This is a genomic window from Achromobacter sp. CF-sbj1-Ac2-l (genome assembly GCF_052698165.1).
This window is the reverse complement of record NZ_CP199855.1, coordinates 953,688-1,010,572: the sequence shown is the minus strand read 5'-3', so window position 1 is coordinate 1,010,572 and position 56,885 is coordinate 953,688. Positions and strand designations below refer to the sequence as shown.

Annotated in this window: 52 protein-coding genes (2 of these 52 cut by a window edge); 29 read left to right on the top strand and 23 right to left on the bottom strand. The window is 65.9% G+C overall.

Annotated elements, in window-relative coordinates:
- The 3 genes from uvrA to ACUDCK_RS04650 form a co-directional block, all read left to right on the top strand.
- A protein-coding gene (uvrA, locus tag ACUDCK_RS04660) for an excinuclease ABC subunit UvrA (RefSeq protein WP_175168341.1) crosses the window boundary here: on the top strand, positions 1-969 show its final stretch. The gene continues 4,791 nt to the left of window position 1, outside the view; 969 of the gene's 5,760 nt are visible here — the last part of the coding sequence; its start codon lies beyond the left edge, outside the window; the stop codon is at positions 967-969.
- A gap of 8 nt (positions 970-977) precedes the next feature.
- Complete coding sequence (locus ACUDCK_RS04655; protein WP_175168340.1) at positions 978-2,114, top strand: aminodeoxychorismate synthase component I; 1,137 nt, start codon at positions 978-980, stop codon at positions 2,112-2,114.
- Between the two features lie 76 nt (positions 2,115-2,190).
- Positions 2,191-2,823, top strand: coding sequence for an aminotransferase class IV family protein (locus ACUDCK_RS04650; RefSeq protein ID WP_054501810.1), 633 nt, complete (start codon positions 2,191-2,193; stop codon positions 2,821-2,823).
- Positions 2,824-2,857: 34 nt separating this feature from the next.
- On the opposite strand, the gene ACUDCK_RS04645 is transcribed toward ACUDCK_RS04650, so the two are convergent.
- Positions 2,858-3,760 (bottom strand): LysR family transcriptional regulator, encoded by a 903-nt coding sequence (locus ACUDCK_RS04645; RefSeq protein WP_006388935.1) that lies wholly within the window; start codon positions 3,758-3,760, stop codon positions 2,858-2,860.
- Between ACUDCK_RS04645 and ACUDCK_RS04640 the strand changes: the two genes are divergently transcribed.
- From ACUDCK_RS04640 to ACUDCK_RS04625, 4 genes are all read left to right on the top strand, one after another.
- A complete protein-coding gene (locus tag ACUDCK_RS04640) occupies positions 3,759-3,926 on the top strand; it encodes a hypothetical protein (RefSeq protein ID WP_155755527.1) in 168 nt (55 codons plus the stop codon). The genes ACUDCK_RS04645 and ACUDCK_RS04640 overlap by 2 nt on opposite strands.
- A 144-nt stretch (positions 3,927-4,070) precedes the next feature.
- On the top strand, positions 4,071-5,306 hold the full coding sequence (locus ACUDCK_RS04635; protein ID WP_026382665.1) for an aromatic ring-hydroxylating dioxygenase subunit alpha: 1,236 nt from the start codon (positions 4,071-4,073) through the stop codon (positions 5,304-5,306).
- 2 nt (positions 5,307-5,308) lie between these two features.
- The gene (locus ACUDCK_RS04630) at positions 5,309-5,782 is read left to right on the top strand and encodes an aromatic-ring-hydroxylating dioxygenase subunit beta (protein ID WP_054416481.1); all 474 of its coding nucleotides are present in this window, start codon (positions 5,309-5,311) and stop codon (positions 5,780-5,782) included.
- Between the two features lie 15 nt (positions 5,783-5,797).
- Complete coding sequence (locus tag ACUDCK_RS04625; protein ID WP_020925024.1) at positions 5,798-6,109, top strand: non-heme iron oxygenase ferredoxin subunit; 312 nt, start codon at positions 5,798-5,800, stop codon at positions 6,107-6,109.
- A 42-nt stretch (positions 6,110-6,151) separates the two neighbouring features.
- Here the strand turns inward: ACUDCK_RS04625 and ACUDCK_RS04620 are convergent, their stop codons facing one another.
- The 14 genes from ACUDCK_RS04620 to ACUDCK_RS04555 all read right to left on the bottom strand — a co-directional run bounded on the left by ACUDCK_RS04620 (position 6,152) and on the right by ACUDCK_RS04555 (position 21,576).
- On the bottom strand, positions 6,152-6,988 hold the full coding sequence (locus tag ACUDCK_RS04620; RefSeq protein WP_175168339.1) for a tRNA threonylcarbamoyladenosine dehydratase: 837 nt from the start codon (positions 6,986-6,988) through the stop codon (positions 6,152-6,154).
- Positions 6,989-7,036: 48 nt separating this feature from the next.
- Positions 7,037-8,311: an efflux RND transporter periplasmic adaptor subunit gene (locus tag ACUDCK_RS04615; protein ID WP_175168338.1), complete on the bottom strand. Its 1,275-nt coding sequence runs from the start codon at positions 8,309-8,311 to the stop codon at positions 7,037-7,039.
- Positions 8,304-9,767: a TolC family protein gene (locus ACUDCK_RS04610; protein ID WP_231132952.1), complete on the bottom strand. Its 1,464-nt coding sequence runs from the start codon at positions 9,765-9,767 to the stop codon at positions 8,304-8,306. The genes ACUDCK_RS04615 and ACUDCK_RS04610 overlap by 8 nt, the downstream gene beginning before the upstream one ends.
- A gap of 10 nt (positions 9,768-9,777) precedes the next feature.
- On the bottom strand, positions 9,778-10,968 hold the full coding sequence (locus ACUDCK_RS04605) for an ABC transporter permease (protein ID WP_175168337.1): 1,191 nt from the start codon (positions 10,966-10,968) through the stop codon (positions 9,778-9,780).
- 18 nt (positions 10,969-10,986) lie between these two features.
- Positions 10,987-11,706, bottom strand: a complete 720-nt coding sequence (locus tag ACUDCK_RS04600) for an ABC transporter ATP-binding protein (RefSeq protein ID WP_217481237.1) — start codon at positions 11,704-11,706, stop codon at positions 10,987-10,989.
- 325 nt (positions 11,707-12,031) lie between these two features.
- The gene (locus ACUDCK_RS04595; protein ID WP_175168336.1) at positions 12,032-12,202 is read right to left on the bottom strand and encodes a hypothetical protein; all 171 of its coding nucleotides are present in this window, start codon (positions 12,200-12,202) and stop codon (positions 12,032-12,034) included.
- Positions 12,203-12,555: 353 nt separating this feature from the next.
- Positions 12,556-13,398, bottom strand: coding sequence for a hypothetical protein (locus tag ACUDCK_RS04590; RefSeq protein WP_175168335.1), 843 nt, complete (start codon positions 13,396-13,398; stop codon positions 12,556-12,558).
- A gap of 258 nt (positions 13,399-13,656) precedes the next feature.
- Positions 13,657-13,758: a hypothetical protein gene (locus tag ACUDCK_RS04585; RefSeq protein ID WP_231132953.1), complete on the bottom strand. Its 102-nt coding sequence runs from the start codon at positions 13,756-13,758 to the stop codon at positions 13,657-13,659.
- A 217-nt stretch (positions 13,759-13,975) separates the two neighbouring features.
- Positions 13,976-14,386, bottom strand: a complete 411-nt coding sequence (locus tag ACUDCK_RS04580; protein WP_131728096.1) for a hypothetical protein — start codon at positions 14,384-14,386, stop codon at positions 13,976-13,978.
- A 308-nt stretch (positions 14,387-14,694) separates the two neighbouring features.
- Positions 14,695-15,555, bottom strand: a complete 861-nt coding sequence (locus ACUDCK_RS04575; RefSeq protein ID WP_175168334.1) for a hypothetical protein — start codon at positions 15,553-15,555, stop codon at positions 14,695-14,697.
- 192 nt (positions 15,556-15,747) lie between these two features.
- Positions 15,748-16,656 (bottom strand): LysR family transcriptional regulator, encoded by a 909-nt coding sequence (locus ACUDCK_RS04570; protein WP_116792683.1) that lies wholly within the window; start codon positions 16,654-16,656, stop codon positions 15,748-15,750.
- A 342-nt stretch (positions 16,657-16,998) separates the two neighbouring features.
- Positions 16,999-18,426, bottom strand: coding sequence for an efflux transporter outer membrane subunit (locus ACUDCK_RS04565; RefSeq protein ID WP_175168333.1), 1,428 nt, complete (start codon positions 18,424-18,426; stop codon positions 16,999-17,001).
- Positions 18,427-18,431: 5 nt separating this feature from the next.
- Complete coding sequence (locus tag ACUDCK_RS04560) at positions 18,432-20,390, bottom strand: MacB family efflux pump subunit (protein WP_020925032.1); 1,959 nt, start codon at positions 20,388-20,390, stop codon at positions 18,432-18,434.
- Between the two features lies 1 nt (position 20,391).
- Entirely contained in the window at positions 20,392-21,576 is a 1,185-nt protein-coding gene (locus ACUDCK_RS04555; RefSeq protein ID WP_049071576.1) for an efflux RND transporter periplasmic adaptor subunit, read from the bottom strand.
- Positions 21,577-22,072: 496 nt separating this feature from the next.
- Between ACUDCK_RS04555 and ACUDCK_RS04550 the strand changes: the two genes are divergently transcribed.
- From ACUDCK_RS04550 to purU, 6 genes are all read left to right on the top strand, one after another.
- Positions 22,073-23,200, top strand: a complete 1,128-nt coding sequence (locus ACUDCK_RS04550) for an MFS transporter (protein WP_054501975.1) — start codon at positions 22,073-22,075, stop codon at positions 23,198-23,200.
- Between the two features lie 2 nt (positions 23,201-23,202).
- A complete protein-coding gene (locus ACUDCK_RS04545; protein WP_049071574.1) occupies positions 23,203-23,856 on the top strand; it encodes a gamma-glutamylcyclotransferase in 654 nt (217 codons plus the stop codon).
- Between the two features lie 152 nt (positions 23,857-24,008).
- Positions 24,009-24,638, top strand: a complete 630-nt coding sequence (gene pdxH, locus ACUDCK_RS04540; protein WP_175168332.1) for a pyridoxamine 5'-phosphate oxidase — start codon at positions 24,009-24,011, stop codon at positions 24,636-24,638.
- A 45-nt stretch (positions 24,639-24,683) separates the two neighbouring features.
- Positions 24,684-25,208: a flavin reductase family protein gene (locus tag ACUDCK_RS04535; RefSeq protein ID WP_175168331.1), complete on the top strand. Its 525-nt coding sequence runs from the start codon at positions 24,684-24,686 to the stop codon at positions 25,206-25,208.
- Complete coding sequence (locus tag ACUDCK_RS04530; protein WP_059269379.1) at positions 25,205-26,338, top strand: NAD(P)/FAD-dependent oxidoreductase; 1,134 nt, start codon at positions 25,205-25,207, stop codon at positions 26,336-26,338. Before ACUDCK_RS04535 ends, ACUDCK_RS04530 begins: the two co-directional genes overlap by 4 nt.
- A 3-nt stretch (positions 26,339-26,341) precedes the next feature.
- The gene (purU, locus tag ACUDCK_RS04525) at positions 26,342-27,196 is read left to right on the top strand and encodes a formyltetrahydrofolate deformylase (protein WP_054501821.1); all 855 of its coding nucleotides are present in this window, start codon (positions 26,342-26,344) and stop codon (positions 27,194-27,196) included.
- A 43-nt stretch (positions 27,197-27,239) separates the two neighbouring features.
- Here purU and ACUDCK_RS04520 read toward each other — a convergent pair whose 3' ends face one another.
- Positions 27,240-28,172, bottom strand: coding sequence for a LysR family transcriptional regulator (locus ACUDCK_RS04520; protein WP_175168330.1), 933 nt, complete (start codon positions 28,170-28,172; stop codon positions 27,240-27,242).
- A 141-nt stretch (positions 28,173-28,313) separates the two neighbouring features.
- Between ACUDCK_RS04520 and ACUDCK_RS04515 the strand changes: the two genes are divergently transcribed.
- The 4 genes from ACUDCK_RS04515 (at position 28,314) to ACUDCK_RS04500 (ending at position 33,832) form a co-directional block, all read left to right on the top strand.
- Positions 28,314-30,023 carry an acyl-CoA dehydrogenase family protein gene (locus ACUDCK_RS04515; protein ID WP_175168329.1) on the top strand — a complete coding sequence of 570 codons (1,710 nt, stop codon included), beginning with the start codon at positions 28,314-28,316 and terminating at the stop codon, positions 30,021-30,023.
- Positions 30,024-30,078: 55 nt separating this feature from the next.
- A complete protein-coding gene (locus ACUDCK_RS04510) occupies positions 30,079-31,056 on the top strand; it encodes a Bug family tripartite tricarboxylate transporter substrate binding protein (RefSeq protein WP_064523046.1) in 978 nt (325 codons plus the stop codon).
- A gap of 13 nt (positions 31,057-31,069) precedes the next feature.
- On the top strand, positions 31,070-32,191 hold the full coding sequence (locus tag ACUDCK_RS04505; protein ID WP_175168328.1) for a CaiB/BaiF CoA transferase family protein: 1,122 nt from the start codon (positions 31,070-31,072) through the stop codon (positions 32,189-32,191).
- Positions 32,192-32,428: 237 nt separating this feature from the next.
- On the top strand, positions 32,429-33,832 hold the full coding sequence (locus tag ACUDCK_RS04500; RefSeq protein WP_175168327.1) for an APC family permease: 1,404 nt from the start codon (positions 32,429-32,431) through the stop codon (positions 33,830-33,832).
- 82 nt (positions 33,833-33,914) lie between these two features.
- On the opposite strand, the gene ggt is transcribed toward ACUDCK_RS04500, so the two are convergent.
- A complete protein-coding gene (gene ggt / locus ACUDCK_RS04495) occupies positions 33,915-35,672 on the bottom strand; it encodes a gamma-glutamyltransferase (RefSeq protein ID WP_175168326.1) in 1,758 nt (585 codons plus the stop codon).
- A 128-nt stretch (positions 35,673-35,800) separates the two neighbouring features.
- On the opposite strand from ggt, the gene ACUDCK_RS04490 reads away from it, so the two are divergent.
- The gene (locus ACUDCK_RS04490; RefSeq protein ID WP_116792988.1) at positions 35,801-36,691 is read left to right on the top strand and encodes a LysR family transcriptional regulator; all 891 of its coding nucleotides are present in this window, start codon (positions 35,801-35,803) and stop codon (positions 36,689-36,691) included.
- Positions 36,692-36,799: 108 nt separating this feature from the next.
- Here the strand turns inward: ACUDCK_RS04490 and ACUDCK_RS04485 are convergent, their stop codons facing one another.
- Entirely contained in the window at positions 36,800-37,783 is a 984-nt protein-coding gene (locus tag ACUDCK_RS04485; RefSeq protein ID WP_054501829.1) for a tripartite tricarboxylate transporter substrate binding protein BugE, read from the bottom strand.
- Between the two features lie 245 nt (positions 37,784-38,028).
- On the opposite strand from ACUDCK_RS04485, the gene ACUDCK_RS04480 reads away from it, so the two are divergent.
- A complete protein-coding gene (locus tag ACUDCK_RS04480; protein WP_155755459.1) occupies positions 38,029-38,928 on the top strand; it encodes an AEC family transporter in 900 nt (299 codons plus the stop codon).
- Between the two features lie 179 nt (positions 38,929-39,107).
- Here the strand turns inward: ACUDCK_RS04480 and ACUDCK_RS04475 are convergent, their stop codons facing one another.
- Both ACUDCK_RS04475 and fumC read right to left on the bottom strand, forming a co-directional pair.
- Positions 39,108-40,463: an IS110 family transposase gene (locus ACUDCK_RS04475; RefSeq protein ID WP_049073553.1), complete on the bottom strand. Its 1,356-nt coding sequence runs from the start codon at positions 40,461-40,463 to the stop codon at positions 39,108-39,110.
- 649 nt (positions 40,464-41,112) lie between these two features.
- Positions 41,113-42,504 carry a class II fumarate hydratase gene (gene fumC / locus ACUDCK_RS04470; protein ID WP_054501831.1) on the bottom strand — a complete coding sequence of 464 codons (1,392 nt, stop codon included), beginning with the start codon at positions 42,502-42,504 and terminating at the stop codon, positions 41,113-41,115.
- Positions 42,505-42,674: 170 nt separating this feature from the next.
- On the opposite strand from fumC, the gene tsaE reads away from it, so the two are divergent.
- The 3 genes from tsaE to ACUDCK_RS04455 all read left to right on the top strand — a co-directional run bounded on the left by tsaE (position 42,675) and on the right by ACUDCK_RS04455 (position 47,271).
- Positions 42,675-43,214: a tRNA (adenosine(37)-N6)-threonylcarbamoyltransferase complex ATPase subunit type 1 TsaE gene (gene tsaE / locus ACUDCK_RS04465; protein ID WP_081273397.1), complete on the top strand. Its 540-nt coding sequence runs from the start codon at positions 42,675-42,677 to the stop codon at positions 43,212-43,214.
- Entirely contained in the window at positions 43,142-44,521 is a 1,380-nt protein-coding gene (locus tag ACUDCK_RS04460) for an N-acetylmuramoyl-L-alanine amidase (protein ID WP_175168182.1), read from the top strand. The genes tsaE and ACUDCK_RS04460 overlap by 73 nt, the downstream gene beginning before the upstream one ends.
- Before the next feature lie 314 nt (positions 44,522-44,835).
- Positions 44,836-47,271, top strand: a complete 2,436-nt coding sequence (locus ACUDCK_RS04455) for a TonB-dependent receptor domain-containing protein (RefSeq protein WP_244976960.1) — start codon at positions 44,836-44,838, stop codon at positions 47,269-47,271.
- Positions 47,272-47,319: 48 nt separating this feature from the next.
- On the opposite strand, the gene ACUDCK_RS04450 is transcribed toward ACUDCK_RS04455, so the two are convergent.
- The gene (locus tag ACUDCK_RS04450) at positions 47,320-47,958 is read right to left on the bottom strand and encodes a VTT domain-containing protein (protein ID WP_006388894.1); all 639 of its coding nucleotides are present in this window, start codon (positions 47,956-47,958) and stop codon (positions 47,320-47,322) included.
- Positions 47,959-48,055: 97 nt separating this feature from the next.
- Here ACUDCK_RS04450 and mutL point away from each other — a divergent pair, with 97 nt between their 5' ends.
- The 3 genes from mutL (at position 48,056) to ACUDCK_RS04435 (ending at position 51,541) form a co-directional block, all read left to right on the top strand.
- Positions 48,056-50,002 carry a DNA mismatch repair endonuclease MutL gene (gene mutL / locus ACUDCK_RS04445; RefSeq protein WP_175168180.1) on the top strand — a complete coding sequence of 649 codons (1,947 nt, stop codon included), beginning with the start codon at positions 48,056-48,058 and terminating at the stop codon, positions 50,000-50,002.
- A gap of 3 nt (positions 50,003-50,005) precedes the next feature.
- Positions 50,006-50,962 carry a tRNA (adenosine(37)-N6)-dimethylallyltransferase MiaA gene (gene miaA, locus ACUDCK_RS04440; RefSeq protein WP_175168179.1) on the top strand — a complete coding sequence of 319 codons (957 nt, stop codon included), beginning with the start codon at positions 50,006-50,008 and terminating at the stop codon, positions 50,960-50,962.
- 84 nt (positions 50,963-51,046) lie between these two features.
- Positions 51,047-51,541, top strand: a complete 495-nt coding sequence (locus ACUDCK_RS04435) for a hypothetical protein (RefSeq protein WP_175168178.1) — start codon at positions 51,047-51,049, stop codon at positions 51,539-51,541.
- A gap of 60 nt (positions 51,542-51,601) precedes the next feature.
- On the opposite strand, the gene purM is transcribed toward ACUDCK_RS04435, so the two are convergent.
- Positions 51,602-52,651, bottom strand: coding sequence for a phosphoribosylformylglycinamidine cyclo-ligase (purM, locus tag ACUDCK_RS04430; protein ID WP_049071544.1), 1,050 nt, complete (start codon positions 52,649-52,651; stop codon positions 51,602-51,604).
- A gap of 316 nt (positions 52,652-52,967) precedes the next feature.
- Between purM and hda the strand changes: the two genes are divergently transcribed.
- Genes hda through ACUDCK_RS04410 form a run of 4 tightly spaced genes read left to right on the top strand, consistent with a single transcriptional unit; the run spans position 52,968 to position 56,237 of the window.
- Positions 52,968-53,669, top strand: coding sequence for a DnaA regulatory inactivator Hda (hda, locus tag ACUDCK_RS04425; protein ID WP_006393057.1), 702 nt, complete (start codon positions 52,968-52,970; stop codon positions 53,667-53,669).
- Positions 53,666-54,364: an HAD family hydrolase gene (locus ACUDCK_RS04420; RefSeq protein ID WP_049071542.1), complete on the top strand. Its 699-nt coding sequence runs from the start codon at positions 53,666-53,668 to the stop codon at positions 54,362-54,364. The genes hda and ACUDCK_RS04420 overlap by 4 nt, the downstream gene beginning before the upstream one ends.
- Positions 54,365-55,750 (top strand): polynucleotide adenylyltransferase PcnB, encoded by a 1,386-nt coding sequence (pcnB, locus tag ACUDCK_RS04415; RefSeq protein ID WP_049071540.1) that lies wholly within the window; start codon positions 54,365-54,367, stop codon positions 55,748-55,750.
- Between the two features lie 4 nt (positions 55,751-55,754).
- Positions 55,755-56,237 carry a 2-amino-4-hydroxy-6-hydroxymethyldihydropteridine diphosphokinase gene (locus ACUDCK_RS04410; protein ID WP_049071538.1) on the top strand — a complete coding sequence of 161 codons (483 nt, stop codon included), beginning with the start codon at positions 55,755-55,757 and terminating at the stop codon, positions 56,235-56,237.
- Positions 56,238-56,303: 66 nt separating this feature from the next.
- Here ACUDCK_RS04410 and ACUDCK_RS04405 read toward each other — a convergent pair whose 3' ends face one another.
- Positions 56,304-56,885 carry the 3' portion of a sugar kinase gene (locus ACUDCK_RS04405; RefSeq protein WP_175168177.1) on the bottom strand. 315 nt of this gene lie beyond the right edge of the window, so the window shows 582 of its 897 coding nt (coding positions 316-897); its start codon lies beyond the right edge, outside the window; it ends in the stop codon at positions 56,304-56,306.

Here is a 56,885-nt window from a genome sequence, read left to right as displayed (position 1 = left end):
AGCGTGGTGACCGGCGTGTCCGGCTCCGGCAAATCGACCCTGGCGCGCGAAGTGCTGCTGGACAACCTGATGCAGGCCGTCTCGCAGGGCAAGGCGCCCGGCTGGGCCGGCTGCGAAAGCATCAAGGGCTGGGAAGCGATCGACCGCGTGTTGGAAGTGGACCAGACCCCGATCGGCAAGACGCCGCGCTCGTGCCCGGCCACCTACGTTGGTTTCTGGGACGACGTGCGCAAGCAGTTCGCCGACACGCGCGAAGCGCGCATGCGCGGCTGGACCTCGGCGCGCTTCTCGTTCAATACCGGCGACGGCCGCTGCCCGATCTGCGAAGGCCAGGGCATGCGCACCATCGAAATGAACTTCCTGCCCGACGTGAAGGTGCCGTGCGACGCCTGCAACGGCGCGCGCTTCAACAGCGACACGCTGAGCGTGCAGATGCGCGGCAAGAACGCCGGCGAACTGCTGGCCATGGAAGTCGATGACGCGATCGAATACTTCGCCGCGCACCCCAAGATCCATCGGCCGCTGCAGCTGATGCAGGACGTCGGCCTGGGCTACCTGACGCTGGGCCAGCCTTCGCCGACGCTATCCGGCGGCGAGGCGCAGCGCATCAAGCTGGTGACCGAGCTGTCCAAGGCCCGCCTGACCGACGGCCTGATCAAGACCGGCCGCGCCTCGCGCATCCCGCACACGCTGTACGTGCTGGACGAGCCGACCGTGGGCCTGTCGATGGCCGACGTGGAAAAGCTGATCCACGTGCTGCACCGCCTGGTGGAAGCCGGCAACACGGTGGTGGTGATCGAGCATAATCTCGACGTCATCGCCGAGGCCGACTGGCTGCTGGACCTGGGCCCCGAGGGCGGCACCGGCGGCGGCAAGCTGGTGGCGCAGGGGTCGCCGGAACACGTCATGACCTTGCGCGACCACTCCCACACGGGCCGGGTGCTGACGGAGTTCCTGGCGCAACAGTAAAGAGAGTCATGCATTGTCGTTTTGAAGACCGGCTGGCCGGCCGCGCGCTGCGGCTGGACGGCTTTCTGGCCCGCATCGAGGCGCGCGCGGCGGCCGAGGTCGGCCCCGCGCTGGCCGCCATCGACGCGGCGCGCCAGTGCGGCCACTGGGTCGCGCTGCTGCTGGACTACGAGCTCGGCGAATGGCTGTTGCCCGAAGCCACCCGGCCCGCGCCCGCCGGTCCCTGGACGCCGCCGCATGATGACGGCCGGGCGCGCCTGACGGCGTTGGTGTTCGAGCGCCAGATCGACGAAACGCCATGGGACGCGCCCGACGCCGACAGCCCGCCGGCCGCCCTCAGCATCCCCACGCCGCGCATGACCGAGGCCGGCTACGTGCGCCAGATCGAGGCCATCCGCGAACTGATCGGCGCCGGCGAGCTGTACCAGGTCAACTACACCCAGCCGCTCGACGTGCAATACCAGGGCGACGCCGCCACGCTGTACCGCCGCATCGCCGCGCGCAATCCGGTGGCGCACGGCGCCTATATCGAGGACGGCGCGCGCACGGTGCTGTCGTTCTCGCCCGAACTGTTCGTGACCCGCCGCGGCGCGCAACTGACCACCCGGCCGATGAAGGGCACCGCGCCGCGCCACCCCGATCCGGCCGAGGACCAGCGCCTGGGCCAGGCGCTGCTGGCCAGCGACAAGAACCGCGCCGAGAACCTGATGATTGTCGACCTGCTGCGCAACGACCTGGGCCGGCTGGCCGAGCCCGGCTCGGTCAAGGTCGAGGCGCTGTTCTCGCTGGAACGCTATCCCACCGTCTGGACCATGACCTCGACCGTGTCCGCGCAGGCGCCGCGCGCCACGCTCGAGGACGTGCTGCGCGCGCTGTTCCCGTGCGGCTCCATCACCGGTGCGCCCAAGGTCGCCGCCATGCGCCGCATCCGGCAAATGGAGGCCGCGCCGCGCGGTCTGTATTGCGGCAGCATCGGCTGGCTGGCGCCGGACGGCGACTTCTCGCTCAACGTGGCGATCCGCACGCTGGTGCTGGATGCGGCCGGCCATGGCGTCTACAGCGTCGGCGGCGGCATCGTGCACGACTCCGATCCGGCCGAGGAATGGCAGGAATGCCACTGGAAAGCCCGCATCCTGCGCGCCTGAATGCGCAATCCGTGTCCACGGGGTAGGATAGACCCCGGCCCCGCCCTCCTTCGCCCGCCGTTTACCAGGAGCCCGCATGCAACCCGAACTGATCGAGACCATCCTGGTCGACGCCGAGCGCCGCGTGCCGCTGCTGGCGCGCCACCTGCACCGCCTGGAGCATTCCTGCAAGGCGCTGGGCTACACCTGGGGCGGCAATGCGGTGCAAAGCGACATCATGATCGCCGCGCTCAGCCTGAACACCCCCGGCGCGCACCGCCTGCGCCTGTTGGTCGCGCGCGACGGCAGCCGCCACATCCAGACCGCCATGCTGCCGCCGTTGCCGGCGGCGCAGGAAATCATGCTGGCGCCCGAGGCGCTGCGCTCCTCCGAACCGCTGCTGCGCTACAAGACCACCTACCGGCCCTGGTACACCAAGACCATCGAATGGCTGCCGGCCCATCCGCACATCTTCGACCTGGTCTACCTGAACGAACGCGGCGAGCTGTGCGAAGGCAGCCGCAGCAACGTCTACCTGCGCCTGGATGGCGACTGGTATACGCCGCCGGTCGACAGCGGCTGCCTGCCCGGCGTGCAGCGCGCCGAACTGCTGGACACCGGCAACGTCAGCGAACGCGTGCTGACCCTGGCCGACCTGCACGCGGCCGACGAAATCCGGCTGTCCAACGCCCTGCGCGGCTGGTTCACGGTCACGCTGCGCGAAACCTGAACCCCGGCGCGCCGGGCGGTGAGTACGCGCCCCCCTAATCCGCGAACTGCTCCACCACCACCTGCCGCAGCCACTGGTTGGCCGGCTCGCGATGGTTGCGGGCGTGCCAGAACACATTGATGACGGACTCCGGGATCTTCACCGGACAGGGCGCGGTGGCCAGGCCGAACGGCTTGCAGGCGCAATCGGCGAAGCGCCGCGGCACCACCGCGATCATGTCGGTGGCCTGCAGCACCGGCCCCACCGCCATGAAGTGCGGCACCGTCAGCCGCAGGCGCCGGCGGATGCCGGCCTGCTCGATCACCTGGTCCACCACCCCGTGGCCGGTGCCTTCGGACACGATGGCGACATGCTCGGCGGCGCGGAACTGCCGCGCCGACACGCCGGTGCGCGCCAGCGGATGGTCCTCGCGGAAGATGCACACATAGGGCTGGCGGAACAGCCGGCGCTGGAAGAAGCCGTGCTTCAGGCCCGGCAGGAAACCCATCGCCAGGTCGATGCGGCCGCGCTCCATCTCGTCCTTCACGTCGATCGAAGTGGTGCGCACGGTACGGATGGTGACGCCGGGAGCGGCGTCGTCCAGCGCCCGCATCAGGCGCGGCAGGAAGTAGGTCTCGCCGACGTCGTTGACGCCGATGACGAAGGCGCGCTCGCTGCGCGCCGGATCGAAGCTGGCGCGCGCGTTGAGCGTGCCGTGCAGCGCCGCCAGCGCATCGGCGATCGGCTGCGCCAGCGCCTCGGCATAGGGCGTGGGCACCATGCCGCGCGAGGTGCGCAGAAACAGCTCGTCGCCCAGCAGTTTGCGCAACCGCCCCAGCGCGTTGCTGACCCCCGGCTGCGAAATGCCCAGGTTCTGCGCCACCGCCGACACCCGGCCGTGCTTGCACAGCTCGTTGAACACGACCAGCAGGTTCAGGTCCATGTCTTGCAGGTTCATGCTTGTCTCCACCAATATTTATTTTGGTGATTGTTGTCATCATCCAGATTCTATTTATTTATTTCACACCCTGGCCGATGATGCAACAAACGCCCGCGCCGATGTCGCGCGGGCCCCGATGGATGAAGGAGACAACCATGCGCCATCCCCCCGTCACGCCCTGTAGGCGCGGCCGCCTCGCCGGAGGCCGCCGATGAACGCTCCCCTGGATACCGCGCCGGACGCGATCGCCGGCGCCGCCGCCAACTCCGCCTGCCCCGCCAACTCCGCCTGCCCCGCCAGCGCCGCCCCCGAACAGCCGCTGTCGTTCATGCCCCCCTGGCAGGGCGACGGCAGCCACCGCATTCCCTTCGGCGTCTACACCGACGCCGCCCTGCACCAGCGCGAGCTTGAGCGTTTCTTCTATCGCGGCCACTGGAGCTACGTCGGCCTGGAAGCGGAAATCCCCAATCCCGGCGACTTCAAGCGCACCGCCGTGGGCGAGCGCTCCGTCATCCTGCTGCGCGACAACGACGGCCAGGTGCGTGTGGTGGAAAACGTCTGCGCCCATCGCGGCGTGCAGTTCTGCCGCGAACGTTCCGGCAACCGCAGCGAGTTCGTCTGCCCCTACCACCAGTGGAACTACGACCTGCAGGGCAACCTGATCGGCGTGCCGTTCCGCCGCGGCGTCAAGCAGGACGGCCGCGTCAACGGCGGCATGCCGCCCGACTTCAAGCCGGAAGAGCACGGCCTGACCAAGCTGGCCGTGGCCTGCCGCAACGGCGTGGTGTTCGCCTCGTTCGACCACGACGTCGAGCCGCTGGAAGACTACCTGGGCCCGGACATCCTGCACTACTTCGACCGCGTCTTCGACGGCCGCCAACTGGTCATCCACGGCTACAGCCGCCAGCGCATCCCGGGCAACTGGAAGCTGATGCAGGAGAACATCAAGGACCCGTACCACCCCGGCCTGCTGCACACCTGGTTCGTCACCTTCGGCCTGTGGCGCGCCGACAACCGCTCCGAACTGAAGATGGACCGCCACTTCCGCCACGCGGCCATGATCTCGACCCGCGGCCAGGGCGGCAAGGGCAGCGTCACCAGCGGCGTGTCCAGCTTCAAGGAACAGATGACGCTGAACGACGACCGCTTTCTCGACATCGTGCCGGAACCCTGGTGGAACGGCCCCACCGCCGTGCTGATGACGCTGTTCCCCAGCGTCATCATCCAGCAGCAGGTCAACTCGCTGTCCACGCGCCACATCCAGCCGGTCGGCCACGACGCCTTCGACTTCGTCTGGACCCACTTCGGCTTCGCCGACGACACCCCCGAGATGACACAGCGCCGCCTGCGCCAGGCCAACCTGTTCGGCCCGGCCGGCTTCGTCTCGGCGGACGATGGCGAAGTGATCGAGTTCTCGCAATCCGGCTTCGCGCAGAAGCCCTGGCACCGCAGCGTGGCCGAACTGGGCGGCAAGACCGCCGAGAACACCGACCACATGGTGACCGAAACCCTGATCCGCGGCATGTACGCCTACTGGCGTCGCGTGATGGAAGCGGAGGCGTGACGATGCTGGACTTTCCCCTCTACTACCAACTGACCCGGCTGTACGCCGACTACGCCGCCGCGCTCGACGCCGAGCAATGGGAGCAATGGCCGGAGTTCTTCCTGGAGGACTGCGTCTACAAGGTGCTGCCGCGCGAGAACCACGAACGCGGCTATCCGCTGGCGACCATGTCGTTCGAGAGCCGCGCCATGCTCAAGGACCGCATCTACGGCGCCACCGACACCATCTTCCACGACCCCTACTACCAGCGTCACGTGGTCGGCGCCCCGCGCGTGCTGTCGGTGCGGGGCGACCGCATCGAATCGGAAGCCAACTACGCGGTGTTCCGCACCAAGCCGAACCAACTGACCACGGTCTACAACGTCGGCCGCTACCTGGACGTGATCCGGCAGACGCCCGACGGGCTGAAGTTCGAGTCGCGGCTGTGCATCTTCGACAGCGAGCTGATCCCGAATTCGCTGATCTACCCCATCTGACCAGGACACCAAGACATGAGTACGAACTGGATCAAGGCCATCGCGCTGGCCGACGTGCCGGACGAAGACGTGATCGCCGTGCAGGCGGGCGGCCGCGAGATCGCGCTGTACGGCGTGGAAGGCAACGTCTACGCCACCGACAACCTCTGTACGCACGGCAATGCGCGCCTATGCGACGGCTTCCTGACGGGCCACGAGATCGAGTGCCCGCTGCACCAGGGCCGCTTCGACGTGCGCGACGGCCGCGCGCTCTGTTCGCCGCTACGCGACAACCTGGCGACCTACCCGGTCAGGATCGAGGACGGCGTGGTGTTCGTGGCGCTGTGACCCGGGCGCGGCGGCGTTCCGTGACGGGCCGTCGCCGCCCAGCTAGCCTTGCAACGCCAGCCGCAAGGCCTCGTTGGCGGCCGCCATGCCCATGGCGGCGGTCACGGTGACCACCGAGCCATAGCCGGCACAGGACAACCCCTGCGGCGCCACGGCCTGCGCCGAGGCGCCCATATCGTCCTCGGCCTCGGCCTGCCGCGTCCATTCATCGGGCAGGATGGCGGGCTGATCGAACCACAGGGCATGAATCCCCATCTTCGGCACGCGCTTGAGCGCCTTGCCATTCTTGTCCGATGCGCGTGGAAACCCATGCTCGCGCCGTAGCTTGTTGCGCAGCTTGGACAGCAAGGCGTCATTGACCGCGGCCGACAGGTCGCCGGCGCGCAACGCCAGCGGATCGGTCTTGCCGCCGGCGCCGCCGCACAGCAGCATCGGAATCCCCAGCGCCCGCGCATGCAGGATCATGGCGATCTTGGCGGCGGCCTGGTCGGTGCAGTCGATGATGGCGCTGTAGGGGCCGGGCAGCACTTGCGCGACGTTTTCCGGAGAAACGAAATCGTCCACACGGGTCAGGCGACATTCGGGATTGATGGCCAGGATGCGTTCGGCCATGGCATCCACCTTGGACTGCCCCAGGGTTTCCGTGAGCGCATGGATCTGCCGGTTGACGTTGGATTCGGCGATGTGGTCCAGGTCGATCAGCGTCAGGGTGCCGACCCCGCAGCGGGCCAGCGCTTCGACCGTCCACGAGCCTACGCCGCCCAGCCCGGCGACGGCGATGTGGGCATTCTGGAGGCGGGCGGGAGCCTCGGGGCCGTAGAGGCGGGACAGGCTGCCGAAGCGGCGGGCGATGTCGGCTTTTTCTTCTGGGGCGGTCATGGGGGGTATTTTATATGGGCGCGCGTCGGGCGATCCCCCCGGGTCTTTTCACGGCGAAGGTTGCCATGCATCCCGGACATAACCCGGTGAAAGGCCCGTCACGACCACCCCGTCCGGCGTGGCAGGCCCGGCCGAGACCACGATCGACCGCTCGGTGGAGCTTGCCGATTCACGAAACCGGACAAGGCTCTTTCCCGCGTCAGTACGAATCGCCGTGGCCGGCACCACCATCGCCTGCTCATCATGAAATATCACGATCGAGGCGCTCGCCGTCATTCCCAGCCGCACCACCGCCTGTTGCGCCGCCGTCAGCGGCGGCAATGCAATCACTACCCGATACATCGTGCCCGCCTGCGAGTCTCCCTCGAGTCCCTGCACCCCGATCGATTCCAATTCGCCGGAAAGCGCCAGGTCCCTGAATCCTTCGCCACGTATTTCCACCGGCTGGCCTGGACGCAGCCGATTCAGATCCGTCTCGTCGACCTTGGCCACGACATGGACCCGCGCGACGTTGGCAATGGCCAACAGCCCCTGGCCCTGCCCAACCTTGGCGCCCGCCAACAATGGCTCTCCGGCGGCGTCCCGCCTGCCATCGCCGTTGCCCGGGACCCGGATCACGACACCCGAAAACGGCGCCACCACCACGCCGGAGGCCTCATCGGCCAGCGCATTGAGCCGGGCCGTGGCATTGGCCACCTCCATTTCCGCGAGTTGCCGCGCTTGCCCCTTGCCGCGCTCCCGGGCGTCGGCGAGTTCCGCCTCTGCCGAGGCCACCGACAGGGATTGCATCTTTTCCTGCTGGATCAACGCATCCAGCTCCATGCGGGGCACGATTCCGCGCTCATAGAGCTGCCTGGTCTCAACCAGCTTCTGATGCGTGTCGCTCAGACTGAGACGCGCGCTCGACAGGGTTTGACGAGCGCGGGCGACGTCAGGGCCAGACTCCCAGTGGTCGATGTCGCTCAGGAGCTTGCGCGCCTTGATCTGTTCGCTCAGCGCCTGGCGTCGCTGTATGTCGAGTTCGGTCACATCCATCTCGAGCAGGCGCTGGCCCGCCTCCACCCGCTGCCCTTCCGACACCTCAAGCGACTTGATATTGCCATCGAAGGGCGCTGTGATTGTGACGATCTGCTCCGGAACGATCTTTCCCGCCACGCCCAGACGAATCTCGACCGGCCGTGGCGAAACCAATGTCCAGGGCGAGGGTTTATCTTGCGCCCTGCCGCCAGGCGGTCGATGCCATGCAAAGGCGATCGCCGCGACGGCAAGCAGGGCCACGCCCGCCGCCATCAGGCCGGATTTATAGGCAGAGAGCTTAGTCATTCAGCGAGATACCCCAACTTTGCAATGTCATGCCAAGCTTCAGGTCCAACTGCGCCTGTGCATCCAGATAGCCGATCAAGGCATTGAGTCGGGCGTTCTCCGCCCCGCGTAGATCGGTTTCAAAGGCCAGCACCTGAAAATTGCTCGATCGTCCTGCCTGCAGTTTCTGGCGTTCGATCTCGAGCTTCTTGCGTGAAAGATCGCGAACGCGCCCCGCGATTTCGTACTGGCGCCATCGAGAGGCCAGTTCCCGCACCGCGTTATTCACGTCCAGCGCCAACTGCTGTTCGGCGTCTTCGAGCAGCAGCGCCTGGTTGTCCGCGTCGGCTTTTGCATGGACGGCAGCCTGTCGCGCGCTCAGGTCCCCGATCGGTATCTGGACCTGGACACCCACATACCCGTCCCAATGGCGATCGGACACCGCCTCCGAATGGCTCGATCGCCTTGTCCGCCCTTGGCTGGCGCCGCCCATCAGGGAAACATCCCACAGGCGGTTGTCGCGCGCGACCGCAAGATTGATATCGGCCTGTTCCCGGGCGATCACCTGCTGCAAATACCGCGGTTGGTGCGTCAACGCGATGCGCTGGGCATCCTGCACGCTGAGCGTCGAGGGCATTTTCCCGGGCCTGTCGCTGGCCCGGATCCGGCTGCGCAGATCCAGGGCCAGCAGTTGCAGCAACATCAATCGGCTGGCGTTGAGATCGTTATCGGCATTCTCGACATTGAACTCCTGGGCGGCCACATCGGCCTCCGTCTGCACCAGGTCGACCCGCGCCATGCGTCCGGCTGCGATCAGCGCCTGGTTGATCTCCAGAAGCGCTTGGGAACGCTGCAATGCCGCCTTGGCAATGGTGACTTGCTCCTGCGCCCGCATCAATTGCCAGTAGGCCTGGACGATCTGCGTAACGGTCTGGGAAACCGAATCCTGCAAAGTCAGCCGATTGCTTTGCTCGATCAAGCGCGCCATGCGCAAGGGCGCGGTTGCCACCTCGCGGCCCGCGCCGCGCAGCAAGGGTTGGATGATCGCGAGCGTGACGCCGTCGTCGCGGAACCCTCCCGCCCGGTTGGCCTTGCTCAATTGGCTGGTCCAACCCAGGCTGAAACGCGTGCCGAATTCGCCTACCATCGTCGCCGCGGGCGAAAGCACCCCCTGCCGCGAACGATCGTCCTGATTGCGGTTGCCGGTGATCTGCCCGGTAACGAGAAGCTTGGGCGAAAAGAAATCCTCGGCCACGCGCAGGTCGAACTTCTGCGCCACGCGGGTCAGGTAGGCGCTGCGTATGCCGCGATTGGCGCGCAAGCCGAGAAAGACGGCATCGGTCAAGGTCAGATCGACGACGCCTTCGCCCAACACGGCCGGCGCCTGATACCGCATGGCCGGGCGAGACGGCAACGGCTCATCACCCGCGCGTGCCACGGGTGACAGCGCCGCCAACCCAAGCGCCACGATGAGCATCCGCGCCGCACTACGCATCGCGCAAGGCCTGGACAGGCTCCAGCCGCGAAGCCGCGACGGCCGGATACCAACCGAAGAACAACCCCGTCAGCAGCGCCGTGCCCATCCCCAAGGGCAAGGATGCGGGCGCCAGCACGAAATCCCAACCGGAGTAGCGCGCAAAAGCGTAGGCCGCGCCAACGCCGAACACTGCGCCCAGCGCCGCGCCCACAATGGCCAACAGACCCGCCTCGGCGAGGAACAACAGGCGGATGTCGCGCCGGGTCGCCCCGAGCGCCAAGCGAACGCCGATCTCGCGCCGCCTTTCGGAAACACTCATCAGCATCACGTTCATCACGCCCACGCCGCCCACCAGCAATGAGATCGCGCCCAGTCCCGCGAGCAGATATGAAAAGGTTCGGGACTGACGCTCGAGACCATCAATCAACTGCCGGGGAATATCCACCTGGACCTCCCTGCCGGGCACCTGCGTGCCGACATACCCGCGCAGCGCGCTGGCCGTTTCCACAAGGTCGGCCATAGGCGTCGCCCTGGCCAGGATGGCGCCGAGTTCAGGCTTGGGAAACAATCGGTGCAGCCCTTCAATGGGAACGATCACCGATCGGTCCGCATCGACCGGAATCAGCGGATTCCCCTTCATGCTGCGCGTGACGCCGATGACCTGATAGAAGTAGCCGCCAATTTGCAGCGAGGCACCCAGGGCGAGCGGATGCGCCGGACTGCCCAGTTCACGCGCGATTTCCGCACCGACGACGGCAAATGTGGCATGACGATCGAACGGCGACAGGAAACGGCCGCGCTCCATGCGCAGATTCATCGCGGCGGCAAGATCCGGCGTCGTGCCTACGATCCTGGGAACCATCGTACGTCCCGGGAAACGCAGCGGCACGTTGTAGACCGACAGGGGCGCCGCATGGCGGATGCCCGGCACGGCTTGCGCCAACGCGCCGGCATCCAGCGCGCGGGGCAGCGCGCGCGGCTTGGCGCCCGTCACCGGGAAAGTCACCACCAGGACGTCCGTACCCATGTCCTTGAACATGCGCATCACCTGTTCGGCGGCGCTATGCCCGATGTTCAGGAGCGCGATGATGGCGGTGCTGCCGACCATGATGCCGAGCAAAGCCAACAAGGCCCTGCGACCCATTTGGCGCAGGCTGTCAGCCGCTTGCAGCGCAGTTTGCGTCAGCGATAGACCGCGCATGCACCGGAACACCGGAAATCAACGCCTTTCGTCGCAGTGGCAGGGTTCATGCAGTACACCGTCGCGCATATGAATCTGGCGCGAGAAGCGGCCAGCCAGGTTGGCATCATGCGTCACCATCACGATCGTGACCGCCCGCTCGCGGTTCAGCCCCATGAGCAAGGCCATGATGCTCTCGGCTGAAGCCTGATCCAGATTACCGGTCGGTTCGTCCGCAAGAATGACGGAGGGATTGCCGACCAAGGCGCGGGCAATGGCGACCCGCTGGCGCTGCCCGCCGGAGAGATCGGCAGGGAGATGCCCGCCGCGATCGGCCAATCCAACTTGACGAAGCCAATCCATGGCCGTGGCCCGCGCCTGGGCTCGCGGGATACCACGATAGAACAGTGGCAAGGCAACGTTATCGAGGGCGTTCATACGGGGCAACAGGTTGAAGGACTGAAAAACAAACCCGATCTCTCGATTGCGAACCCAGGCGCGGGCGTTCTCGTCCCTAGCCAGCATGTCGCTTCCGCGAAACAGGAACTGGCCGGCCGACGGCCGGTCGAGCAAGCCCAGGATATTGAGCAAGGTGCTCTTGCCGGAACCGGACGCCCCAAGCAGCGCGCAGGTTTCGCCGGGGTGGAGCTCAAGTGTCACATCGCGCAGCACGCTTACTGATTGGCTGCCTTTGCGATAAGCATGGCGGACACGTGTGATTTGAATGAGCGGATGGCCCCACGAATCTGCAATCCACATCAGTCACAAGGTCCAGAATCGACTTATATCTCTTTATAGCGACTTATCGTCAAATTGAAGATAAGTCGCTATCCATTACAACTCTCTTAGTCGTTGTAATAAACCACCATCGTGGCAAGAATATAACGAGGATATGGCCCGACACCTGTCCCGGTATACGTTACAGAAAACGGCTTATCAGCAGAATTTCCGTCAAAATAATGGGATATCTGCCCACTCGAGGATAACGAGGCGCAACTGACCCCACCGTTATAGCAAACCAGCGCCGACACATTTGCCTGTGAGCTATCCTGAATTTGAATTTGAACGCCTTTAATTTTCTTTCCTACTGGTGAGACAAGAAAATTGCTAGGTTGATAACAACAGTAGCGGTGCCTCCTCTTCGTGACACATAGTCGCCACTTTTATAAGTGGACCACACATAATCACCGGCAAACGCACTACCGGAGAACAACAGCGAAGCAACAACCAAAAAACGCAGCAACTTATTTTTCATTAGATTTCTCCACAAAATACAGACAGCACATCAATCATTGACTGATGCCGGACTCACCCGCGGGATGGCTTCTACCGCTATCGCCTTATCAACGCACAAGGTGAACAGATTGGATAAACCTGTCCTTCAATTGGAGCGCATAAAGAACATCGCATATTTCTATTTTTGGAACACTAGTGACCAAATAGGTCAGACCACAGAAACATCGACCAAATCATTACCAGCAGCTTTTCAGCACATAAAAAAATCGCCATCAACGCACTTTGTCTAAAAAAACGCCCGACGATATTAATCGGGCACCATATCTTCCATGAGAATTACAGCAGAACAAATCCAGAGACAACAATCTACATTCAAAGACCAGATATCAACGTCGGCTTTTGATTCACACTACGATAGAGCAAATCCATCAGGATATATTGCCTATGCCTTTCCATATCATGCGCCATCTGTAGCAACATTCTGCGTGAAAACCCATCCTTAGCCTGCATCAGGGCCCCGTCCTTTGATTCGCCTGGCGGGTCATATTTGAAGGAGAAAGAACCGCCGCCCCCCTCGAACGGATCGCCATGTCCTCCCCATTGAGGCATAGACTCCACCTTCTCTCGAAACTTGACACTGAATCCGAATTTGTATGCGAAATCATCCGGCTGGGACAGAATCAATCTTCCTATTTTTTTATAGATATCCATCGCTGAGCTGCCTTTACTCATCTCGACTGCATACATCGATTTCAGGTCAGCAACAAATGCATTGGATTGTTTTTTATCTATCATCTCACTTTCAGGAGTAACCGGAATTCTAGTTGTTGCATAATATAAATCTCCTCCGTTAATATAATCAGAACAATCAAATCCAGGAGAATAATCATTAAAAACCCAGGTTTTTAGTTGTTCATACTGTTCGGCCTCTGTATATTGATTGGCAAAACGAGCCAACCAATCAGGTGTCCAGCACACCAACAAGCTCAGGTCTGCATCCGCGTCGTCAGCCTCCTGGCTTGACAGCGCCACCGCCTTATCAGACAGGGTCACGGCCTTCGATGCGGGGGAGCTTTCGATATATTTTTGCTTCGCAGAACCCATGACTTCGGTAAAGCGGGCCTCCCCATTCGCGTCCGTAGTGAACCGCGTCGACGAATAGTTGAAACCGAGCGGGCCGCTCGGACCTGACAGCGTTGAATTGGATACTTGCACAAGCAGCTCCTGATTGATTCCAGCAATTGACACCCCTGACTTCTTTTCCAAAAGCGCCACAAAGACAGGGAATTGGATCTTTCAATCTAGAACGGCGAGTGGCCCATGACGTTGCCTTATGAGAAACGCGCCAGACCGAAAAGGTAACGTACGGGCAACCCACCCGAAGGCGGTACCCACCGCGCAGATAGGCAGCAATTCGCCCCGCAATGGCTAGTTCAACCTGATGAAGTTTTTCTGTTGCCGGGAGTTGCCCCCCTAGCGGGGTTCCCCAGGTAGGAACCGGTCCGCCGAAAGCCACTCGAGCAAGCCCAGGAGGTTGAGCAACGTGCTCTCGCCGGAACCGGAAGCCCCGAGCATCGCGCATGTTTTACCGGAATGGACCTCGAATGCCACGTCACGCAGCACGGGTATGGACTGGCTGTCCATGCGATAGGTATGGCCGACACGTGTGATTTGAATGAGCGGAAGGCCCGGAGTGTCAGTAATTCGCATCGATCACATAGTCCGAAATCGACGCGAATAGCTTCGACAACAACTCAACGCCAGATCTACGAGTCGCCACTCAAGGAGTTAGTTAATCGCCGTAATAGACCACCATCGTGGCGATAACGTAGCGTGGATACGGACCAAGACCAGTACCGGTATACCTTACCGTGAACGGCTTATCGGCCGGCCTGCCATTAAACATTTTATAGATTTGTCCACTGTAGGTTATGGGATAGCAATCGATCGGGCCGTTATAGCAAACCTCCATTGATACGTTTGCCTGGGAACTATCTTGAAGCTGAACTTGCACACCAGTGACGGTTTTCCCCAGTGGCGAGACAAGAAAATTGCTGGGTTGATACACAACCGTGGCGGTTCCCCCTCTTCTCGACACATAGTCACCACTCTTATAGGTGGACCACACATAATCACCGGCAAACGCGCTGCCGGAGAACAAAAGCGAAGCAACAACCGAAACATGCAACAATCGATTTTTCATGAAATCTCTCCATGGGGTACGTTGACTATGCATCAATCATCGACTGATGCCGAACTCACCCTTGGGATGACTTATGCTTCAAAAACTTGGTCAACATGCAGGGTGAAGCAGGTTGACGACCTGCCACCTCAATTTGAACGCAGCCATGAACTCGCATATTGCTATTTTTGGAACACGCGTGACCTTATAAATCAGGCAAAACCGGCCAGATTACGAAATAAAAATGCCCGATGAAAATCATCAAGCACCACTTCTGCCAAGAATTTTTTCAAAAAACAGCCCGGGCACAGGACTTTTAAATTTACAACCTACACTCGGTGACTGGATGCAGATTTAGACCTAAAGCCTGCTTTCCCATGAAGCAGGTCCATTAATATCTGTTGCCGCTGCCGCTCTAGATCGCTCGCTTTTTGCAATACGGAATTATGCGCAAGACTAGTCTTCGCTTTCACCAATGCGTCAACCTTTGACTCATTCGAGAGTGGCATACTAGATGAGGAATGATCGACATGCCTGCCAAACTGGCTATTATGCGCACTGTTATAAGCCGCGGTAAGAGCATCCATTCTTTCGCGATATTTGACACTAATTCCAAATTTATAGGCAAAATCATCCGGCTGCGCCAAAATCAGCTTCCCGATCTTCTTGTAGATATCCATAGCCGAGCTCCCCTTACTCATTTCGGTGACATACAAGGCTTCCTGTTGAGCTGCAAATGTATCGTGCTGCCGCTTTAACGCGGCCTCCCTTTCGGGCGTGACCAGAATTCTCGTGGTCCCATAATATATGGGACCGCCCTCCGACGTGAGTTCGCTGCAATCGTGCCCTGGCGTGTATGCGCTATTGAAAACCATAATCTCGAGCTTCTGATACCGTTCGGCCTCTGTATAGTTATTTGCGAAACGCGCCAGAGCTTCCGGTGTCCAGCACGCCAACAAGCTGAGATCTGCATCCTCATCTTCGGTCTCCTGGCCTGACAGCGCCACCGCCTTATCAGACAGGGTCACGGCCTTCGATGCGGGGGGGCTTTCGATATATTTTTGCTTCGCAGAACCCATGACTTCGGTGAAGCGGGCCTCCCCATTCGCGTCGGTGGTGAACCGCGTCGACGAATAGTTGAAACCGAGCGGGCCGCTCGGACCTGACAGCGTTGAATTGGATACTTGCACAAGCAGCTCCTGATTGATTCCAGCAATTGACGCCCCTGACTTCTTTTCCAAAAGCGCTACAAAGGCAGGGAATTGGATCTTTCAATCTAGAACGGCGAAAGGCCTATCACGTTGCCTTATGGGCAACGTGATAGGCCCAAAAGGTAACGTGTGGATGTGATCGAGCCAGGCTCACGCACCGATAGTGGCCGTTTACCGCGCGCGGGAAGGTGGAGAGGTGTCTTCGCGCATGGCAATCACCCGCTCAACGAAGCGCGTCACGTTCTGGCGTGCGACGCGGGTTGAGCGCAGGAGCCAGGTCGTCAACGCCGCCGGCTCGGCCAGCGGACGGCTGAGGATGCCGAGTTCCCAGCTTGAAAGGGCCTGGGAAGCGCCCACCAGTGCGAGGCCGACGCCAGCGGCCACCATCGAAAGCATGAGATAGGTCGATTGCACCTGCGCCGCCACGAGAGGTTGGGCCGAACCCTTACTGATCAAGCGGTCGATTTGCCGGCGGCATCCCTCGCAATACTTCGGATCGCCAAGCACCAGGGGATGCCTGAGAACCGCGCTCAATGGAATCACTTCCATCGCCAGCAGCGGGTGGCCGGTGGGGAGAATCACATGGATCGGGTCTTGCCAGGCTCGTTCAGCCACGATGCCGCGGCCCACGTGGTCGGATGGAGCGAAACCCAGGTCGTAAAGGCCTTGGTCCAGGCCTGCGAGTTGCTGGGCGAACGGCACCTCCGAAAAATGGATGACCACGCGCGGCTCGTCCGCGCGGCAACCGGCCATCAACGCGGCCAATCGCGTCGGGTTCATTCCTTCTGACAGGGCAATATGTAGCGCGCCGCGATTGCCAACGGCCACGCCTAGGACGCTGTCGCGCGCCTGACCGATTGCGCTGAATATGGCCGGAATGTGCTCCCGTAGCGCTTCCCCCTCCGGCGTGAGCAGGGTGCCCCGGTTGGACCGCACAAAAAGAGACACCCCCAAGGTGGTTTCCAGCGATTGAATCGCCCGAGACAACGGCGAGATTTCAATATGCAGCCGTTCGGCGGCGCGGCGATAGTTCAACTCGTCGGCCAACACAGCGAAGTACTTCAGCAGTCGCAAGTTCATTCTGAGTATTTCGGTGACGGTGATCGTACGTTGCGGTGAACGTGATCAGTCTGGCGGGGTATTGCGCGGTCAATCGATTGTAGCGACGGCCTTCATGATTCAGCGTCGGCTGACGCTGCTTTCCGTCTTCTATTGCATCAGGTGAAACCGTCCGAATCTGACGGCATAGGCGACGATTCGGGAACAGGCCGAAGCGCTGCGGGTCAGCTTGCGAACTGCCCGAGCCAATATCGAAGTTGACGCGGCCAGGAGGATCGGACGCGATCGGATTTCAGCGCTGGCGCCGGCGATATCGCGCGCCGACGCCGGGGCTTTTTTCAACGCGCTATGGGCGCGATCCGCTCATCGGCCGTCCACCGCGCCAGCACCGGCCATGACGACGGCATCGTCCCCTCCCAGCGCCTGATAGACCTTCACCTGATTCACCAACCGATTCAGGGCATTCTCGTCCCGCGCGATCTCGGCTGCGCGCCGCTTCTCTTGCGCGTCCAGCCAGAACCGCAACGAGACCGAACCGGCTCGGTAGCGCACCTCGTACAGGCGCTCCGCCTCGCGCGCCGCCTTCAGCGACGCGTCCAACTGCTCAGCCTGCAGGCGCAACTGCGTCCGGTTCGACAACGCGTTTTCCACATCCGCCATGGCTTGGTACAGCGCCTGGCGGAAGCTCACCACCCGTTCGTCGAAATCCGCGCGCGAGACCTTCAGGTTCAGGTTCAGGCGGTTGAATTGCAGGAACGGCAGCGTCAGCGCCCCCGTCAGCGTGCCCACGGGGTTCTGCAGCACATTCGACAGCGTCGGGCTGGAGCTGCCCAGCGCGCCGGTCAGGGTCAGCGTCGGGTAGAAACTGGCGCGGGCCGCGTCGATGTTCGACAGCGACTCCCGCAGGCGCAGTTCGGCGGCGCGCAGGTCGGGACGGCGGCCCAGCAGTTCGGCCGGCACGCCTTCGCGCGCCTGCGGCAGCGGGTACTGCGGCAGGCGTTGCGGGTCGGCCATGGTGCGGTCGGGCGGACCGTCGAACAGGATCGCCAGCGCGTTCACGTATTCCACCCGTTGCTGCACCAGCAGCGCGTGCGCCGCCTGCTGGCTGGCCACGGTCTGTTCGGCCTCGGCCACTTCCAGCGCCGAGGCGCCGCCGGCGGCGTATTGCGCGCGCACCAGTTCCTGCGTCTTGCGGGCGTAGGCGATGCTCTCCAGGCTGCTGGCGATGCGCTGGTTGATGAAGGCGGTCTGCCAATACAGCGTGGCGGTGGTGCCCACCAGCGACAGCGCGGAGCTTTGGCGGTCCTGCTCGCTGGCGAGCGCTTCCCACTCGGCGGCGTCGAGCTGGCGCGACAGCTTGCCCCACAGGTCGACCTCGTAGCCGATCGACAGTTCGGCGCTGTTGGTGCGCGTGATTTCGCGTTCGCCGCGCAGGTTGCGCGCGCGCGTCACGTTGCCGGTGCCGGACAGTTGCGGGATAAGTTGGTCCTGTGCCAGTCCGGCCTGCAATTGCGCGCGGCGCACGCGGATGGCGGCGGCGGCCAGGTCGTTGTTGCGCGCCAGCGCGCCATCGACCAGGCCGTCCAGCACCGGGTCGTTGAAATTGCGCCACCAGGCGCCTCCAGCGGCCAGCGCGTTGGCCGGCGCGTCGGCGCCCGTGCCGTGGAGCCAGGCGGCCGGCGACTGCGTCCGCGGCGTTTCGTATTCGCTCTTGAGCAGGCCGCCGCAGCCGGCCAGGGCCAGCACCAGAGCCAGGGCGGCGGGTTTGCGGATCAGGGAAACAGCTTTCATCGTTCTCATTCCCGGGCCAGGGCCTCGACGGGATCCAGGCGCGCCGCGTTGCGCGCCGGGAGATAACCAAACAGCACACCGATCAGGGTCGAGCAGGTGAATGCCGCCACCATCGACGCGGTGGAATAGATCATGCGGAAGGACCCGCCGGTCGCTTTCGAGACCAGCACGCCCAGGCCCAGCGACAGCGCGATACCCACGGCGCCGCCGATCAGGCAGACCAGCACGGCTTCGATCAGGAACTGCTGCATGATGTCGCTGCGCCGCGCGCCCACCGCCATGCGCACGCCAATCTCGCGGGTGCGCTCGGTCACGGATACCAGCATGATGTTCATGACGCCGATACCGCCCACCATCAGCGAGATCAGCGCGATCAGCGATACCAGCAGCGTCATGGTGGCCGTGGTGCGCTCGATGGTCTTGCGGATGGCGTCGGTGTTGAACACGAAGAAATCCTTCACCACGTGGCGCCGCAGCAGCACCTTGGTGATGGCCTGCTCGGCCGCCGCCGGCGGCGCGGCGTCGTTGACGCGCACGGTGATGCTTTTGAGGTGCTGCTGCCCCAGCACGCGCGACAGCGCCGTGGTGTAGGGAATCCACACGTTCAAGGTCTCGTTGTTGCCGAACACGGTGTCGTTCTTCTTGGTGACGCCGATCACCCGCGCCGGCATCGACCCCAGGAACACCACCTGACCGATCGGGTCGGTGTGCGAACCGAACAGGGTCTTGCGGGTGCTCTCGTCGATCACCACTTCCTGGGCGCGCCGCGCCACGCTGGTGGAATCGAAGAACTTGCCCTGCGCCAGCTTGACGGCGCGCACCCGGAAATACTGCTCGCCCACGCCCTGGATCGAGCCATTCACCGCCACGTTGCGATAGCGCAGCGTGTTGCTGGTGGAAACCTCGGGCGTGACGCTGTCCACGTAGGACTCGCGTGACAGGGCCTCGGCATCGGCCGGCACCAGGGTGCGGATGGTCAGGGCCTTTTCGTCGCCGAAGTCCTTGCCGGGAAACACTTCGACGGTATTGGTGCCGATCTCACTGATGTCTTCCAGGATCTTCTGGCGCGAACCCTCGCCCAGCGCCACCACCGACACCACCGCGGCGATGCCGATGATGATGCCCAGCATGGTCAGCGAGGTGCGCAGGCGGTGCGCGTTCATGGCCAGCAGCGCCATGCGCAGCGCTTCGCCGCAGCGGTCCAGGTAGGCCTGCCAGGCCGGCCGCGGCGGCAGCGGCGCCGCCTCCTCGCGCTTGACCTCGATGCGCGGGGCGTCGGGATTGCGCCGGTCCGAGACGATCTCGCCGTCGCTGATCTCGATGATGCGCTGCGCGTGCCGCGCCACGTTCATGTCGTGGGTGACCAGGATGATGGTGTGGCCGGCGGCGTTCAGTTCCTCCAGGATGCGCAGCACTTCCTGGCCGGTGTGCGTGTCCAGCGCGCCGGTCGGCTCGTCGGCCAGGATGATGTCGCCGCCATTCATCAGCGCGCGCGCGATGCTCACACGCTGCTGCTGGCCGCCGGACAACTGGCCAGGCCGGTGGCCGGTGCGTTCGCCGAGCCCCAGGCGCTCGAGCAGGTCGGCGGCGCGTTCCAGCCGGGCCTCGCGGCGCTTGCCGGCGTAGACGGCCGGCACCTCGACGTTGCCCTGCGCCGTCAGGTCGGACAGCAGGTGGTAGCGCTGGAAGATGAAGCCGAAATGCTCGCGGCGCAGCTCGGCCAGCTCGTCCGGATCCAGTTCGCCCGTGCTGCGGCCGCTGACGCGGTAGTCGCCGCTGGTGGCGCGGTCCAGGCAGCCCAGGATGTTCATCAGGGTCGACTTGCCCGAACCGGACGCGCCGACGATGGCCACCATTTCCCCGGCCTCGATGGTCAGGTTGATGTCCTTGAGAACGGCGATGGTCTGCTCGCCCGCGGGGAATTCGCGCCGGACCCCGGACAGCGAAATCAACGGTTCGGCCATGTCAGCGTCCCGCCGCGGCGGCCACCGGCGCGGCGTCGGCCGACACCACGCGCTCGCCCACCTCCAGGCCTTCCAGCACCTGCGCCTGCACGTTGTTATTCATGCCGATCCTGACCTGGCGGGTCTCGGTCTGGTTGTTCTTGCCAACCACGCGGACCTCATAGCGGCCGTCCTGGCCGCGCTTGCCCAGGGCCGAGGCCGGCACCACCACGGCGTCGCGGGCCTCGCCCAGCACGATGGAAACCTGCGCGGTCATGGAAATGCGCAGCTTCTCGTCCGGGTTGGGCACGTCGAACAGACCGTTGTAGTAGACGGCCGCGCTGGTGGAGGTGGAGCTGGAAGAGGTCAGCGACGCGGTGGCATCGTCCTTCTGGATCGAATCCGGCGCCGGCTCCACCGCGCGCAGCGTGGCGTGGTAACGCTGGTCCGGCTCGCCCAGGATGGTGAAATAGACCGGCAGGCCCGGCTTGACGCGGGTCACGTCGGCCTCCGAGATCTGCGCCTTGATGGTCATGGTGGCCACCTGGGCCACCTTGATGATGGTGGGCGCGCTCTGGATCGCGTTGACGGTCTGGCCTTCCTTGGTGACCACCGCCACCACCACGCCGTCGATGGGCGACACGATGCGGGTGTAGCCCAGGTTGACCTTGGCCTTGTCGACCTCGATCTCGGCCTGGACGATCTGGGCGTCGAGCGCGGCGATCTCCGCCCGCGTCACGCTCAGCGTGGCCTCGGCAGATTCATACGCCTCGCGTGAACTGGCGTCGGCCGCCAGCATCTGGCGCTGGCGGCGAAACGCCAGCTCGGCCTGCTTCAGGGTGGCGACCTTGGCGGCGCGCTCGGCGCGGCGCGTCTGCAGCGCGGCCTGTGTATTGCGCAATTCATTCTGCTGGGTCAGGTCGTCGATCTCGGCGACCAACTGGCCTCGGGTCACCCGATCGCCCAGCGCCACCTTGAGCGACTTCAACTGGCCGGTGGCTTGCGCGCCGACGCTGACACGCTCGATGGCATCCATGGTGCCGCTGGCCAGCACACTGTCTTCGAGGTTGCCGCGGACGACCTCGGCCACGGCGAAAGTAGGCGGCGGCGGCGACGAGAAGAAGGCGGCGCGGACGCCAAAGGCGATGATCAGGAGAACGACGGCGATCAGGACGTAACGCTGGACTTTGCTACGAGGCTTTTTCATTGAACCAGTTCGGAGGAGGCGGCGGAGGCATCGTCCACCACTCGAATAACTCGATACGGATCGGGCCGGCTGTGCGTACCCATACTGCCCGCTCATCCTAAACGGGGGGCTGCGTCAAAGCATGGCCAATCTGTGGCGAAAGGGTGAAAAACGGTAAAGGCCCCGGCATGGGGTCCGGGGCGGGCAAAATTGTTCCGTTGCACGAACGATACATCTGTTGCGGCGCATTAGCGTTTCCATTCTATGGAACCGTGCCGCCAACATGGTGCCATCTTGCCGCATCCCTATCCCAGATGGGCCATAGATGGCGCCTATCTTGTCGCCACTGGCGATCGCGAAATGCGGCGACGCAAAAAAACCACGCCTCGACATAGGGCGACGATAGGGACAGAATGAATGCAGTTAAGCCGTATCCGTGTCCAATCCGCCCCCCTCCCCCTCTTCAAACAGCGCCGCCCCGGAGTTTTCCGGGGCGGCGCTGTTGTGCGTGCTGGCCATGCTGAACCACGTGGCGCTGACCGGTGGACGCATCACCGTGTCCCTGACGGCGCTGCAGATGGGCTTGTCGACCTTCAAGGTCGGCACCCTGGTGGCCGTGTTCGCGGTGCTGCCCATGCTGTTCTCGGTGCGCGCCGGCCGCTGGGTGGACCGGGTCGGCATCGTCCGGCCGCTGGTCATCGGCACCACGCTGGTGGCGGTCGGCACGGCGCTGCCGTTCCTGTCGCAGACCCAGTTCGCGCTGCTGGTGGCGTCCTGTTGCATCGGTATCGGCTTCATGCTGCACCAGGTGGCCACGCAGGACCTGCTGGGCCATGCCGAGCCGACCCAGCGCCTGCGCAATTTCTCGCTGATGTCGCTGGCCCTGGCCGGTTCGGGTTTCTCGGGTCCGCTGATCGCCGGACTGGCGATCGACCATCTCGGCACCCGGCTGGCCTTCGGCCTGCTGACGCTGGGCCCGCTGCTGTCGGCCGCCGGCCTGTACGCGCTGCGGCACCAATTGAAGGCGGTGGATTCGCAACTGGCCGGCGCCAAGGAAGCGCAGCGCCGCCGCGTGACCGAGCTGCTGGCGGTGCCCGCGCTGCGCCGCATCCTGATGGTCAACACCATCCTGTCCGGAGCCTGGGACACGCATCTGTTCGTGGTGCCCATCTTCGGCGTTGCCATCGGCCTGTCCGCCACCACCATCGGCGTCATTCTTGCGTCCTTCGCGGCGGCAACGTTCATCATCCGCCTGGTTCTGCCCCTGATCCAGCGCCGGGTGCGTTCCTGGACGCTGGTGCGGGTGGCGATGGCCACCGCCGCCATCGACTTCATGCTTTACCCGCTGTTCACCGACGTTGGCGTCCTGATCGTGCTGTCCTTCATCCTGGGGCTTGCGCTGGGATGCTGCCAACCGAGTATGCTTTCACTACTGCACCAGCATTCGCCGCCCGGCCGCGCCGCTGAAGCCGTGGGGCTGCGGATGGCGCTGATCAACGGTTCCCAGGTGTCCCTGCCGCTGACCTTCGGCGCGCTGGGTGCGGTCATTGGCGTCGCTCCCCTGTTCTGGGCCTATTCCGTGGCCCTGATGGCCGGGGGGTGGGTCAATCGCAACCCCCCGCTCGAGCCTGACCGGAAACCGTAGTCGTGAACATGCAGTCTTCTCCTCCCGTGGCCGGCGCCAGCCTGCCTTTTCGCCTGTGGACCCCTGAAGAACGGCAGGCATCGTTGCAGGATGCCTTGCGCCATTGGCGCGACGGCGAGGACGTCTGGGTATATGGGTACGGATCACTGATCTGGCGCCCCGACTTCGATTTCGAAGAGCGCCGCCTGGCCACTCTGCGCGGCCACCACCGCGCGCTGTGCCTGTGGTCGCGGGTCAACCGCGGCACGCCGGAATGCCCCGGGCTGGTGTTCGGCCTGGATCGCGGCGGCTCCTGCCGCGGCGTGGTCTACCGCCTGGCCGGCCGGCAGGTGCCGACCTATTTCCCCGCCCTGTGGGACCGGGAAATGTCCACCGGCGCCTACCTGCCCCGCTGGATCAATTGCAGCACCGAGGCCGGCCCGGTCCGCGCCCTGGTCTTCATCATGAACCGCGACAACCCGGCCTACATCCGCGCGCTGCCCGAGGCCGAGCTGCTGGCCATCGTGCGGCGGGCCGCCGGCCGCTACGGCCCCTGCACCGACTACGTGGTGCAGACCGCCCAGGCCCTGCGCGCCGCCGGCATCCACGACGCCCGCTTGGACGCCATCGCCCGGCGCCTGGAACAGGACAGCCACACCCTGCCCGAGGGCGCCTGAAGCGAGCCCGGCGCGGGGCCGCCAGGGCCGGCCGAAAGGCGCCGGAGGCCCTCGCGGCGCAAAAACTTGCCCAGCCCCTGCGCGGGGTCAATGAGGGGAGCGTTTCTTCGGCGGTATAAACTGCTTGTTATCAACGCTGAATCAAACGTCCCATGTCTGTCTCCGATCTGCGTCAAAGCTACGAAAAGAACGTGCTGCTGGAAAGCGAGGCCGCCGCGTCCCCGTTCGAGCAGTTCACCCGCTGGTTCGACGAGGCCCTGGCCGCCAAGGTGCCCGAGCCCAACGCCATGACCCTGGCCACCGTCGACGCCGCCGGCCAGCCCAGCGCCCGCATCGTCCTGATCAAGGGTTTCGACGAACACGGCTTCACGTTCTTCACCAACTACGAGTCGCGCAAGGGCGCCGACCTGCTGGCCGAGCCGCGCGCCTGCCTGCTGTTCTTCTGGCAACCGCTCGAGCGCCAGGTGCGCATCGAGGGCGTGGTGGAAAAAGTGCCTGCCGAGGAATCGGACGCCTACTACAACAGCCGCCCGGCCGGTTCGCGCATCGGCGCCTGGGCCTCGCGCCAGAGCCAGCCCATCACCCGCGCCGAACTCGAAGCCCGCGAGCAGGAATTCCGCGCCCGCTACGGCGACCAGCCGCCGCGCCCGCCGCACTGGGGCGGCTACCGCCTCAAGCCCACCTCGATGGAATTCTGGCAAGGCCGGCCCTCGCGCCTGCACGACCGTCTGCGCTACGTCGCCGACGGCCAGGGCTGGAAGATCGAGCGCCTGTCGCCCTGACGCCGCCGGGCGCCGGCCACGGCGCCCGCCCCATTTCTCAATTGCATGCCAGCCTCCTCCCCTGATTTCGACGCTGCCTTCTTCCGCACCGCGCTCGGCCGCTACGCCACCGGCGTCACGGTCGTGACCACCGCCGGCCTCGATGGCGCCCCCATTGGCCTGACGGTCAGCTCGTTCAATTCGGTGTCCCTGAATCCGCCGCTGGTGCTGTGGAGCCTGTCGCGCAATTCCTCGTCGCTGGCCGCCTTCGAGCAGTCCCAGCGCTACGTGGTCAATGTATTGAGCGCCGACCAGATTGCGCTGGCGCGGCGCTTCGCCACCGGCAAGACGCCGGACCGTTATGCCGGCCTGACCGTGCACCACGCGCCGGGCGGCACGCCGATGCTGGACGGCCATTGCGCCGCCTGGTTCGAATGCCACAACCGCAGCCGCTATGTCGAGGGAGATCACGTCATCATGGTGGGAGAAGTCGAACGTTGCGGCCATAGCGGCGAACCGCCGCTGGTCTTCCACGCGGGCGGTTTCGACCTGACGCCCGCCGGCGCCCGTGCGGGAGGCGGGAAGCCATGAGCGCCGACATCGATTGCGTCGTCATCGGCGCGGGCGTGGTCGGCCTGGCCATCGCCCGCGCCCTGGCCCAGTCGGGCCGCGAGGTGCTGGTGGCCGAGGCCACCGAGGCGATCGGCACCGGCACCAGTTCGCGCAATTCCGAAGTCATCCACGCCGGCATCTATTACCCGGCGGGCAGCCTCAAGGCCCGCCTGTGCGTGCGCGGCAAGCATCTGCTGTACGCCTATTGCGCCGAGCGCGGCATTCCGCACAAGCGGCTGGGCAAGCTGATCGTGGCCACCAGCGCCGAGCAGGCCGCCCAGCTCGAAGGCATCGCGCAGCGCGCCCGCGCCAACGGCGTGGACGATCTGCAGTTCATTTCCGGCGAAGACGCCATGCGGCTGGAACCGGCGCTGCGCTGCACGGCGGCGCTGGTGTCGCCGTCCACCGGCATCGTCGACAGCCACGCGCTGATGCTGGCCTACCAGGGCGATGCCGAGAACGCCGGCGCCCAGTGCGTGTTCCACACCCCGCTGGTGTCCGGCCGGGTGCGCCCCGAAGGCGGCTTCGATCTGCAGTTCGGCGGCGATGACGCCATGAGCCTGAGCTGCAACGTGTTGATCAATTCGGCCGGCCTGCAGGCGCCGGCGCTGGCGCGCCGCATCGAGGGCGTGCCGGCCGCCAGCATCCCCACCGATTACCTGTGCAAGGGCAGCTATTTCACGCTGTCCGGCCGCGCGCCGTTCTCGCGCCTGATCTACCCCGTGCCGCAACACGCCGGCCTGGGCGTGCACCTGACGCTCGACATGGGCGGCCAGGCCAAGTTCGGCCCCGACACCGAGTGGGTCGGCACCGAGGACTACACCATCGACCCGGCCCGCGCCGAGGTCTTCTACGCCGCCGTGCGCAGCTACTGGCCGGCCCTGCCGGACGACGCCCTGGCGCCGGGCTATACCGGCATCCGCCCCAAGATCTCCGGTCCGCACGAGCCGGCCGCCGATTTCGTCATCGCCGGCCCGGCCGCCCATGGCGTGCCCGGCCTGGTGAACCTGTTTGGCATAGAATCGCCCGGGCTGACTTCCAGCCTGGCACTGGCCGAGGAAACCCTGGCGCGCCTGGCGGACGACGCTTCTTCTCATTCTTCCCACTGAATCATGCAGCACAACGACTACATCCTGACCCTGTCCTGCCCCGACCGGACCGGCATCGTCTTCCGCGTCAGCGGCCTGTTGTTCGAATCGGGTTGCAACATCCTCGATTCGCAGCAGTTCGGTGACGAAGAGACCGGCCGCTTCTTCCTGCGGGTGCACTTCGACCTGCCGGCCGGCGCGGCCCCGGACGCGCTGCGCGCCCGGCTGGACGAGATGGCGGCCGAGTACGGCATGGATTTGCAGCTTCATGACGCGCGTCGCAAGGAACGCCTGCTGATCATGGTCAGCAAGCAGGGCCACTGCCTGAACGACCTGCTGTTCCGCGTGCACAGCGGCCAGTTGCATGCCGAAGTGGCGGCCATCGTCTCGAACCACAACGACTACGCCAGCCTGGCGGCGTCCTACGGCATCCCGTTCCACCACCTGCCCGTCACACCCGACACCAAGGCGGAACAGGAACGCCAGGTGCTGGCGCTGGTGGACCGCTACGAGATCGACCTGGTGGTGCTGGCGCGCTACATGCAGATCCTGTCGGCCGACATGTGCCGCGCGCTCAATGGCCGCGCCATCAACATCCACCACAGCTTCCTGCCCAGCTTCAAGGGCGCCCGCCCGTACCACCAGGCGCATGCGCGCGGCGTCAAGATCATCGGTGCCACCGCCCACTTCGTCACCTCGGACCTGGACGAAGGCCCGATCATCGACCAGGACATCGAGCGCGTCGACCACACCATGACGGCGCAGGACCTGACCCAGGTCGGCAGCGACATCGAGTCGCTGGTGCTGTCGCGCGCCGTGCGCAGCCACGTCGAGCACCGCATCCTGCTGAACCGCAACAAGACCGTGGTGTTCCGCTAGCACAGTACCGGCGCCCGCATTCCTTGGCGGGGCGCCGCCCGCCTCATGAACGCCGGCCCCCGTGCCGGCGTTTTGCTTGACCCGCCTCGGCTGCGGGAAACTGGCGCTCGACCAGCGCCAGCGCCTTTTCCTGCAGCGGCGAACGATCCTCGTCCGGCCAGATCACCTGGCTGACCGAGCGCGCCTCGTGCTCGAACGCGATGAACCGGGTGCCCGCCAGGCCGCTGTGCGACAGGCACGACGGCACGATCGACACGCCCAGCCCCTGCGACACCAGCGAGGCCACGCTGAGCCAGTGGCGCACCTCGTGCCGGACCACGGGCATGAAGCCCGCCGCCACGCACAGCGACAGCACGGTTTCGTAATAGCTGGGTGAAGCGGCGCGTGCGAAGAACACGAAATCGTCGCCGGCCAGGTCCGCCAACGCCAACGAACGCCGCCCGGCCAGCGCATGGCTTTGCGGCAGGCACACCACGAAAGGTTCGGCCAGCAGGTCGCGCGCCGCCACCCCGGCCGGCACGGGGTTGGCATGGATGAAGCCCAGGTCCTGCTCGCCGCGCCGCACCGCCTCGATCTGGTCGTGCGAATTCAATTCGGTCAGCACGTGTTCCACGTCCGGCAGTTCGGCCCGCATCGACGCCAGCAGCGCCGGCAGGCCGCGGTACAGCATCGAGCCCACGAAGCCGATGCGCAGCCGGCCGCGCAGGCCGGCGTCGACTCGCTGCACCAGCATGCGCACGTCCTCGGCCTGGCGCAGCAGCGTCAGGGCCTCGCGGTACAGCACCTGGCCGGCGGCGGTCAGTTCGACGTGGCGGCTGGTGCGCGCCAGCAGGCGCGCGCCGACGTTGTCCTCGAGCTGGCGGATGGCGTAGCTCAAGGGCGGCTGGGAGATGTGCAGGCGCGCGGCGGCGCGGCTGAAATGGCGTTCTTCGGCCACGGCGATGAAATAGCGCAACAAGCGCGGATCCAGGTCCATCGGTCTCCTCCCGGGGCGCGCCTGCCGACGGCGCCCGAGATCCATATTTTTATTGGATAGGTCTACACCAAAACGGTATTTGTATAGATTAATCCATCATCGCACCATGCCGGAAACTCCCCTTTTGCGCAGGATGCCGCCATGGATACCCCCGCCCAGCTCCCCGTCGCCCCCGCCCACGCCGCCACGCCCGTCCCGGACGCGCGCGGCCTGAACCTGTTCCGCGCCGATCCCTACGCCGCGCCGCTGGCCCGGCGCTACCTGCCGGCCGCGCTGCACGCGCACCTGCTGCCGCACCTGGACCGCCTGGGCGGACTGGCCGGCGGCCTGATGGACGAGCTGGCGGCCACCGCCGACAAGCATCCCCCCACTCTGTCGGTGCGCAGCCGCGCCGGCGCCGACGAGTCGCGCATCGACAAGCATCCGGCCTATATCGAGCTGGAACGCCTGGCCTACAGCGAATTCGGCCTGGCGGCGCTGTCGCATCGCGGCGGCGTGCTGGGTTGGCCCGAACCGATGCCGGCCGCCGCCAAGTACGCGCTCAGCCATCTGTTCGTGCAGGCCGAGTTCGGCCTGTGCTGCCCGGTCAGCATGACCGACTCGCTGGCGCGCACGCTGCGCAAGTTCGGCGACCCGGCGCTGGTCGAGCGGGTGCTGCCGCAGGTCACCAGCCAGGACTTCGACGCCCTGCGCCAGGGCGCCATGTTCATGACCGAACAGGGCGCCGGCTCGGACGTCAGCGCCACCGAGGTCACGGCCACGCGCCAGGACGACGGAAGTTGGCGCATCCACGGCGACAAGTGGTTCTGCTCCAATCCCGATGCCGGCTTCGCCATGGTGCTGGCGCGCAGCGAAAGCGAGCCCGGCCTGAAGGGCGTGTCGCTGTTCCTGCTGCCGCGCGACCTGGCCGACGGCACGCACAACCACTACCGCATCCTGCGCCTGAAGGACAAGCTCGGCACCCGTTCCATGGCCAGCGGCGAAATCCGCCTGGAAGGCGCGCTGGCGTGGCTGGTGGGCGAGCGTGGCAAGGGCTTCAAGCACATGGCCGACATGATCAACAACTCGCGCCTGTCCAACGGCATGCGCGCGGCCGGCCTGATGCGCCGCGCCGTCACCGAGGCCACGTACGTCTCGCAGCACCGCCGCGCGTTCGGCAAGCGCCTGATCGACATGCCGCTGATGCAACGCCAGCTCGTGAAAATGACGGTATGGGCCGAACAGGCCCGCAGCGTCATGTTCCAGACCGCCCGCGCGCTGGCCGACGCCGACCAGGGCCGGGGCGATGCGGCGCTGGCGCGCATCCTGACTCCCCTGATCAAGTTCCGCGCTTGCCGCGATGCGCGCAAGGTCACCGGCGACGCCATGGAAGTGCGCGGCGGCTGCGGCTATATCGAGGAATGGACCGAGCCGCGCCTGGTGCGCGACGCGCACCTGGGCTCGATCTGGGAAGGCACCAGCAACATCGTGGCGCTGGACGTGCTGCGCGCCATCAAGAAGGAAGGCTCGCTGCCCGCGCTGCGCCGCCATCTCGACCAGTTGCTGGCCGACGGCCTGCCCTGCCCGTCCGCGCTCGCCGCCACCCAGGCCGATGCGCTGGAGCGGACCTATGCGCTGGCCGAACACGCCGCGCAGGGCGACCACGCCGAACTGGCGCGCCAGGCCGCCTCGCTGCTGTACCACGCGGTGTCGATGGCGGCGCTGCGCTGGGAAGCCGCCGGCGAGGGCCTGGCCAGCCGCGCGCTGCTGGCCGACCAGGTGCTGCAGCACCGCCTGGCGCCGCGCGATCCCTACGCCATTCCCCCCGACGAAAGCGCCGCCTGCCGCGGCATCCTGCAACACGCGCTGTAGCCTGGCGCCCCCGACGCCGGCGGCACAGCCGGCGCGCCCACCACTGGAGACAACCATGAAACGCCTGTTCACCCCCTTGCTGCTGGCGGCCGCCGCCATCGCCGCCGTCCCTCCCGCGCTGGCGGCCGACGCCTATCCGTCGCGCCCCGTCACGCTGGTGGTGCCGTTCCCGCCCGGCGGCCCGACCGACGCGCTGGCGCGCCGCCTGGCCGAAAAGCTCAAGCAGCCGCTGGGCCAGACCGTCATCGTCGAGAACCGCGCCGGCGCCGGCGGCAACATCGGTTCCGAATACGTAGCCGCCGCCAAGCCGGACGGCTACACCATCCTGTTCGGCACCTCGGGACCGCTGGCCATCAACGTCAGCCTGTACAAGAACCAGGGCTACAACCCCGAGACCAGCTTCGCGCCCATCATCCGCATCGGCCACCTGCCCAACATCCTGGTGGTGAACCCGTCGGTGCCCGCCAACAACGCGCAGGAACTGATCGCCTACGCCAGAAAGAACCCGGACAAGCTCAGCTATGCCTCGTCCGGCAACGGCGCGTCCTCGCACCTGGCCGGCATCCTGTTCAACCAGATGGCCGGCACGCGCATCATGCACATCCCGTACAAGGGCACCGGGCCGGCGCTCAACGACCTGCTGGGCGGCCAGGTGTCGATGTCGTTCACCGACATCCTGACGGCGCTGCCGTACATCAAGGCCGGCAAGCTGCGCGCCATCGGCCTGGCCAGCGCGCAACGCTCGGACGCGCTGCCGGACCTGCCGACGCTGTCCGAACAGGGCCTGTCGGGCTATGACGTCAGCGTGTTCTTCGGCATCGTCGCGCCCAAGGCCACCCCGCCCGAGACCGTGGCCAAACTGAACCAGGCATTCCAGGCCGCGCTGTCGGACCCCGCGATCGAACAGACGCTGCGCAGCCAGGGCATCGTGCGCGCCCAGGACCAGACGCCGCAGGGACTGTCCCGCTTCATCACGGCCGAAGTGCCCAAGTGGCGCACGCTCATCAAGAGCGCCAACGTTTCCATCGACTGACCGCAGAGGCTCCATGGCTCCCAAGCTTCCCGATGCCGGCGCCCTCGCCGGCTGCAAAGTGATCGACCTGTCGCGCGTGCTGGGCGGTCCTTATTGCACCCAGATCCTGGCCGACCACGGCGCCGACGTGCTCAAAATCGAGCCGCCCGGCGGCGACGAGACGCGCGGCTGGGGCCCGCCGTTCCTGGGCGATACCGCGTCGTACTTCGTCGGCGTCAACCGCAACAAGCGCGGCATGACGCTGGACCTGTCGCAGGCGGCCGGACAGGAACTGCTGCGCCACCTGCTGGCCGACGCCGACGTGCTGGTCGAGAACTTCAAGCCAGGCACGCTGGAGAAATGGGGGCTGGGCTACGACACCTTGAAAGAACGCTTCCCGAAACTGATCCACTGCCGCGTCAGCGGCTTCGGCGCCGATGGCCCGCTGGGCGGCCTGCCGGGCTACGACGCCTGCGCGCAGGCCATGTGCGGACTGATGAGCGTGAACGGCGAGGCCGATGGCGACGCCACCCGCGTCGGCCTGCCGGTGGTGGACATGGTGACGGGCCTGAACGCGGCAGTGGCGATCCTGCTGGCGCTGAACGAACGCGTGCGCAGCGGCCTGGGCCAGTTCCTCGACATCACGCTGTACGACTGCGCGCTGTCGCTGCTGCATCCGCACGCGCCCAATTACTTCTACAGCGGCAAGACGCCGGGCCGCAGCGGCAACGCGCATCCGAACATCGCGCCCTACGAAACCCTGCCCACGGCCAGCGGCCCGATCTTCCTGGCGGTCGGCAACAACCGCCAGTTCGCGCAGTTGGCGCAGGCGCTGGAGGCGCCGGCGCTGGCGACGGACCCGCGCTATGCCGCCAACGCCGACCGGCTGGCGCACCGCCAGGCCCTGCGCGACGACCTGTCCGCGCTGCTCGCGCAGCACGACGCCGCGGCGCTGGCGGACCGCCTGCTGCGCGCCGGCGTGCCGGCCGCGGCGGTGCAGACCGTGGACCAGGCGCTGGCCCATCCGCACACGAAGCATCGCGGCATGGTGCTGGAACAGGGCGACTACCGCGGCGTCGGTTCGCCGATCAAGCTGTCGCGCACGCCCGCCACGCTGCGCCGCCTGCCGCCCGACCTGGCGCCGTCCCAGCCATAGCGGCCAGGACCGCCTTTCCCTACACGCGCTTGCATGTCTTGCATGCACAGACAATTCGTTGCATGACTGTTGCACTGCCGCGCGCGCGGCCGATTTAGACTTTTCCCCATCACACCGGCCCGCCCCTCCCGGCGGGCTCCGGGGGAGCGACGCGCGGCGACATCCGCGCAGCATGCCCGCTCCCTCGACGTTGCCCTGGCGCGACTCCCCCATCGAACGAGAACAAGGAGAAAGACTATGGCCACGAACGCCTCCAGCGGCGAGCCGCAACAGAACGCCCCGCTCAAGCGGGTGATGGGCCCCAAGCTGCTGCTGCTTTTCATCGTCGGCGACATCCTGGGCACGGGCGTCTACGCCCTGACCGGACAGGTCGCCAAGGAAGTCGGCGGCGCGGCCTGGCTGCCGTTCCTGGTGGCCTTCGGCGTGGCGCTGCTGACCGCGCTGTCGTACCTGGAACTGGTCACCAAGTACCCGAAAGCCGCGGGCGCCGCGCTTTACGTGCACAAGGCGTTCGGCGTGCATTTCCTGACCTTCATCGTCTGCTTCACCGTGATGTGCTCGGGCCTGACCTCGGCCGCGACGGCGTCGCAGGCTTTCGCGGCCAACCTGTTCGCGGCCTTCGGCATCGAGGCCAGCAAGACCTGGATCACCATGGGCGCGCTGGGCTTCATGGCGCTGGTGATGCTGGTGAACCTGCGCGGCGCGTCTGAAAGCGTGCGCGCCAATGTGGTCCTGACGCTGATCGAGCTGTCGGGCCTGCTGATGGTCATTCTGCTAGGCTTCTACGCCATGTCGGAAGGCCAGGCCGATTTCTCGCGCGTCATCGCTTTCGACACACCGGAAGACAAGGGCGTATTCCTGGCCGTCACCTCGGCCACGGCGCTGGCATTCTTCGCCATGGTCGGCTTCGAGGACTCCGTCAACATGGCCGAGGAAACGCACAATCCCAGCCGCATCTTCCCCAAGGTGATGCTGACCGGATTGGGCCTGACGGCAGTGATCTACGTACTGGTGTCGATCTGCGCGGTGGCGCTGGTGCCGGTGGGCGAACTGGCCAGCAGCAGCACGCCGCTGGTGCTGGTGGTCAAGCGCGCCGCGCCCGGCCTGCCGGTGGAATACATCATGCCGGTGATCTCGATGTTCGCCGTGGCCAACTCGGCCCTGATCAACATGATGATGGCCAGCCGCCTGCTGTACGGCATGTCGCGCCAGGGCGTGCTGCCGGCATTCCTGGCGCACGTGCATCGCCGCAACCAGACCCCGTGGACGGCCATCCTGTTCACCACCGCGCTGGCCTTCGGCCTGATCATCCTGGTGGCGCTGGCCGATTCCGAGGCCATCCGCGCCCTGGGCGGCACCACGGCGCTGCTGCTATTGGGCGTGTTCGCCTTCGTCAACGTGGCGGTGCTGGTGCTGCGCCGCGACCAGGTCAAGCACGAGCATTTCCGCATCAACCGCATCGTGCCGTGGCTGGGCGCGGCGGCCTGCCTGTTCCTGGTCACGCCGCTGACCGGGCGCGACCTGATCCAGTACCAGGTGGCGGGCTGGCTGCTGTTGCTGGGCGTGGCGATGTGGGGCGTGACCTACCTGGCGCGCAGCCGCGAGGACAAGATGCGGCTGGATCCGTCGGCGCTGGAATGAACCGTTGCGCCCGGCCCCGCCGCTCGCGGGGTCGGGCGGCCAGCGTTTCGGAAGCCGAGCGGCAGGCCCGCAACGAAAAACTTCAACCGCCTTGGGCCAGGCCCTCGCGGCGCGGATCGACACCGCCCTGCAAGCCTTCGGCATCGATCACGATGCCGTGGATACCGCTGGGGAACTCGGTGATCTTCACCGGATGCCCCATGCGTTCGAGGGCCGGCGCCAGCGCTTCCAGCGCGGTGCCCTTCTCCAGCTCGGTCTCCTTGTTGCGGCTGCCCAGGTTCGGCAGGGCCGCCGCGGCCTGGATGTCGAGTTTCCAGTCCAGCACCGCCACGATGGTCTTGGCGACGTAGTTGATGATGGCGCTGCCGCCCGGCGATCCCACCAGCAGGTAGGGCTTGCCGTCGCGCAGCACGATCATCGGCGCCATGGCGCTGCGCGGGCGCTTGCCGGGTTCGACGCGGTTGGCCACCAGCCGCCCTTCGGGATCCTTGAACGACGACGAAAAATCCGTCATCTCGTTGTTCAGCAGGAAGCCGCGCACGAAGATCTTGCTGCCGAATTCGTTCTCGATGGTGGTGGTCATCGACAACGCATTGCCGTCCGCGTCCACCGCCACCAGATGACTGGTGGAGGGTTGCTCCAGGGCGTTGTCCCGGCCCAGCGACAGCAGCTTGCCTTCGGGGTCGCCGGGCAGCGCGACCTTCATGCTGCGGTCGGGCCGGATCAGCGCGCCGCGCGCGCGCAGGTACGCCGGATCCAGCATCGCGCGCACCGGCACACGGACGAAATCCGGGTCGGCCACGTAGAAGTCGCGGTCGGCAAACGCCAGCCGGCCGGCCTCGGCGAAATAATGCACCGCCTCGACGCTGCCGGGCGCGAAATCGCCGATCGGATATTGCTCCAGTTCGCCCAGCATCTGCAGCACCGCGATCGGGCCGCTGCTGGGCGGCCCCATGCCGCACAGCTCGTAGCCGCGATAGGCGCCGCAGACCGGCTCGCGCTGCCGCGCCTGATAGCCCGCCAGGTCGGCCAGCGCCAGGTCGCCCGGCTTGGGATGCGCATGCACCGCGGCCACGATGTCGCGGGCGATATCGCCCTGGTAGAAGGCGTCCGCGCCGCCCTGCGCCACGGCCCGCAGCGTGGCGGCGAAGGCGGGATTCTTCAGCACGTGGCCAACCGGCCAGGCGCTGCCGTCCGGCGCATAGAAATAGGCCGCGGCGGCCGGTTGGCGCGGCAATTCCTTGTTGCCCGCCAGCAGTTTGTGCAGGCGCGGAGACACCGCGAAGCCCTGCTCGGCCAGCCGGATGGCGGGCTGGAACAGGTCGGCCCACGGCAGCTTGCCCTGGCGCTTGTGCGCCATCTCCAGGCCGCGCAGCAGGCCCGGCACGCCCACGGCCATGCCGTTGTTGACCGCCTGCGCGAACGGCAGCGGCTTGCCCTCGGCATCCAGGAAGCGATCGGGCCGCGCCGCCGCCGGCGCGGTCTCGCGGCTGTCGTAAGTGACGATGGCGCGGTCCTTGGCCGAATACACCACCATGAAGGCGCCGCCGCCGATGCCGGAGGATTGCGGCTCGACCAGGTTCAGCACCAACTGCGTGGCGATGGCGGCATCCACCACGCTGCCGCCGCGCTTGAGCATTTCATCGCCGGCCGCAGTCGCCAGCGGATTGGCCGACACCATCATGAAGTGCGCTGCGCGCACCAGCGTGCGCGCCTGGCTGCCGCTGGCGGCTTCCGGATTCAGGTCCTCGGCCGCGGTCGGCGTACGCGCCCAGGCCGAGGGCGCCACGGCCAGGACGGCGGCGATCAGGAAAGCGGCGGGGGAACGGCACACACGCATGGGACGGGCTCCAGGATGACGCCGGACGCCCGGCTTGGATGTCCATGATAGACAAGACCCGCGCCGCTGTCGCACGCGCGCCGCCGCGCCGTAGAATGCGGGATTGCGCCGATATCCCCCGTTGCTCCATGCGCCTGCGCCACATCGAGATCTTCGAAGCCATCCGCCGCACCGGCTCCCTGACCCAGGCCGCCGCGGCGCTGCACATCACCCAGCCCGCCGCCAGCAAGCTGCTGGCGAGCGCCGAGTCGCAGTTGGGCTTCAAGCTGTTCGAACGCGTCAAGGGCCGCCTGGTGGCCACGCGCGAGGCCGACATCCTGACGCCCGAAGTGGCGCGCCTGAACCAGGACCTGGACAGCGTGCGCCGGCTGGCCGCCAGCCTGCGCGACCGGCCCCATGCGCACCTGCGGCTGGGCTGCGCCCCGGCGCTGGGCCTGGGCCTGCTGCCCGGCGTGGTGCGCGACAGCCGCGATGCGCAACCCGGCCTGACCTTCGATATCCACACCTATCACAGCAGCGAGCTGGTGCGCGGCATGCTGACACGCGAGCTGGACCTGGCGGTGACCTTCGACACCGGCGAGACGCCGGGCCTGACGCGCACCGAACTGGGCCAGACCGAACTGGTCCACCTGGGCCGCGGCCCCGGCGGCGGCCCGCTGGCGCTGGCCGACATCGCCGGCGACAGCCTGATCCTGCTGGACGCCAGCGACGCCGCCGGCGCGTTGCTGCGGATGGCCCTGGACGCGCAGGGCGTGGACCCGCCCGCCGCGATCCGCGTGCAGACTCACTACGTCGCCTGCGCGCTGGCGCAGGCCGGCGCCGGTGATGCCATCGTCGACGCCATCACCGCCCAGGCGATGCTGCGGCCCGACATGCGCCTGCGGCGCCTGTCACCCACGCTGGGCGTGCCGATCAGTGTGCTGACGCGCAGCCAGGACCCGCTGACGGCGGTGCATCGCGACCTGATCGATCGATTGCGCGCGGCCTGCGAAGCAAGCCAGGCGGCGCTGGAACGCTGACCGCGCCGGCGCGGGTCCCTCGCGCCACAAAGCAAGAGGCGCCCCGCGGGGCGCCTCTTGCTCAGGCCGGTGGCGGACGGCCGGCAAAAAAGCCGCGCCGTTGCCCCATCAATCCAGCTTGATGTTCTGCTTCTTCACGACGTCCTTCGCCCAGTCGTACTGTTCCTTGATTTCCTTGGCGAACTCTTCCGGGGTGTTGCCCGACGGGGCCGAGCCCTGGTCGTCCAGCGCCTTGATCACCTTGGGGTCCTTCAGGGCCACGACGGCGGCGTCACGCAGCTTGTTGACGACGTCCATCGGGGTGCCCTTGGGCGCCAGCAGGCCGTACCAGACCGGCTGATTCAGCACCGGGAAGCCGGCTTCCTTGAAGTTGGGCACGCCCTTGAGCGAGGCGATGTTGTCGGGCCAGGCGATGGCCATGGCGTTCAGCTTGCCCGCCTGGATCTGCGGCATCGAGGACGGCAGGTTGTCGAAGATGATTTCGATCTGGCCGCCGACGGCGTCAGCCACGGCCGGGCCCGACCCCTTGTAGGGCACGTGCACGATGTCGGTGCCGGTGGCCATCTTGAACGATTCGCCCATCAGGTGCAGCACGCCGCAGGTGCCCGAGCTGCCGTACGAGTACTTGCCGGGGTTCTTCTTCAGTTCTTCGACGAAGCCCTTGAAGTCCTTGGCCGGGAACTTCGGGTTCACGGCGACCACGTTGGCGGTGTTGGCGAAGTTGGTGACGGCCTGGAAGTCCTTGATCGGATCGTAGGGCAGGTCATTGGGGCGGCACGCCGGGTTGACGGCCATCGTCGAGACGGTGGCGATCGACAGCGTGTAGCCGTCCGGCGCGGCGCGCGCGGCTTCGGCCGCGCCGATGGCGCCGCCGGCGCCGCCCTTGTTCTCGACGACCATCGGCTGGCCCAGTTCCTGGCTCATGCGCTGCGTCACGAGGCGCGCGATGATGTCGGTGGAGCCGCCGGGCGCGAACGGGACGATGACGCGAATCGGCTTGTTGGGGTAGTTGTCGGCGGCATGCGCGGCCGAAGCGCCGATCGTGCCGGCGGCCAACGCGACAGCGATAGCCAGGGAGCGAACTTTATTCATGTGTGTGTTTCCTCCTAATGTGCGAGCCCGCATGTGAACGGACCGTTTTGTGGCGCGCCCGTCTGTAGACGAGTCAGCAGTTAACGGTGGGGGCGCATCGCTTGGTATGCAGGGCAGAAAGCCGTGCTGTTTTGAGTTGCTTGTGGCACACGCGCCCGCCAGAATGACGGAGAATAGCAGCAAATGCTTACGATCGCATAGCGAGCCGATCCCCGGCCGACGCGCTCGAAAAACACATTATCGACATGTCGGTCGCACTGCTGGTTTTCCCTGATTTCATGCTGGTCGCGCTGGGTTGGGCGTTGCGGCACAAACTCAATTTCTCGCGCGAATTCTTCGCTGGCGCCGAGCGCCTCGTGTACTTCGTGCTGTTCCCCGCCCTGCTGTTCCAATCCATCCTGCGCACGCCGATCAGCGCGGGCAATGCCGCAATACTGTTGCAGGCGACGGCGGCGGTGCTCCTCTCTGGCGTGGCGCTGTCGTGGCTGGCGGGCCTCGTCCTCAAGCCCTCCTCGCTCGGCCTGGCATCTTCGGCGCAATGCGGCTTCCGCTTCAACACGTATATCGGACTGGCCCTATCGGCCAGCCTGGGCGGCACGCCCGGACAGACCGTGATGGCGCTGATCATCGGCTTCGCGGTGCCGATGGCCAACGTGGCGGCGGTGTACGGGTTGGCGCGCCACAACGGCGGCAACCTGCTGCGCGAGCTGGCGCGCAATCCGCTGGTGGTGTCGACCCTGGCGGGGCTGGCGTGCAATCTCGCGGGGCTGCATCTGCCGGGGCCGGTGGACACGGTGCTGGCGCGGCTGGGCGCGGCGGCGATCGCGCTGGGGATCCTGTGCGTGGGCGCCAGCCTGGCGTGGGAAGGGGGCAAGGGCTATGGCGGGTTGATCGCGTGGATGCTGGCGGTGAAGCTGGTGGCGTTGCCGCTGGTGGCGCTGGGCGTGGCCAGGTTGCTGGGGCTGGCGCCGCTGGAGGCGCGGATGCTGTTGTTGTTCGCGGCGTTGCCGACGGCTTCGGCGGCTTATGTGCTGGCGATGCGGATGGGGGGAGATGGGCGGATGGTGGCTGTGCTCATTTCCCTGGGGACGTTGTTTTCTGCTGTGACGATTCCTGCCTGGGTGTTGTTGGTGGGGAGCGCTTAGGGGCTTTCTTGGTTGCGCGGCTCGGGGGTTTTTGCGGCGGTTGCTTTCTTCGTAGGTCGCCCCTCGTGGCGGCGTTGGGCCGTGTGAGCGCCCACGATTGCGGTCCGGAGCGTTCGCTCCGGACTGCCCCGTCGTCATCCTCGTCTTCGCCTTCGGCGACTCCTCTCAAGAAACTCCACTTAAGTCATTGATACCTCATTGGTTTCTCCTGAGGCGGTTAACGGCACCAAGCTGTAGCCCATGGTCTCTGCACGTTTTGTCAGGTGATGCAGGACGCGTTGGCGGTGGCGTTCTTCGTAGTACAGCTCACCTTGGTCGACGTATTCGGACCCTTTGGTCAGTAGGGTGTAAATCAGTCGAGCCAGTTTGTGCGCGGCTGCGGTGATGGCGCGCCGCTTGTCCAGGCGAGCGCACAGCCTTCGGTAGTAGGCGCCTAAAGCGGACTGGCTGTGACGTAGCGCCATTGCCGCCAGACGCAGGGCCTGTGCGGCGCGGTTGGGTGAGCGTTTGGTGGCGCCGTTCAGAACCTTGCCTCCGGAGATGCGTGTGCCCGGGCACAAGCCTAACCACGAAGCGAAGTGCTTGGCCGAAGGGAAGCGGTTCATGTCCGGACCGACCTCGGCCAGGACGGTAAAGGCAGTCATCTCGTCGATGCCGTTGATGCGGGTCAGGTCCACGCCGCACATGGCAAATAGATGCGTGCGCAGATCGAAGGCCATGGCCTTTTTGGGCCAGCGGCGCTGCGACTTGCCCGGATCGCCGTCATGGCGGTGCAGTTTGTGCAGTTCGGCTTGGATGTGCTGATCGCAATCGTTGAGCAGTTGTTGATAGGTGTCGTACAGGGCCAGCGCTTGCCGCAGCGCGAACAAGTGCTCGTGACGCCAGTTGCCTTGCAGCGCGGCAGCGATATCGTCCTCGCTGGCCTTGACCTGGCGCTTCTTCAGGCGGGCCAGTGCATGCGGGTCGCGCTCGCCACCGACGATGGCGCGGATGATGGCCTGACCGGTGACCCCGACCACGTCCGACAGCACTTGCGTGAGCTGAATGTTCATCTGGGCAAGTGCCTTCTGCATGTGCTGCACGTGGCGCACCTGCGAGGCAAGCAGCATCTCGCGCTGGCGCGAGAACTCGCGCAAGACGCAAATCTCGTCAGAGGGACGGAAGGCGCCGGCCAACAGGCCATAGCTCATGAGCTGTTGCAGCCACTGGCAGTCCAGGACATCGGACTTGCGGCCCGAGACGTTCTTCACGTGACGGGCGTTGACCAGGTAAACGGTGAAACCCTGGCTATCGAGCAGCTCATAAAGCGGGATCCAGTAAACGCCGGTGGACTCCATGGCCACGGCGGTAACGCCGCAGTCCTTGAGCCATTGCGCTAGGCGATACAAATCGGCCGTAAAGCTCTTGAACTCGCGGACAGGTTGGTCGTCGCGGTCATGAGGCACGGCAACGAAGTGGCTGGCCGACCCGATGTCGATGCCCGCGGCATCGGGATGGGCCAGGCTTAGGGTTGCATCGGACTTGCGAGGTGACATGGCTTGCTCCATCATCGCTAACGGAATGCCGCCAGGCATGGGTACGTCGTTGTACTCACTCTCTCAAACGGGATGCACGCGCTAAGCGTGTGCTCGCCAATGTCGGTGACGTCACCCGGGGCCATGCTTCAGTACGGGCGTGGGCAAACACGCACCATTGGAAGGTCGGTCTTTACCTGAGCGGCATTCCACCTTGCCACAGGTGCAGCCACGAAGACAGTTTCTTCGTCACGGGCGTCGTGAATGACGACTATTGGGCTTCGGATTCCCTCGGGCGCATCGAGGTTGCTCACACGGCCCAACGCCGCCACGAGGGGCTACGGGGGTTGAGAAATGTCGCGCTGCTGGGCCGAGGGACAGGGAAGGGGGTGCGTTGCCCGCCAGGGCCGGCCGCGCGGGCGGCCGGACCTGGCATACGTGGTTGTGGGTGTCGGGGCGGTGTGCGCTGCGCGTTTGCGCGGACGGCGCACAATGGCAGCGATGACAGCGCGCGCAGTGCGTCGTGATGAGAGATTGGGGCGACGCAGAGGGGCCACATCCTCCTGTAGGTGGCGAGGTAGTCGGTCAGTGGCGGGGTGCGGCCGCGCCATCAAGCGCGGCGCGCAAAAAAAAGCCGCCCCAACTGGGGCGGCTTTTTTTTGCGGCGGGATTACTTGCCGGCGTTGGTCATGCTGCCGGGGACGACCCATTCGGCGAATTGGGCTTCGGTGACGTAGCCCAGGGCCAGGGCCGATTCCTTCAGCGACAGGCCTTCCTTGTGCGCCTTCTTGGCGATCTGGGCGGCCTTGTCGTAGCCGATGTGGGGGTTCAGGGCGGTGACCAGCATCAGCGAGCGGTCGACCAGTTCGGCGATGCGTTCGCGGTTGGGTTGGATACCGGCGGCGCAGTGCTTGTCGAAGCTGGCCATGCCGTCGGTCAGGAGGCGCACGGACTGCAGGAAGTTGTGGATCACCAGGGGCTTGTAGACGTTCAGCTCGAAGTTGCCGCTGGCGCCGCCGATGTTGATGGCGACGTCGTTGCCCATGACCTGGGCGGCCAGCATGGTGATGGCTTCGCACTGGGTCGGGTTGACCTTGCCCGGCATGATGGAGCTGCCGGGTTCGTTTTCGGGGATGCTGATTTCGCCCAGGCCGGAGCGCGGGCCGCTGGACAGCCAGCGCACGTCGTTGGCGATCTTCATGAGGCCGGCGGCGAGCGACTTGAGGGCGCCGTGGGCGAACAGCAGGGCTTCGTGCGAGGCCAGGGCCTGGAACTTGTTGGGCGCGGAGACGAAGGCGGTTTCGGTGGCGTGGGCCAGTTCGGCCGAGACCTTGGCGGAAAACTGCGGGTGCGCGTTCAGGCCGGTGCCGACGGCGGTGCCGCCGATGGCCAACTGGTGCAGGCCCGGCAGCGTGGCGCGGATCTGCTGTTCGGCCAGGTCGAGCTGGGCGACATAGCCGGACAGTTCCTGGCCCAGTGTCAGCGGGGTGGCGTCCTGCAGGTGGGTGCGGCCGATCTTTACGATGTCGTAGAACTCGGCGCTCTTGGCGGCGAAGGTGGCGCGCAGGGTCTTCAGCGCCGGCAGCAGGTGGTGCTCGACCTGGACGGCGGCGGCCACGTGCATGGCGGTGGGGAAGGTATCGTTGGACGACTGGCCGCGGTTGACGTGGTCGTTGGGGTGCACCTTGCGTTCTTCGCCGCGCACGCCGCCCAGCAGTTCCGAGGCGCGGTTGGCCAGCACCTCGTTCATGTTCATGTTGCTCTGCGTGCCCGAGCCGGTCTGCCACACGGACAGCGGGAATTCGTTGGGCCACTTGCCCGCGATGACTTCATCGGCGGCGCGGATGATGCCGTCGGCGATCTTGGGATCGAGTTCGCCCAGGTCGGCGTTGACCTTGGCGGCCGCGCGCTTCAGGCGCGCCATCGCAATGACCAGCGGCTCGGGCATCTTTTCGGTGGAGATCGCGAAAAAATGCAGCGAACGCTGCGTCTGCGCGCCCCAGAGGTGATCCTCGGGGACTTCGATGGGGCCAAAAGTGTCTTTTTCGATGCGGGTCTTCATGGCGCTTACTGCTCCGTGGCGGCGTCCGTCACGGCCGGCGGAACCCGCCTGGCCGGACGTATTTGAGAATAGCAATCACTTATAAGATTAGCAGAAACCCGAATTCCTATAATTGCGTTCGAACCGTGTTCCCATCCTGACCTTTTACCACTCGCCCCGCGACCCGCGCCATGTCCGCTCCCCTTCGCAGCCTGACCCTGCACCTGCCCGACGAAGCCGCCACAGAGGCGCTGGCGCGACAGCTCGCCCCGCTTGTCTCCGGCCGCGAAACCGGGCTGGCAGGCGCATGTATCCATCTTCAGGGAGACCTGGGGGCAGGAAAAACGGCCTTCTCCAGGGCATTGTTGCGGGAATGCGGCATCACAGGCCGAATCAAGAGTCCCAGCTACGCGCTGCTTGAATCCTATAAAGTTTCTAACTTATACTTCTATCACCTTGATTTTTATAGATTTAGTGATTCGCGCGAATGGCTGGACGCCGGATTCCGGGATTTGCTGCGTGAGGATGCGGTCGTTTTGATTGAATGGCCGGAACGGGCCGAGGGCCTTTTGCCCCCTCCCGACCTGCAGATTTCCCTGTCGTACGCCGGCCAAGGACGCGATGTCACGCTGACCGCGCACACCGCTCGAGGACAAACATGGTTGAACGCGATTGTCCCCCCGCCCGACACGGCGCCCTCCCTGCGGCAGGCGCCACCCGACGTCGCCTGATCAGCGTCGCCGCCACCCTGCTCGTCCTGCCGGTGGTGCCGCGGCTGGCGCAGGCCGCCACCATCCTGGCCGTGCGCACCTGGCCGGCCGACGAATACACCCGCGTCACGCTGGAGCTGGACAGCGAGCTCAAGGCTGAACAGTTCACTCTGGAAAATCCCCACCGCCTGGTGGTCGATATCGAGGGACTGACCCTGAGCGCAGCGCTCAACGACCTGGTGTCCAAGGTCCGCCCCGACGATCCCTACATCCAGAGCCTGCGCGTGGCGCAGAACCGGCCCAACGTGGTGCGGCTGGTGTTCGACCTGAAGCAGGCCGTGGCGCCCCAGGTTTTCACGCTCAAGCCGGTGGCGGACTACCAGTACCGCCTGGTGCTCGACCTGTATCCCAAGATCGCGCAGGACCCGCTGGTCGCCATCCTGAACAAGAGCGGTCCCGACGCCGACGATCCACTGGCGCGCATCCTCGAGGACATCCAGCGCAATCCGGCCACCCGCGCCGACCCGCCCGAACCGCCGCGCGTGCGCGGCCAGCAGCCGGCCGCGCCGCTGCCGGTGCCGAAGTCGCCGCCCGCCTCTGCCGGCCGTGGCAAGCAACGCATGCTGACCATCGCGCTGGATCCCGGCCACGGCGGCGAGGACCCGGGCGCCATCGGCGGCAGCGGCCTGCGCGAGAAAGACGTGGTGCTGCGCATCGCCCGGCGCCTGAAGGCGCTGATCGACGCCCAGCCCTACATGCGCGCCTACCTCACGCGCGACGACGACTTCTTCGTGCCGCTGCACGTGCGCGTACAGAAGGCGCGCCGGGTGCACGCCGACTTGTTCGTGTCGATCCACGCCGACGCCTGGATCAAGCCCTCGGCCAACGGTTCCTCGGTGTTCGCGCTGTCGCAGCGCGGCGCCACCAGCGCCCAGGCGCGCTGGATGGCCGACAAGGAAAACGCGGCCGACCTGATCGGCGGCGTCAACCTGGGCAGCCATGACCGCCAGGTGGCCAAGGTGCTGCTGGACCTGTCCACCACCGCACAGATCAATGACTCGCTCAAGGTCGGCAACGCCTTCCTGGACGAGATCAAGAAGATCAACCGGTTGCACAAGAACAGCGTCGAGCAGGCCGGCTTCGCCGTGTTGAAGGCGCCGGACATCCCGTCGGTGCTGGTCGAAACCGCCTTCATCAGCAACCCGCAGGAAGAGGCGCTGCTCAAGACCACGGCGCACCAGGAGAAACTGGCGCAGGCCATGTTGACGGGCATCCAGCGCTACTTCACCGCCAACCCGCCGCTGGCGCGGCTCGGCGACGTCAGCTAAGACCATGCCGGATACGAATTGGGCCATGCCTGCGCATGGCCCTTTTCTTTTGCGGCGCGCCGTCGTTGCCTTCGGACGATCTGGCTGCGGCTTGAATACGGTGCGGCTATCAACAGCGTCGGGTTACACCATCCTATATGCCGGCAAGTACGAGACTTGTCGCCGGAGTTTCAGACGGATCCATACAGATACCGGAAAGCGACCCCGGTAGATTAGCGGCCATCTTTTGGAAAGATCCATGGCCGTCCGCCTGCTATCCGCTCCGCCTTGCGTTCCAGCGCAATCCTGTATTCATCATGCAGGGATTCTGGAACATGAAACGCACGAAAATATCGCTGGCGGCAGCCCTCCTGTTGTCCACAAGCTCTTATGGCCAGACCGTCCCGAACGAGGCCACGCCCGGCGAGGCCAGGCACGACGCTCGTGATGGGCTGAAGATTTTTTCGCCGATCACTGTTAGCGCAACCATCAGGCCGGAAGATGTCACCACGCAATCCATTTCCGCCGATGAGCTGAAAAGGACGGGTGGCAACAACTTTGGCACCATCATGCGCTACCAACCGCTGATCAGCGCATCGGGCGTGAACAGCGGGTCCCGCAACGGCAAATCGGGTTTTGACCGTGGCGGTTACAGCAGCTACAACATTCGCGGCCTGGACGGCAACCGGGTGGCGCTGGATGTCAATGGCATCCCCTTGCCGGACGCCACCGGGCGCAGTTACGCGGTCTCCAGCGGTGAAGACACTTTTGGCATTGGCCGCGATTACATCGATCCCTATCTGTACGGCCAGGTGAACATCGCTTCCGGATCGCGCCAGAACACGGTCAAGAACGTGGTCGGCGGCTCTGTGTCATTCGTCAGCAAATCACCGGACGCCTATCTCACGGACGGTAAACGCAGCTACCTGGAATACACCGGCGAGTTCGACACCTCCGATCATGGCTGGCACAACGGCGTGACCACCGCGTTCGGCAATGACAGCGCCAGGGCATTGTTCGCCTACAGCCGACGTGATGGCAGGCAGACGCGGAACAACAGCGGCTATCTGGATACTTATCCGATGCGCTGGCATTCCGACGCCGCGCTGATCAACGGCGTGATCGACACCGGCGGCAGCGGCCGGATCATAGGCACCCTGGATTTCTATCGCAAGTCCAGCCGCGAAAGCGCGCCCATGTATAAAAAGCTGAACAGCCGCGCCCCCCACGAAAGCGTTGTCGGCGCAAGCAGGCAACGGAATTCCACGCAACGCGACTCGATCAGCCTGGCGCACGTTTTCACGCCGCGAAACAATGCGCTGATGGATACGATGGAAAGCAAGGTCTTCTATCAGCAAACGCGCGTTGGCGATGACACCGTTTCAGCGCAGGACATCGTCACCTCATCCAGGTCGTGGTCGACCGGAATGGAGACGGAGAACCCCTTGGAGAATGTTTCGACTTTCTCCAACATGAACACCAAGACTTATGGCCTGCAAAGCGAAATCACCAAGGACTATGGCGCCCAGGCATTGAATTACGGCGTGAATTTCTCGATAACGGATTTTTCCCGGCCGTTTGACCAAGTCGGCGCGGACTATCCCACCTTGCAGCCGCAGGGCAACAACAGAACCTATGACACGAATGTATGGCTGAGCGACACCATCACCATCGGCGCGTTTTCGGTGATGCCGGGACTGAAATACTCGCGGCACAAAATCAACCCGCAGGGCTTTGAGGCCCCGTCCGACGACAACGCGCTGGGCGCATTGACGCTGGCGGAAATCAACGAGATACATGGCAAGACGTTTACGGACGGGAAGCTATTGCCTTCGTTGACCGTCATGTATGCGTTCAAACAGGGGTTCAATACCTACCTGCAGTACAAACGCGGAGTCTCCTACCCCACCAGCAGCCAGATAGCGGGAATCTGGCTGCACCCCAGGATTGGGCGCGCCTCGCCCGCCATGGTGGGCAATTCCGACCTCAAGTCCGAAACCAGCAACCAGTTTGAATTAGGGGTGGTTGGCAAGGCAGCCCGTGGCCTTACGGTGCGCGGCAATGTCTTCTACAACAGCTACGACAATTTCATCTATAACCGGAAATACGCCTTGAGGGACTACCAGACAGGCGCGCCGAAACCGGGCGTGCAAAGCCTGCTGGCCAGGCTTCCGGCGTCGATCTCCAGCCTCACCATCGCGGAGAACCGCGACAAGGCATACATCTATGGCGCAGAGGTCGTCACCCGGATCGATTATGGCGCGCTGTTCGGCGCCGCTCATGGACTGAGCAGCACTTTTGCCGTGGGATACAACCAGGGCAAATCGAAATCATCGTATTCGGGTGATGGCTGGGTGGAGCTGGACAGCGTGTTGCCTGTCAAGGCCATTGCATCATTGGCCTGGGATGACCCCCAAAACCGCTACGGCGCGAGCCTTACCGCCACCTTCGTCAAGGGCAAGCAAGCCGTCGACCCTGTCCGCCAGAATTTCCCGAACAATGGCAGCCTCTCATTCGAGGAATATTCCGAAAAATACGAAAAGAACTACCTGCGCGTACCCGGATACAGCATTTTCGATCTGACGGCCTACTACAACGTGAAGAAACACCTGACAGTGGCGATGGGAGTCTACAACCTCACCAACCGCAGATACTGGGAATACGCCAGCAATAGAAAAATGACGACGACCTCGGAGCAGGATCTGCGTGATATCGCCTTGGGCACCGCGCCTGGCAGGACCTACCAGCTAAGCGTCACCGCGATGTTCTGATTCCGTCGCTTTTCCATTTCCGGGGTGGCCAGGCTCGGTTTGCCGCGGTCAGCCGCCCCGGCGCGCGCGCAGCAGCTTGAACAGGGCCGCGCCGACCACCGGCACGATGGCCGCGGCCAGGCCGATCAGGACGATGGTGTTCAGGTGCTCTTTCACCAGCGGGATATTGCCGAAGAAATAGCCCGCCGCCACCAGGCTGACCACCCACAGCAGTGCGCCCAGCACATTGAAAAGCTGGAAGCGCGACAACGGCATGTCGGCCACGCCGGCCACGAACGGCGCGAACGTGCGCACCACCGGAATGAAGCGCGACATGACGATGGTCTTGCCGCCATGCTTCTCATAGAAAGCGTGCGTGCGCATCAGGGCGCCGCGATCCAGGAAGCGCAGATTCATCGAGAACACGCGCGGCCCGATGTAGCGGCCGATGGCGTAGTTCACGCTGTTGCCGGTGATGGCGGCCACGATCAGCAGCGCCCCCAGCAACACCGGATCGAGGCTGCCCGTGGCGCCGAAGGCGCCAGCGATGAACAGCAGCGAATCGCCCGGCAGGAACGGCAACACCACCAATCCTGTCTCCGCGAAAACGATCAGGAACAGCACCAGATAGACCCACACGCCATACTGCTGGACCCAGACCCCGAGAGTCTGGTCGATGTGGAGCACCATTTGGAAAAATTCAAGCATCAATACGTCCCTGAAGGCGGAAGGGGAATCAGGCCACGACTATAGCCCACCGTATCCAGAGGCTAAAATCCTCCCTATGGCTACACCGGAACCCCCCATGACAGAACGCCGCTCCATTCTTGCGCTGCCCGATCTGCTGATCAGCCAGATCGCCGCGGGCGAAGTGATCGAGAGACCCGCCTCGGTGCTCAAGGAAATCCTCGAGAACGCCATCGACGCCGGCGCCCGCGCGATCGAGGTGCGCCTGGAGGGCGGCGGCATCCGCCGCATTGCCGTGACCGACGATGGTGGTGGCATTCCACCGGATGAGCTGCCGCTGGCGCTGGCGCGCCACGCCACCAGCAAGATCCGCAACCTCCACGAGCTGGAATCGGTCGCGTCCATGGGGTTCCGCGGCGAGGCGCTGGCCTCGATTGCCTCGGTGGCGCAGGTCTCCATTATTTCGCGCACGCGCGATGGCGAGCATGCCTGGCAGATCCAGGCCGGCAGCATGCAGGTCACCCCCGCCTCGGGCCCGCCGGGCACCACCGTGGACGTGCGCCAGTTGTTCGACGCGGTGCCGGCGCGGCGCAAGTTCCTGCGCTCGGAAGCCACCGAATTCGGCCACTGCGTCGACGCCATGGAGCGCATCGCGCTGGCCCATCCGCAGATCGCCTTCCGCCTGTTCCACCACGACCGCGCACAGCGCCAGTGGCTGCCGGCCGAACCGCCGCAGCGCATCCGCGACGTGCTGGGCGCGGAATTCGCCGAACACGGCCTGCTGCTGTCGCACAGCGTCGGCACGGTCAGCCTGGCAGGCATGATCACCCGCCCCACCGCGGCCCGCGCCCGCGCCGACCGGCAGTACCTGTACGTCAACGGCCGCTACGTGCGCGACCGCACCGTCAGCCACGCGCTGCGCGCCGCCTACGCCGACGTGCTGCATGGCGACCGCCAGCCGGCCTATGTGCTGTTCCTGGACATCGACCCGGCCGCGGTCGACGTCAACGTGCATCCGGCCAAGCACGAGGTGCGCTTTCGCGACAGTGGCGCGGTGCACCGCTTCGTCAACCACGCGGTCAGCCAGACGCTGGCGCAGACGGGCGGATCGTCGGCGGTGGCGCCGACCGCGGCGCCGCGCGATGACGATGACGGATTCGAGACCGTGGCGCCATCAGCGCCCACGGCGCCCGGCGGCTTGCCCGCCTCCGCGCCGGCCGACACGCCTCGCCCCGGCTATACCGGCGCCAGCCCGGGCGCCGCGCCCGCCTACGGCCTGCGGCCCTCGCCGGCGCCGCAGCGCCCGCATACGCAGGTGCCGTTCCGCCTGCACGCCGAGCCGGCCGGGATTCCCGCCGCCGACTGGCAATCGCTGTATCGCCCCCTGACCGAAGACACCGCCGCGCGCGTCGAGCCGCTGCGCGACGTGGCGGCGCTGGCGCCGCAGGCCGCCCCCGCGCCGACGCTGCCGGCCGACGAGGAACACCCGCTCGGCATGGCGCTGGGCCAGTTGCACGGCATCTACATCCTGGCGCAGAACCGCCGCGGCATGGTGCTGGTGGACATGCACGCGGCCCATGAGCGCGTGGTCTACGAACAACTCAAGCAGGCGCTGGACGCGCGCAGCCTGCCGCGCCAGGACCTGCTGGTGCCGGTGGTGTTCCACGCCCAGGAAAAGGATGTGGCGGTGGTCGAGGAATTCGAGGAACAGCTCGAAGACCTCGGCTTCCAGATGCGCCCCTCGGGCCCCACGTCGATCGCGGTGCGCTCGGTGCCCGCCATCCTGGCGCGCGGCGACATCGAGACGCTGGCGCGCGCCGTGCTGCGCGACCTGGCCGGCGTGGGCGTGTCGCGCCTGCTGACCGAACAGCGCAACGAACTGTTGTCGACCATGGCCTGCCATGGCTCGGTGCGCGCCAACCGCAAGCTCACGATCGAAGAGATGAACGGCCTGCTGCGGCAGATGGAAGCCACCGAGCGCGCGGACCAGTGCAACCACGGCCGGCCGACCTGGGTGCAATGGTCGGTGTCCGACCTGGACAAGCTGTTCCTGCGCGGGCAATAGGTCTTGTCCGTGTCCGCCCCTCCCCTCGTCATCTGCCTGGCCGGCCCCACCGCGGCCGGCAAGAGCGCCTCCACCCTGGCGCTGGCCGAACGCTGGCCGCTGGAAATCGTCAACGTCGATTCCGCCACCATCTACCGCGGCATGGACATCGGCACCGCCAAGCCCTCGCCGGCCGAACAAGCGCAGGTGCCCCAGCACCTGCTGGATATCCGGGATCCGGCGCAGTCGTATTCGGCGGCCGAATTCCGCGCCGACGCGCTGCGCCTGATCGACGCAATCCGCGCGCGCGGCCGCATTCCGCTTCTGGCCGGCGGCACCATGATGTACTACAAGGCGTTGCGCGACGGCCTGGACGACCTGCCGCAGGCCGATCCGGCCTTGCGCGCCGAGCTGGAAGCGCGCGCCGCCCGCGACGGCTGGCCGGCGCTGCACGCCGAGCTGGCGCGGCTGGATCCCGTCACCGCCGCGCGCCTGGCGCCCAACGACAGCCAGCGGATCCAGCGCGCGCTGGAAATCTGCCGGTTGTCGGGCCAGCCCATGTCGGCGCTGCTCGGCCGCCAGCGCGCCGCCGCCGGCGACGACGACCACCGCTACCTGACCATCAGCCTGGAACCCTCGGCGCGCGCCGCGCTGCACGCGCGCATCGAACAACGCTTCGACGCGATGCTGGCCAGCGGCCTGTTGGAAGAAGTGCGCGGCCTGCATGCACGCGCCGACCTGCACCCGGGCCTGCCGTCGGTGCGCTGCGTCGGCTACCGCCAGATGTGGGCCCATCTCGACGGCGAGATCAGCCTGGAGGAAGCCCGCGAACAGGGCATCGCCGCCACCCGCCAGTTGGCCAAGCGCCAGATCACCTGGCTGCGCGCCCAGCCCGAGCGCGTCATCGTCGACTGCCTGGCGGCCGATGCGGTGGCGCGGACCATCGACGCGGTGGCCACGGCGCTGGACGATGCATCCTGACGCAAGAGGCTGCCCGCCTTCGCGCCTGACCTTTTCGCCGCAGCCGGCCCTTGCGGCAGCGCCTGACCACGGGATATCGAACGGATGGAAATCAACGAAGCGAACCAGTCTTTTGCCGCCGGGCTGCGCAGGCAGAACGAGGCCTTGATCGGCGAAATCCAGCGGTTGCTCCGCGAACGCCCGTTCACGCTGGACCAGGGCGTTTCCAGGGAAACCGTGGACGCCATCCACTTCGAGTACGACTGGGAGTCGTTCGCTCCCGTCGCGATTCCCTTGAACACGCGTTCCGGCTACTGTGGCCGGGGCCTGCGGTTGGCATTGCAGTACCCGTTGATTCCGCCCGATGTCGACGCCGCGTTGACCGAAGCCATGGACAACGAGGACGACGATTTCGGCGATGAACTGCGCGAAATGATGACGGAGACCTACCTCGCCTGGTTCCAGGCGGCCTGGCGCGACGCGCGGGACGCCAACCGGGAGGTGCGTGGCTTTCTGTCCGTTCACGACACCATCTGGCGCACGGACCTGGATACGGGAGAAGCATTCCGCGAGGACGCGGGCCGGGTCAAGTTCTTCTAGCCGGACTGCGAAAGAAAAACCCGCCACCAGGGCGGGTTGTTCATTGCAAGGCCGGCAGGCTCAGACCACCACGGTCTGCGGCATGCCTTCGGTCTGGGCGACGATCTCGCCCAGCTTGCTGACGGTTTCGCCCTGCTCGCGCAGCGTGGCGGCGATGGCATCGGCCTGAGCCGGATCCACCACCAGCACCATGCCGATGCCGCAGTTGAAGACGCGGTACATCTCGGTGTCCTCGACGCCGCCCTGCTCCTGCAGCCACTGGAACAGCTTGGGCATTTCCCAGCTGTCGCGCCGCAGGCGGGCCGACAGGCCGTCCTGCAGGATGCGCGGCACGTTGTCGAGCAGGCCGCCGCCGGTGATGTGGGCCAGGCCCTTGATGGCGCTGCCGTGCTTGGCCAGCGCGGCCAGCACCTGCTTGACGTAGATGCGGGTCGGGGCCATGACCACGTCGACCAGCGGCTGGCCGTGGAAGTCGTCGTCGGGCTTGGCGCCGGCGCGTTCCAGGATCTTGCGCAGCAGCGAGTAGCCGTTCGAGTGCGCGCCGCTGGACGCCAGGCCCAGCACCACATCGCCGACCTTGATCGACTTGCCGTCGATGATGGCCGACTTCTCGACCGCGCCCACCGCGAACCCGGCCAGGTCGTATTCGCCATCGGGGTACATGCCCGGCATTTCGGCGGTTTCGCCGCCGATCAGGGCGCAGCCCGACAGTTCGCAGCCCTTGGCGATGCCGCCCACCACCGACGCCGCCGTGTCCACCGAAAGCTTGCCGCAACCGAAATAATCCAGGAAGAACAGCGGCTCGGCGCCCTGCACCAGGATGTCGTTGACGCTCATCGCCACCAGGTCGATGCCGACGGTGTCGTGGCGGTTCCAGTCGAACGCCAGGCGCAGCTTGGTGCCGACGCCGTCGGTGCCGGAGACCAGCACCGGCTCCTTGTAGTGCTTGGGCACTTCGAACAGGCCGCCAAAGCCGCCGATACCGGCCAGCACCCCGGGGCGCATGGTGCGCGCCGCAAGCGGTTTGATACGGTCGACCAGGGCGTCGCCCGCGTCGATGTCGACACCGGCGTCACGGTAGGTCAGGGGAGCTTTGGGTTGATTCGTCATGAGAAATGCCGTGGGATATGTAACAATTGCTGGGAATTGGGGTGGAACGCCCTGCATTTTACGATGTTGCGGCCCGGTCCTGGCCAGCGCCCGGCGAAAGCCGCCGGCGGCGGGCGGGACGGCCCCGGCCCGGCGCGGCGCCATTTTGGCGCAAACCCAAGCCAGGCAAAGGGCTTGGACGCGACACCGGCGCCCCGGGTGGTTTAAAGTGTAGGGTTGGCCGATAGCGATTTTGCCAGTTTCTGGCGGGCAACGCCGCCGCCGGCCGTGGGCTCACCCTGGAGCCTGGCTCTACCCGCCTGATCGATAACCTCTCATGAACCGCCAGCTGCTGCTCGACGTTCTTCCCGCGCCAGCGCCCTCGCTGAACAACTTCATCGCCGGTCCCAACGGAGAGGCGCTGGCGGCCGTGCGCACGCTTGCTCCCGGCCGCGCGCTGTACATCTGGGGCGCGGCCGGCTGCGGCCGCAGCCACCTGCTGCGCGCGCTGACCGCGCGCCCCGACGCCGTCTACATCGAAGCGGCCAACAGCGCCAACATCCTGCGCGTGCTGGCCGAGGCCGACTCCAAGTCGCCCATGCCCAAGTTCGTGGCGGTGGACGACGTGCACCTCATGGACGAGCACCGGCAGGCGGGCCTCTTTGCCCTATACAACCGCTGGCGCGAATCGGCCGCCACCGGCCGCGCCTTCGCGCTGGCCGTGGCGGGCGACCGCTCGACGCTGTCGATGCCGCTGCGCGAGGACCTGCGCACCCGGCTGGGCTGGGACTTGGTGTTCCGCCTCGACCCGCTGTCAGACGCCGACAAGCTGGCGGCGCTGGCGGCCCAGGCGGCCGAACGCGGCCTGCACCTGGCGCCCGAAATCATCAACTGGATGTTGACGCACCACGAGCGCGACATCCGCAAGCTGGCGGCCTTGCTGGACGCGCTGGACCGATACTCGCTGGCCACCGGCCGTCCCATCACCCTGCCCCTGCTGCGCGCCATGCTCGCAGACCCGGATTCACAACGCACATGACCTCCCGACGTCTCGCCCTGTTCGACCTGGATCACACCCTGCTGCCGCTGGACAGCGACTACCAATGGGCCGACTACCTGGCGCGCACCGGCCGCGCCGGCGATCCGGACGAGGCCCGCCGCCAGAACGACGACCTGATGGACCGCTACAACCGCGGCGAACTCACCGCCGAACAGGCCGCCGAGTTCATGCTGGGCCTGCTGGCGGCGCACGCGCCGTTCGATCTGGCCGCCTGGCACGAGGCCTTCATGGCCGAGGTCATCCGCCCGTCGATCACCCCCGCCGCGCGCGCGCTGGTCGAATCGCACCTGGAAGCCGGCGACCTGTGCGCCGTGGTCACCGCCACCAACAGTTTCGTCACCGCCCCCATCGCCCGCGCCTTCGGCATCCCCCACCTGGTGGCCACCGACGCCGAAGTCCAGCGCGGCCGCTACACCGGCCGCATCCTCGGCACCCCCAGCTTCAAGGAAGGCAAGGTGGTGCGCGTGAACGACTGGCTGGCCGCCATGGGCCTGGGGCTTGCGGATTTCCCCGAATCGTTTTTCTATAGCGATTCGGTCAATGATGTCCCGCTGCTCGAAAAGGTGACCCGCCCGATCGCCGCCAACCCCAGCCCCACCCTGCGCGCCATCGCCCAGGAACGCGGCTGGCAAGTGATCGATCTGTTCGACCACGTCATAGATGCCAAGTCCTAAATGATCACCGAAACCATAAAAAAATTCGTCGGCCGACTGTTCGCGCCGGCAGCCCGGGGGCCTTTGCGCATCGGACGCGACAAGCACGGCATCGACCGCCGCAATGTCTCGCGCCACGCCATCAAGGTATGCGAGGTGTTGCGCCAGCATGGCTATGAAGCCTATATCGTCGGCGGCGCGGTGCGCGACCTGATCGTCGGCCTGGAACCCAAGGACTTCGACGTCGCCACCAACGCCACGCCCGAACAGATCCGCCCGCTGTTCCGCCGCGCCCGCATCATCGGCCGCCGCTTCCAACTGGTGCACGTGGTGTTCGGCCAGGAAATCATCGAGACCTCCACCTTCCGCGCCCCCGCCTCGGAAGACCAGGAAACCGACGCGCACGGCCGCATCCTGCGCGACAACGTGTTCGGCACGCACGAGGAAGACGCGGCGCGCCGCGACTTCACCATGAACGCGCTGTACTACGACCCGCACAACGAGGAAGTGATCGACTTCCACAACGGCGTGGCCGACCTGAAGAAGCGCCAGATCCGCATGATCGGCGACCCGGCCAAGCGCTACCGCGAAGATCCGGTGCGCATGCTGCGCGCGGTGCGCTTCGCCGCCAAGCTGAACGGCACGATCGACCCGGCCACGCGCCAGCCGATCCGCACCATGGCAGACCTGATCGAAAACGTGCCGGCCTCGCGCCTGTTCGACGAGATGCTCAAGCTGCTGACCTGCGGCCACGCCATGGACTGCCTGCGCCAGTTGCGCGCCGACGGCCTGCACAACGGCCTGCTGCCGCTGCTGGACGTGGTGCTGGAACAGCCGGGCGGCGAACACTTCGTGGAACTGGCGCTGGAACGCACCGACGCCCGCGTGCGCGCCGGCAAGACCATCAGCCCCAGCTTCCTGTTCGCCGCGCTGCTGTGGCAGCAGGTGGAAGTGCGCTGGAAGCAGTTGCGCGCCCAGGGCGAACACACCATCCCTGCGCTGTCGCAGGCCGCCGACTCGGTGCTCGACGAGCAGACCGAGAAGCTCGCGATCCAGCGCCGCTTCTCGTCGGACATGCGCGAGATCTGGTTCATGCAGCCGCGCTTCGAGCGCCGCATGGGCAAGACCATCTTCCGCATGATCGAGCAGCCGCGCTTTCGCGCCGCCTGCGACTTCCTGCAACTGCGCGCCGCCGCCGGCGAGTTCGACAGCGTGCTGGCGCAGTGGTGGATGGACCTGGCCAACGCCGATGACGCCACCCGCGCCGACATGATCGAGGAAGTCTCGCGCCTGCCGCGCGACGCCAGCGACGGCCCGGCGCCGGCCGCGCGCAAGCGCCGGCCGCGCCGCCGCTCGTCCTCGCGTGGCGCGGGCAGCGCCGCGGGCGGTGCCGGCGGCGCCGAGTAAAGCCATGGCCGCCCCCGTGCGCGCCTACATCGGGCTGGGCGCCAACCTGGGCGACAGCGCGGCAACGCTGCGCAGCGTGCTGGCCGAGCTGGCCGCCACCGACGGCATCGTCGCGGTGACGGCCTCGCCGTTCTATCGCACGGCGCCGGTGGACGCCACCGGCCCGGATTTCGTCAACGCGGTCGCGGCGCTGGACACCACGCTGGCGCCTCTCGACCTGCTGGATCTGCTGCAGGCGCTGGAATTGCGCCATGGACGTGAGCGGCCCTACCGCAACGCGCCGCGCACCCTCGACCTGGACCTGCTGCTGCATGGCGACGCCGCCATGGCGCATGAACGCCTGATCCTGCCGCACCCCCGCATGCAGTTGCGCGCCTTCGTGCTGCGCCCGCTGCGCGACCTGGCGCCGACGCTGACGCTGGCCGGCCGCGGCCTCGACGCCTGGCTCGGCGACATCACCGACCAGCCGATCGAACGCCTGGACTGAACCGCGCCGGGCGGCGCGGTTGCCGCCGCCTTCCTGATTACCGTGAAGATCGGCCCTGCGGCCGCGTCACGCCTTGGGCGCGAACGCCAGCATGGCGCGTTCGACGTCGTCCACGCCGGGAAGCCCCGCCTCGTTGCCCAGGTGCTGGATCTTGTGCGCCGAGGCGGCGCGGGCGAAGGTGAAGTGTTCCTTCCAGGCCAGCTCGGGCCGGTTGAGGTACGACCAGACATAGGCGCCGTGGAACACGTCGCCCGCGCCGGAGGTATCGATGATGCGGTCCGCAGGCACGTCCAGCGACGGCAACGTGTCGACCTTGCCGCTTTCGTCGTACCAGAGCATGCCGCGCTCGCCCAGCGTCACCGCGCCGATGCGGCAGCCGCGCTGCTTGAGCAGGTCCAGCAAGCCGTGCGGCGACAGGTCGAGCTGTTCGCACATGCGTTCGGCGCAGACCGCCACGTCGATATGGCGCAGCAGTTCGTCGGTGTTCTCGCGCACGCCGCCGCCATCGAGGGAGGTCAGGATGCCGGCCTGGCGGCAGGCGCGCGCATAGTGCAGCGCGGCGTCGGGCTGGTGGCCGTCCAGATGCAGCGCGCGGTAGCCGCTGACGTCCAGGCGCGGAAAATCGTTCAGGTAGTCGGCATCGCGCGC

Coding starts and splice junctions, on each gene's coding strand:
- ACUDCK_RS04655 (WP_175168340.1), top strand. CDS start 978: ATGCATTGTCGTTTTGAAGACCGGCTGGCCGGCCGCGCGCTGCGGCTG.
- ACUDCK_RS04650 (WP_054501810.1), top strand. CDS start 2,191: ATGCAACCCGAACTGATCGAGACCATCCTGGTCGACGCCGAGCGCCGC.
- ACUDCK_RS04640 (WP_155755527.1), top strand. CDS start 3,759: ATGCTTGTCTCCACCAATATTTATTTTGGTGATTGTTGTCATCATCCA.
- ACUDCK_RS04645 (WP_006388935.1), bottom strand. CDS start 3,760: ATGAACCTGCAAGACATGGACCTGAACCTGCTGGTCGTGTTCAACGAG.
- ACUDCK_RS04635 (WP_026382665.1), top strand. CDS start 4,071: ATGCCCCCCTGGCAGGGCGACGGCAGCCACCGCATTCCCTTCGGCGTC.
- ACUDCK_RS04630 (WP_054416481.1), top strand. CDS start 5,309: ATGCTGGACTTTCCCCTCTACTACCAACTGACCCGGCTGTACGCCGAC.
- ACUDCK_RS04625 (WP_020925024.1), top strand. CDS start 5,798: ATGAGTACGAACTGGATCAAGGCCATCGCGCTGGCCGACGTGCCGGAC.
- ACUDCK_RS04620 (WP_175168339.1), bottom strand. CDS start 6,988: ATGACCGCCCCAGAAGAAAAAGCCGACATCGCCCGCCGCTTCGGCAGC.
- ACUDCK_RS04615 (WP_175168338.1), bottom strand. CDS start 8,311: ATGACTAAGCTCTCTGCCTATAAATCCGGCCTGATGGCGGCGGGCGTG.
- ACUDCK_RS04610 (WP_231132952.1), bottom strand. CDS start 9,767: ATGCTCATCGTGGCGCTTGGGTTGGCGGCGCTGTCACCCGTGGCACGC.
- ACUDCK_RS04605 (WP_175168337.1), bottom strand. CDS start 10,968: ATGCGCGGTCTATCGCTGACGCAAACTGCGCTGCAAGCGGCTGACAGC.
- ACUDCK_RS04600 (WP_217481237.1), bottom strand. CDS start 11,706: ATGTGGATTGCAGATTCGTGGGGCCATCCGCTCATTCAAATCACACGT.
- ACUDCK_RS04595 (WP_175168336.1), bottom strand. CDS start 12,202: ATGAAAAATAAGTTGCTGCGTTTTTTGGTTGTTGCTTCGCTGTTGTTC.
- ACUDCK_RS04585 (WP_231132953.1), bottom strand. CDS start 13,758: ATGCTCGGGGCTTCCGGTTCCGGCGAGAGCACGTTGCTCAACCTCCTG.
- ACUDCK_RS04580 (WP_131728096.1), bottom strand. CDS start 14,386: ATGAAAAATCGATTGTTGCATGTTTCGGTTGTTGCTTCGCTTTTGTTC.
- ACUDCK_RS04570 (WP_116792683.1), bottom strand. CDS start 16,656: ATGAACTTGCGACTGCTGAAGTACTTCGCTGTGTTGGCCGACGAGTTG.
- ACUDCK_RS04565 (WP_175168333.1), bottom strand. CDS start 18,426: ATGAAAGCTGTTTCCCTGATCCGCAAACCCGCCGCCCTGGCTCTGGTG.
- ACUDCK_RS04560 (WP_020925032.1), bottom strand. CDS start 20,390: ATGGCCGAACCGTTGATTTCGCTGTCCGGGGTCCGGCGCGAATTCCCC.
- ACUDCK_RS04555 (WP_049071576.1), bottom strand. CDS start 21,576: ATGAAAAAGCCTCGTAGCAAAGTCCAGCGTTACGTCCTGATCGCCGTC.
- ACUDCK_RS04550 (WP_054501975.1), top strand. CDS start 22,073: ATGCTGAACCACGTGGCGCTGACCGGTGGACGCATCACCGTGTCCCTG.
- pdxH (WP_175168332.1), top strand. CDS start 24,009: ATGTCTGTCTCCGATCTGCGTCAAAGCTACGAAAAGAACGTGCTGCTG.
- ACUDCK_RS04535 (WP_175168331.1), top strand. CDS start 24,684: ATGCCAGCCTCCTCCCCTGATTTCGACGCTGCCTTCTTCCGCACCGCG.
- ACUDCK_RS04530 (WP_059269379.1), top strand. CDS start 25,205: ATGAGCGCCGACATCGATTGCGTCGTCATCGGCGCGGGCGTGGTCGGC.
- purU (WP_054501821.1), top strand. CDS start 26,342: ATGCAGCACAACGACTACATCCTGACCCTGTCCTGCCCCGACCGGACC.
- ACUDCK_RS04520 (WP_175168330.1), bottom strand. CDS start 28,172: ATGGACCTGGATCCGCGCTTGTTGCGCTATTTCATCGCCGTGGCCGAA.
- ACUDCK_RS04515 (WP_175168329.1), top strand. CDS start 28,314: ATGGATACCCCCGCCCAGCTCCCCGTCGCCCCCGCCCACGCCGCCACG.
- ACUDCK_RS04510 (WP_064523046.1), top strand. CDS start 30,079: ATGAAACGCCTGTTCACCCCCTTGCTGCTGGCGGCCGCCGCCATCGCC.
- ACUDCK_RS04505 (WP_175168328.1), top strand. CDS start 31,070: ATGGCTCCCAAGCTTCCCGATGCCGGCGCCCTCGCCGGCTGCAAAGTG.
- ACUDCK_RS04500 (WP_175168327.1), top strand. CDS start 32,429: ATGGCCACGAACGCCTCCAGCGGCGAGCCGCAACAGAACGCCCCGCTC.
- ggt (WP_175168326.1), bottom strand. CDS start 35,672: ATGCGTGTGTGCCGTTCCCCCGCCGCTTTCCTGATCGCCGCCGTCCTG.
- ACUDCK_RS04490 (WP_116792988.1), top strand. CDS start 35,801: ATGCGCCTGCGCCACATCGAGATCTTCGAAGCCATCCGCCGCACCGGC.
- ACUDCK_RS04485 (WP_054501829.1), bottom strand. CDS start 37,783: ATGAATAAAGTTCGCTCCCTGGCTATCGCTGTCGCGTTGGCCGCCGGC.
- ACUDCK_RS04480 (WP_155755459.1), top strand. CDS start 38,029: ATGTCGGTCGCACTGCTGGTTTTCCCTGATTTCATGCTGGTCGCGCTG.
- ACUDCK_RS04475 (WP_049073553.1), bottom strand. CDS start 40,463: ATGTCACCTCGCAAGTCCGATGCAACCCTAAGCCTGGCCCATCCCGAT.
- fumC (WP_054501831.1), bottom strand. CDS start 42,504: ATGAAGACCCGCATCGAAAAAGACACTTTTGGCCCCATCGAAGTCCCC.
- tsaE (WP_081273397.1), top strand. CDS start 42,675: ATGTCCGCTCCCCTTCGCAGCCTGACCCTGCACCTGCCCGACGAAGCC.
- ACUDCK_RS04460 (WP_175168182.1), top strand. CDS start 43,142: ATGGTTGAACGCGATTGTCCCCCCGCCCGACACGGCGCCCTCCCTGCG.
- ACUDCK_RS04455 (WP_244976960.1), top strand. CDS start 44,836: ATGAAACGCACGAAAATATCGCTGGCGGCAGCCCTCCTGTTGTCCACA.
- ACUDCK_RS04450 (WP_006388894.1), bottom strand. CDS start 47,958: ATGCTTGAATTTTTCCAAATGGTGCTCCACATCGACCAGACTCTCGGG.
- mutL (WP_175168180.1), top strand. CDS start 48,056: ATGACAGAACGCCGCTCCATTCTTGCGCTGCCCGATCTGCTGATCAGC.
- ACUDCK_RS04435 (WP_175168178.1), top strand. CDS start 51,047: ATGGAAATCAACGAAGCGAACCAGTCTTTTGCCGCCGGGCTGCGCAGG.
- purM (WP_049071544.1), bottom strand. CDS start 52,651: ATGACGAATCAACCCAAAGCTCCCCTGACCTACCGTGACGCCGGTGTC.
- hda (WP_006393057.1), top strand. CDS start 52,968: ATGAACCGCCAGCTGCTGCTCGACGTTCTTCCCGCGCCAGCGCCCTCG.
- ACUDCK_RS04420 (WP_049071542.1), top strand. CDS start 53,666: ATGACCTCCCGACGTCTCGCCCTGTTCGACCTGGATCACACCCTGCTG.
- pcnB (WP_049071540.1), top strand. CDS start 54,365: ATGATCACCGAAACCATAAAAAAATTCGTCGGCCGACTGTTCGCGCCG.
- ACUDCK_RS04410 (WP_049071538.1), top strand. CDS start 55,755: ATGGCCGCCCCCGTGCGCGCCTACATCGGGCTGGGCGCCAACCTGGGC.